The sequence below is a fragment of the Thermodesulfobium sp. 4217-1 genome (genome assembly GCF_039822205.1).
Taxonomy (GTDB): domain Bacteria; phylum Thermodesulfobiota; class Thermodesulfobiia; order Thermodesulfobiales; family Thermodesulfobiaceae; genus Thermodesulfobium.
The window spans coordinates 1-57,671 of record NZ_JBAGBW010000010.1 but is presented as its reverse complement, the minus strand read 5'-3'; the positions used below and the strand labels follow the sequence as shown (position 1 = coordinate 57,671).

Genomic DNA, 57,671 nt, shown 5'->3' with positions numbered 1-57,671 from the left:
CGAAGACAAGTATATCTTGGAACAAACTATTTTAAACCCATATCCAGACGATTTGGGATAAAATTTTTATATTTTATTTAAACATTCCTAAGCATTTTTATTATTATACACATGTTAAAATAAGATATATAAATTGAGAGGAGATAGTTTTAATTGATTTATAAGAGAAAGATATTAACACATCCAAATTCACTATTGAAGATGCGAAGCCTTCCAGTGTTAAAGTTTGATAAAGATCTTGAATTTCTTGTTGAAGAAATGGCACACATAATGATCTCAAACAATGGAGTAGGGCTGGCGGCGCCTCAGGTAGGTGAACTTAGCAGATTTTTTATTTACAAAATTGATGATAATTTGCAGGTAGTTGTTAATCCCGAAATTATTGAAAAGGTTGGTTCAGAAGTTGACACTGAAGGTTGCTTAAGCGTACCTGGAGTTTTCGGGCCCGTAGAAAGGGCTTTTAAAATAATCGTTCAAGCCCAAGATTTATATGGAGAAACAATTCTTCTAAATAAAGAAGGCTATGAAGCAAGAGTCATACAGCACGAATTCGATCATCTAAATGGCAGTCTTTTTATAGATAAAGCTGAATATCTGGAAACGGCTGAGGATAGATCCAAAAAACAAAAAGAAAAACTTGAAAAATAAAATTTTTATATATTAATTTAGGAGGAAATGCTTTTTGAACTTGATTTTTCTTGGAACCCCCGTTTACTCTGTCAATGTGCTAAAAGTATTGACTCAATCAAAGCATAATGTTTTAGGTATAGTGACCAAAAAGCCATCCTGCTATGGAAGGAAAAAGGTTCTTAAACCTTCTCCAGTTGAGATATTTGCCAGAGAGAACAATATACCCTTATATAGTGGAAAAACTAAAGACCCTGACTTTTTAGATTTTTATTCATCCTTGAAACCAGAAATAGGAGTCGTTGCCTTTTTTGGAGAGATCATACCCTTGAGAGTTATTGATCTTTTTAAATATAAGATGATAAACCTTCACCCATCCTTGTTACCCAAATATAGGGGTATCGCTCCTGTGCCCAGAACGATCTTAAATGGAGAAGATCTTTTTGGAGTCACAATTCATGAGGTAGTAAAGGAATTAGACTCAGGAGATATATACGACCAGATTTCTTTTAAAATATCTGAAAAGAAAAACACTGAGGAGATATTAGACTTTCTATCAATTGAGGGCTCGAAACTATTGATTAAAGTTTTAGATTCTATAGAAAACAATTCTTCAAAAAAATATTCTCAAGACAATTTTGAGGCTACTTATGCCCAATTGTTAGAATTTAATGAAGCAAAGTTTTCATTTGAAGATTCTGCAATAAATATAGAAAGAAAAGTTTTGTCGGCCAATCCAGATCCTATTGCTAGGACAACTTCCAGCAAGGGTGAACTTTTAGTTTATAGTGCATATTCATCTCAAGGCAGTGCTAAGCCATTTGAAATCGTGGGTGTGGAGGGAGAAGCTTTAAAGGTCGGAACAAGCGATGGGATAATATCTTTGGTAGATGTTCAATTTCCAGGGAAAAAAAGGATTAAAGGTAAAGACTTATTAAATGGTTTGAGATTGAGAATTGGAGACCTTTTATAACTTTTGGGCATTACTAATTCAAGGCTATATGCTTTTAAAATATTAAAGAGAATAATTTATCAGGGTGCATACCTTCACCTTGTTACCAAAAATATTGATTTGTATGGAAGAGATAGAGCTTTTTTTAAGCTAATTGTAAATTCTGTTTTAAAAAATGGTTATAAATTATTTGAGAAATTGTCAAAGGAAAGATTGTCCAAAAGTGAAGTGATTGCATTGTTGATGGCAATCGTGGAACTAAAACTTCTTAATAAAGAAAGACATATAGTTTTCAGCCAATACGGATCAATAACTGAAAAGGATTTCTATACGAAAAGATTTTACAAAATCTTAACTTCGCTCGAAAATGATGACTGTATAGATAGCGATATAAGTTTGCCAGATTTTTTAAATAATCAAGTTGTTGATGCAAAATTGGATATAAAAAGTTTAAATAACTTTAAACTTATTCCATTGCCAGGTTTTTTTGTTCTCTCCAAGGACATTGAGATTTCTAATATAATAAATTCTCTTTCAGATAAACTTTATCCTGGCAAAATTTTTAAGAATTACTATTACACTGATTCTTTTTCTGAGATATTGGAAAAATTACCTAAAGAAAGCTATCTTGTTATATCCGAGAGCTCTATGTTATCAGTTTTAATCCTTGATCCAAAACCTGGGGAGCATATTATCGAGGTTGGAGCGTCTCCCGGTGGCAAGAGCGTGTTTTTAGAATACATATTGAAAGATTATACTTCTGATTCAAATAAGCCTGAAAAGATAGTCTCTGTCGATATCTCAAATAACAGAATTAGCGCTCTCAAAAAAACTTGCGAAGAATATAATTTAGAACTAATTACCCCAACTCTATATAATTATGATACTGTTTTCGCTATCTCGGATAAAATTCTAATAGATGCCCCTTGCAGCGGACTTGCTACAATAGGAAGCAAACCTGATATTATTTTTCATTTAAAAGAGAATGATATAAAGTTATTGTCTGAAAAACAAGAAACTATTTTAGACTTTTTTAAGAAATTTTTAAAAATTAATGGCAGAGTTGTATATTCTGTTTGTACTTTTACAGCATTTGAAGGAAAGAACCAAATTGATAAATTTTTACAAAAGAACAAAAATTTTAGAACTATAAATGGTGTTATATCTTCTAAATATATACATCAGGATATAATTATAGAGAACTCAATTCCGAAAATAGACTGGGTTGGTCTCAACTTAGAGCCTTTTTTTATTTGCTGTTTAGAGAAATATTGTGAATAAAGAAAAGTTTTTTGATTTTTCTTTAAGTGAGCTTGAAAAATATTTTTTAGATTTAGGTTTGCCAAAATACAGAGCGAAACAAATTTTTTCATGGGTCTATAAGAATAATATTTATGATTTTCAACTTATGTCTAACCTTAGCTTGGATTTAAGAAAATATTTAGAGTCGCACTTTGATATATCTTTTTTATTAGCAGAGAATGTTGTCCAATCGAAAGATATGAGCATGAAATTCTTGTTTGATCTTGGGAATTCAGAATTTATTGAAAGCGTTTATATAAAACATAACAATAGAAATACAATATGTGTTTCTTCTCAGATAGGCTGCCCTGTGGGATGTGCAATGTGTTCGACTGGGAAGATCGGCTTTAAAAGAAATTTGAAAGCATCAGAGATTATTCTTCAAGTTCTTTCTGTTGAAAATGTTATCATGCCTAAATCTGGGAAAATTGATAATATTGTTTTTATGGGAATGGGCGAGCCCATGCTGAACTTTGACAATGTAATTAAGGCTATTAGAATATTAACCGATAAGAGTGGGAGAGCAATGAGCCCAAGGAGAATGGTAATTTCTACTAGCGGATATGTAGATGGCATTAGAAAGCTTAAAGATGAAAATCTTCCAATAAAATTGGCTATTTCTCTTCATGCAACTACTGACGAGGTTAGATCTAAGCTTATTCCTGTAAATAATATTTTTAATATTGAAAGACTTCTTAGGGCAGCAGAAGAATACGCCATAAGTTCGAAAAGGCGAGTAACCTATGAGTATATTTTGATGGACGCCATAAACGACAGCGATCAGGATATTATTAGATTAAAAGATCTTTTAAGAGGACTTCATGCTCACGTTAATCTTGTAAAATATAACCAGTCGAATTCTAATGTTACAATAAAATCTAAAATGCAAAGGATTAAAATCTTTGAGGAGTCGCTTAATAATTTTGGCATAAAAACCACCATAAGGATATCTAAGGGTGAAGATATAAATGGAGCCTGTGGTCAGCTGGCACTCTTGACCGAACAGCTTGCAAAGGAAAATATTGTAGAAGATGAATGAGTTCGAGATAGAGAAAGGGAGTGAGGGATATACTTATGTTAGATACGGATGTTGAAGATGAAATGAACTTACATGAATCTTTTATGAAAAGGGCTTTGGAATTAGCCTTAAATGGGAAATACTTTACTTCTCCAAATCCTATGGTTGGATGTGTGATTGTAAAAGATAAAAAGATTATCTCAGAAGGTTATCATATGGCTTTCGGCGAGCCCCATGCGGAGGCAAATGCATTGAAGTCGAAAGATATAGATTTTAGTGGTGCTGACTTATATGTTACATTGGAACCATGTCTTCATTATGGTAAAACTCCTTCTTGTACTTCAAAAATAGTTTCTTCAGGGATAAAAAGAGTGTTTATTGCCACATTAGATCCAAATCCGAAAATGAGTGGGAAATCAGTCGAGATACTAAGGTATGCAGGAATAAAAGTTGTAAATGGAATTTTAGAGAAAGAAGCCCAATTTATAAATAGACACTTTTTTAAAGCTATGAATAGATCCCTACCATGGGTGATATATAAATGTGCAATGACCTTGGATGGCAAGACAGCGGATCATAATTTCAAGAGTAAATATATTTCCTCTGAAAAGTCTCGAAAATATGTTCATGAACTTAGAGCTGAATGCGATGCTATTATGGTTGGCTATAGGACTGCAATTTTTGATGATCCACTTTTAAATGTGAGACTTAAGGGTGTAGAGAAAAAATTAGCAAGGGTTATAGTAGATCCCAGGGCTGCTCTGCCAAAAGATTTGATGGTTTTTAACACTCCTAACGAGGGCGATACCATACTTGCAATTCAAAAAGGTTCAAGAAACAAAATTTCTGATCAGATTGAAAGTCAGGGCGTACAGATCCTTGAATTAGACGAAAAGAAATTTTATACGAATCTTATGAGAGAGCTTTGTAAGAGAAATATTATAAAAGTTTTGCTTGAAGGCGGCGGATCCCTTGCCTTCCATATTCTAAAAGAAAAATTGATAGATGAGTTAAACTTTTTTATAGCTCCTAAGATATTAGGTGGGAGAAATTCTCCTACACCTTTTTCTGGTCCCGGATATGAAATCGATCAAAACATAGTGATATTGAATCCGCTTAAAACAAAAAAAATAGGCAATGATGTATTGGTTACCTCTCTTGTAGAATATAATTAACATAAATATATAAATACAAAGATTCTAAAACTGGAGGAATATATTGAGGATAGTTGTAGGTCAGGTTAACCCCGTTATTGGAGACTTTGAGCATAATTTTGTGTTAATCGAGAAGACGTATAAAAAGGGCTTAGAAATCAATGCTGATTTAGTGGTCTTGCCTGAAATGGTAATTACAGGTTATCCCCCAAAAGATTTATTGGAAAGGGAAAACTTTTGTGCAAGAGCATTTGAGTACAACGAAATGGTTGTTGAGTTGACTCAAGATATCCCGATTCTTTTTGGTTCTATCCAAAAAAACAAAGAAGTTGGTAGAAAGATTCATAATGTGGGCATCTTAGCAAAAAATAAAAAAATTATCGGTCTTGCAAAGAAAATGCTTTTGCCTTATTACGACGTATTTGATGAGACCAGGTATTTTGAACCAGGCCAGAGTCCATTTTTTATAAATATAGATGGTAAAAATATACTTGTAACTGTGTGTGAGGATCTTTGGGGATTGGGCGATGAATGTAATTTATATGGCGAAAATCCGCTCAAGGATGCAATAACAAAAAATAAAGAAAGTCAGAAAATAGATTTTGTAATAAATATTTCTGCATCTCCTTACCATTCTATAAAATTTAATCAGAGAAAAGATATTTTTTCTAAAATTACTAAAAATTTTGATTTTGATCTGCTATATGTAAATTGTGTTGGAGCAAATGATGAGTTGATATTCGATGGTGCGAGTTTTTATATGTCAAAGTTAGGACAGATAAAATATTTAGCGCCCTTTTTTGAAGAAAATATTTTTTCTATTGATACAGACGAGCTTATTTCAGGTAAAGTCTGTGTAAATGAAGATTACGACTTAACAGAGTTAATGTACAGGGCTTTAGTATTTGGCCTTAAAGAATATGGTCGAAAGACCTGTTTTAGCGGAGCAGTTTTAGGCCTTAGCGGGGGAATAGATTCTTCTATAACTGCTTGTATAGCTGTTGATGCTTTTGGTTGTGAGAACGTAATAGGGCTAATTATGAACTCACCATATAACTCAAATGAAAGTCTTGAGGATGCTATGGAGTTGTCAAAGAATCTTAACATTAAAACAGTAGTAATTCCTATAGAATCTTTAATGAAATCTTTTGACATATCTTTGATGGATGTCTTTAAAGGTTATAATAAAGATGTTACAGAAGAAAATCTGCAAGCAAGAATAAGAGGGAATTTGCTTATGGCAGTTTCGAACAAATTTAACAAGCTTTTGTTAAGCACAGGAAACAAATCTGAAATGGCAGTTGGTTACACTACTTTATATGGTGACCTTACTGGTGGTTTAGCTGTGATTTCAGATATTTATAAGGAAGACGTTTATAATATCTCAAGATGGTTAAACACAAAGAGAAAAGTTATACCAGATAGGGTTCTTACAAAAAAACCATCAGCAGAGCTAAGACCTGGCCAATACGATCAAGAAAAGTTGCCTCCTTATGAAATTTTAGATAAAATTTTAAAATTGTTTATCGAGAATGCACAATCGATAAAAGAAATTGTTTCTTGTGGATTTGATCAAAAAATAGTTTCTGAAGTCGTTTCAATGGTTGTTAGAAATGAATATAAAAGGAGGCAAGCTCCGCCCACCCTGAAGGTCAGCGGAAAAGCCTTTGGTTATGGCAGAAGATATCCAATTGCAATGAAACCAAAGTTGGAGGATCTATAGAAAACAAGGAGGTTTTTCAATGATAAAAATTGCTATTTTAGGTCTTGGGAATGTTGGCAGCAGCGTTCTAAGCATAATAAGAAATAATCAAGATGTAATTTTTCACAAAATTGGAGAAAAATTTGATTTGGTAGGGGCACTTGTCAGAGACAAGGCAAAACATTCAGATAAAAATATATATTTAGCCTCATCGTTTGAAGAGATCTTATCTTTAAAGCCAGATATAATTTTAGAGTTAATTGGATCTGTGCATCCTGCACTCGAATACATTACTAAATCAATTGAAAACGGTATTCCAGTTGTAACAGCAAATAAAGAAGTTTTGGCAAAACATCCAGAAGAAATATTCTCTCTTGCAGATAGAAAGAGAGTCCCAATATACTTTGAAGCTGCTGTTGGAGGCGGTATCCCCATAGTAAGACCCTTAAAGGTTTGTTTATCAGCGAATAGAATTGAAGAAATTGTTGGAATCTTGAACGGTACCACAAATTATATATTGACCAAGCTTGATAACGGAAAAGAATTTGAGGATGCTTTAAAAGAGGCTCAGCAAAAAGGTTATGCTGAAGCAAATCCAGATTCTGATCTGTCTGGAATGGATGCGCTATATAAGATAGCTATTTTGTCTTCGGTATCTTTTGGAAAATTGATCGATCTAAAAGAACTTTCATTTGAGGGAATAAATAATGTTAGCCTTAAAGATGTTCTGTATGCCAAAGACCTTGGATACAAGATCAAGCTAATTGCAAGAGCGTGCGTAAAAGACGACAAATACGATATTAGAGTATATCCAATGTTACTGCCTTATTCTCATCCATTGGCTTCGGTAAATAATAATATGAACTCTATATTAGTTAAGGGAGATTATGTAGGTTCGGTTATGTTTTATGGTCAGGGGGCAGGAGGGAATCCTACAGCATCAGCAGTAGCAAGCGATATAATGGATATAAGCTGGCATATAAGAAATTCTCACACTCATAGACTCTCTGGAAACATTAGATCGAAGGCTGCAATCTTAAAACCAGATGAGTTGTTTTCAAGATTTTATTTAAGGGCTATTGTTAACGACAATCCGGGCGTTCTTGCAAAAATTGCTAAGGTTTTAGCTGATCACAGTGTAAGCATAAAAAGTATGGTTCAAAAAACTAGTGAAGAAGGTTTTGCTGAGTTAGTTTTTATCCTTCACCAGTGCAATGAACAAAATTTTTATACTGCTATTGAAAAGCTAAACTCTATTGAAAGCGTGAAAAAGATAGCTCTTACATTGAGAGTTTATCAAGATTAAAGCGTCTAAAAAGAAATTATTGTTCCCTGTCTGCCGGTAACATTGTCTCTACGGTATGAATAGAACAAATCATCTCTTTCATAAGTACAGAGTTTCAATATACAAATATCAAAAACGTCGTATTTTCTAAATATGTGTTCTATACCGCCTGCAATATCGATATAATATTTATTTTGGCTTTTCTTTATGTGAAAGGATAGATCTTCGTGAGCTTCGAAGGATTCCGCTATATCTTTCTCCACTTCAAGGTGTTGCCATGATATGCCTGGTCCTACAGATACAATAAGATTTTGAGGTTTAACCCTGCCGAATTTTATTATGTCAAAAAATGACTCTATTATACCCTTATACAGTCCCCTCCAGCCAATGTGAAGAACTGCTATGAAGCTCTTTTTCTTTTCTGTTATTAATACAGGATAACAATCTGCAGTTTTTATAAACAATGGCAAATTATTTTTTGAAGTTATGAGACCATCAGTTTTTCTCACAATACCAGGAGCAAGAGTTTGTTTTGTATAAAATGAATGAATTTGTTCTGCTTCGCACCATTCTGGACCAACTTGCGTTTCTGCACAAAGTATTTTGCGGTTTTCAACAATATTTTCGCGAATGTCATTCGTTTGAAAAGATAGGTTTAGACTGTCATATGGTTTCTCACTTACACCAGAAAGTCTCGTTGAAAAACCATGCTTTATGCCTAGTCGCAATAATCTCTCATCCTGTATTAGTGATTGAGATTTAAAAATAAAGGGATAGGGTAATTGTTCACTCATTTTAAAAGCTCCTTTGCGTGTTTTAGTCCATATTCGCTAATATTACCCGATAACATTCGAGAAAGTTCTTCTAACCTTTCATTTTCATATAGCGCTTTAACCGTCACATGTGTTACATCATCTTTCTGCTCTTTTATGATTTTGTAATGAAGATCTGCACAAGCTGCAAGATTGGCTTGATGAGTAATTATAAAAATTTGGTTGAAATTTGACAGCTCTAACAACTTCTCTCTTAATTTTACTGCTGCGAAACCTCCGATACCAGAATCTATCTCGTCGAATATAAATGTTTTGGAATTTTTATTTTCGTCATTGTTCAATAGTTCTAAGGCCAACATAATTCTTGAAAGCTCTCCTCCTGATGCTACTTTTTCAAGAGTTTCAAGAGGTATTTCAGGATTTGCGCTAAAGTAAAATTCAATTTCTTCGGCACCGTATCTTGAAAATGATTTGCCGTTTATTACAATGTCGCCAGATGGTTCATTGAAGATTACCTTAAACTTTGCATTTGGAATATCAAGCTCTTTAAGTTCGTTTTCTACGCTTTGCGAGAAGATATCAATATTGTCAGATCTTTTCTTGCTGAGCTCATCGGCCAATCTTATAACTTCATTTTTAAAATTTTCTAAATTTAATTCTAATAACTCTTTTTCCTGTTCTAAATCAAAAATTTTGTTTATCTCTGACTCTATATCAACTCTTGCTGTCTCTATTTGTGCAATTTCTTGAAGCTTTAAGATTCTTCTTATTTTCTCAGCGGCTGCCAATCTATCTTGTATATATAAAAACCTTTCAGCAAAATCTGGCATTTTAAGAATCTTGGCCTCTACTTGTTCGCAAAAAGTTTCATAAGAAGATTTTAGATTCATAAAAGAATCAAATAGGTCATTGATTTGTTCATATTTTGATAGATTTTTTATCTCAACAGAAAGAGATGATATATAATCATATAAGCTTGATGGATATGAAATAATGCCAGATATTTTTTGCAATTTTTCGTTGACTAATTCGCTTTGCTTAAGTATATCTCTTTCTTCTAATAGTTTTGCAATCTCGCCTTTATAAAAATTTTCATTGTCTATTATCTTCAAAAGATCTTGTAAAATCTCTTTTCTATTCTTTATGTCTTTTAAATTTGTATTTAACTCAGATAATTTTTGTATACATCCCCTATATCGCTCAAAGGCCTTTTGATATGACTTTTTCAGCTCAGTATTTTCTGAGAAGGAATCGAAAACTTCATTTTGATATGACTTCTTAAGGAGTGACTGATTGGCATGTTGGCCTGTTAGCTCTATAAATTTAAGAATAGATTTTATGGCTTTTTGGTTTGATATCTTGTCGTCAATATAAGTTGAACTTTTGCCACTCTGATTTGTAACCTTTTTTATTTTTATATCTTTTGAGCCTTCTTTGTGAAGTCCATTTATTTCAATAGTTATAATTGAGGGTTTATCTGGATTTTTTGGCACAAAGATAACTTTTTCTCCTAAGAATGATGCGATAGCTCCTGTTATAAGCGATTTGCCTGCGCCAGTCTCTCCAGTTAAAGCATTTATTTTTTTTGTAAATTCGATAGTAATATTATCGATTATTAGAGTATTATCAATTGTGATTTTTTTAATTATTCCTGAATCAAAATATAATTCTGATATGTCATTTGGCATATTACTTATTTCCTTTAAAGCCAGTTTTATATCTATAGCTAAATAAGATTTTCATGTTCCCCACGACATCTTTTCCTTAAGTTTTTTAAAAAAAGAGGTTTTTTTACTGAACAAAAGGGTTATTGACTTTGCAGAAGGTGTAATTATTGATTTTTCAACGCCTTTCAATGGGGTTATGCATTGTCCGTCTACGCTGTAATAAAGCGTTTTGTATTTAAGATCGAATTCTATTTCAATCGCTTTTCTTTTAATGACCATTGGTTTGCAGCGGGGATCTCTGGAAGAAATGGGAGTGACTACCATACAATCAAAAAAATGTTCAACTATTGGACCTCCAGCAGAATATGAATATGCTGTGGAGCCGATAGATGATGAAACTATAATTCCATCAGAAAATACTTTAAATGTTGTACCGTCGATTTTCAATATCCAGGGAACCATCAAAGGGTCTGATCTTGAAAATATTATTTCATTTAGCGCATATTTTATCTTATCCAAAGTCATTATCTCAAGAAGGCTGATTTTTTCTGAATATACATCAGGGAATTTTATTAAAAATTCTTCTAATTCGTCTACAGAACCAGTAGACAAAAACCCAAGCCTTCCAAGATCCAGTACGAATATTGGAATATTTTTATCTAAATTAATTTCATGGATCAACCTTAGCAACGTTCCATCGCCGCCAAAAGTTATTATTGCATCTCCGTCCCCTCTAATTGGAAAATTTGTAATATCATGCGTTTCTTTATCAATAGAAAAAAATGTATACTTTTTACTTAAACGATAAAGAAAATCCAAGTTATATTGCTTTTTTGGGTTTACTTTAATCAAAAAAATATGATCTACCATTTTTTATCACCTTAAAAAAGATTTTTTTGCATAATATAATTTTCAATATTTTAAGTCCGATCGACTAAGAGACGATTAATAGTTTTTAGAATGTCATCATCGCTCATTTTTATTTGTTTCATTATAGAGTTATTATCTCCATGGGGCATAAAGTAATCTGGAAATCCCAAAATATCTGAAAATTTTTCGGCTTGCCCCGATCTTGAGGCCATAAGTAGGCAATACGATCCAAAACCTCCAATAGCTGAATTCTCTTCTACGGTGAATATTTTTGTGTGTGATTTTAATATTTTTTCGAATGTCTCAAATGTTTTTTCAGTCCATGGTTTTATTTTCTTAAAAGCGACTATGCTGACTTCATTTGTCAGATTGTTTTCTTCAATTATTTTGATGCATTTCCATACAATAGGTCCAATTGCTAAAATTGCTATTTTGTTTCCTCTATTTATAAATTCAGGCTCATCGAAATTCGATGGGGCACTTTGCCTCTTGCCTACAATCTCTCCCTTTGGATATCTGATGACTGCAGGTGCATTTAACTTAACCGAATAGTTGAGCATATTTTGTAAATCAATTTCATCAGATGGCACAAGTATGTGTAAGTTTGGTATTGGCAATAAAAACGATAAATCAAATGCTCCATGATGGGTGGGTCCGTCAGGGCCACACAGCCCAGCCCTGTCTAAAACAAATGTTATCGGTAGGTTTTGAAGTGCCACGTCGTGGATTAGCTGATCATAGGCTCTTTGTAGAAAAGTAGAATAAATTGCTACAACTGGTTTCAAACCCTGAGTAGACAAGCCCGCTGCAAAGGTAGCTGCAAATTGCTCTGCAATGCCAACATCGAAAAATCTATCTGGGAATTCATTTGCAAATTTTGTTAAACCAGTGCCATCTGGCATTGCTGCAGTGATAGCAACCACATTTTTATCCTTTTTGGCTATTTCGACTATTGTGTCAGAGAATATTTTTGTAAAAGATATCTTTTTTTCAAATGGTTTTCCAGTAGAAATTTCGAATTTTGGAGCACTGTGAAAAAAGGTTGGATTTTCTTCTGACATTTTGTATCCATAACCCTTTTTAGTGACTACGTGTAATACCTTTGGCCCTGGATGATTCAAAGTCCTCTCAATTGTAAACTCTAAAAGATTTATGTTATGTCCATCAATAGGGCCGTAATAGTTTATGCCGAGCTCTTCGAAAAAGCATTTTCCTATAAGCACTTCTTTAAAAGCATCCCTAAATCTGAGAGCAAAATCTAAAAAGGTTTTTCCGTTTGGCAGTCTATTGCTAAGAGTTTCTATGGTTGACTTGAAATTTTTATATAAGGTGTGGGTTCTAAGCTCTAATAAGGTTTTGGATAGTGCGCCCACATTTGGTGAGATTGACATTTCATTATGATTTAATATTACTGTTAGATCTGATTTTGTGTGTCCAAGATAATTGAATGCCTCAAGCGCCATCCCGCAGGTCATCGCTCCATCGCCAATTACTGCCACTACTTTGCCTTCTTTATTTAATATCTCTTTGCCGATACATGCGCCTAAACCAGCTGATATAGAAGTTCCAGCATGCCCTGTTCCAAAGAAATCATAAGGACTCTCTTCTCTTTTTGGAAAGCCGCTTATTCCATTGTATTGTCTTAGGGTTGAAAATCTTTCGAATCTGTTGGTCATTAATTTATAAGGGTATATTTGGTGTCCAACATCAAAAACAATAAAGTCCTTTGTCAGGTCTAATTTTGAAAGCAGTGCGATAGTCAGCTCCACTACTCCAAGATTTGAAGATAGATGACCGCCATTTTTGCTGACAGTTTTGATAATTGTTTTTCTAATTTCTTTGGCTAATTTTCTCTTTTCATCTATACTTAAGCTTGCAATTTGTTTCGGATTTTCTAATTTATTTAAAATCTCAATATCCAAAGTAAACTCCTTTCGAACCTTGCGTAAAACTTAATCAATATTTCATTAATATCAGACTAACAAGTATTCCCAAGAAACAACCAGCGATAACTTCAACTGGGGTATGACCTATAAGTTCTCTAAGATGTTCTTCTCTAAAATAATATTTATGACTGAGCTCGTTTATTATTTTGTTTAAGACCTTTGCCTGTTTTCCTGCTGCCTGCCTTACTCCTGCAGCATCATACATTACTATGAAAGCAAAAATAATACTTATTGCAAATAATGAGCTATCTAAGCCTTCTTTTATGCCTATAACTGTAGCCAGAGAGCTTACAAGTGCGCTGTGAGAGGATGGCATCCCTCCAGCCTCTGTAAGATGTCTAAGATTTACTTTGTGGTTCTTCTTCCAATAATAGAACATCTTAAGAACTTGAGCTAAAAGGCTAGCTGTAAATGGTATCCATATTAATTTGTTTGATAAAAATTCATCCAAATATATCTCCACTAAAACCTAATTTATTTACAAACAACCATTTGAATCTATCAAAGAACCTATCATCAAAATTTTTATTCATACATAATATTATAGATTCAATAAGCTTTATTTTTAAATTTTCTATATCATTCCTGGTGGCATATTTAAATATGTTTGCGCCCTGATCGCTTTCTAAGTCTTTTTCGTCGTCCAATATCTGGAAAAGCAAGCCTACATCTCTTCCAAAATTTTCTAAACTTTTTATCTGATTATCTGAAAGTTTTCCAATGATGCCTCCCATCATAAGGCTCGCTTCAAATAAGGCTGCTGTTTTAAGGATCATTATATTGTACATTTGTTCAAAATTTTCAATTTTTGATATATCTAAAATTTGTCCGCCAATCATACCTCTGATACCAGATTTCGACGATAATACCTTAACCAACTCTATAGCAATTTCCTTATTTGATATATTAGATAATATATCAAATGACATTATTTGTAACGCATCTCCAGTCAAGATTGCTTCACCCTCGCCATATTTTTTATGTAAAGTTAACTTGCCACGTCTAAAATCATCATTGTCAATGGCAGGCAGATCATCGTGTATCAGAGAGGCGCAGTGCATTAACTCCAATGATAAAACAGCCTCACTAAGACCAGCTATGGTTTCATAATTGTAATTTGACAGAACATTAATTAGAAAAATAGGTCTTATTCTCTTTCCGCCACTTGCAATGCTGTATACTATGAATTCTTTTGCTTGCTCCGATATGTTATCTAAATTGTAAACAAAAGTGTTTAAAATTTTTTCTACATAACTAATTTGTTTTTGATAAATTTTTTCTATCTCTTTGTCGTTATACAGTTTATTTCTCCCTCCTGGTTTTTGGAAATGCCAATCAAATTGTCTGCCGCTTCCATTGTAAGACGCTGATGTGTAACTACGATCAGTTGTTTACTCTTTTTCAAAATATGGAGCAAATTTATAAATCTTACAAGGTTTGCTTCATCTAATGAAGCATCTACTTCATCAAAATAACAAAATGGTGTCTGGTTGTTCTCCATCAGTGCCACATAAAGTAAAATCGATATCATAGCTCGCTCTCCGCCAGAAAGCATGCCTAAGTTTAGAAATCTTCTTCCTGGCAGCTTCACTTCTAAAGTTATTCCATTCGTAATGGGGCTTTTAGTCGGTATTAGTGAAGCGCTCCCATTAAAAATTTCATTGAAATATGTGCCCAACTTTTCGTTTATTTTCTGTACAGAGTTTATAACTTCACAATTTACGTGATAGTCTAACGATTTGAGTGCTAAATTTGATTCCTTTAGGATGTCTTGTATGCTTTTTATCTTTGACTCTTGCTCGATAATTTCATCCTTTAACTGATTATAGCTTTCTTTAGCCTTAAAATTAATCGGTCCCAAGTCGTTTTTTTGTTTCAAAAGATTGTTAAAGTTACTCTGAAGCTCTTGAATTGCATGATTTCTATAAGTCTTGTTTCCTTCTATTTCTAATTTTTTATCAACAAAACTATTTAGAAAATCATTATTGCTTATTAATTCGGATAAATTTCTTTCTAATAAATCCTTTTTATTTTTTATTTCATAAGATAACTTTAAAACTTCCGATTCTTTTTCGGTCGACTTATTTGAGTCCAATAAAATGCTTACTTCTTTGTATCTTTGCAGATTATCTTTTAATTTTTTTATTTCTGTTTCAAGGATGCTTTTTCTATTTAAAGATGATCGTATATTATCCTTTATTACCGTTAGCTCTATTTTGATTTTATCTATTTTATCATTAATTTCTATTACTTCAGATTCCAGGACTTCCAGATCTTTATTTAATTTAAGAATTCTGTTCTGGTAGTTCAAAATGCTCTCATTTATGGTGTTTATTTCAAAAATAAGTTGGACATTTTCTCTTAAATTATCAGAAACTTCCCCAGATTGGTAGAATGCATCATCGGAAAAATTCTTTGTTTTTGATAATTTAGATTTTATAGATACAAGTTCATTTTCAATTCTTTCTCTCTCACGTAAAATAATTTTAATCTGGGCATTAAGTGAATTTTGTTCAAGGATCAGGCTATGGGTAATCTCTTTTTGCTCTTGAATCCTATTATGTAATCCTTCTGTGATAGCCTTTAAATCATTGTATTCGCTTGTGCTAATTGAATTCTTTGCTGTTTTGTCGCCGATTTGTATCTGTCCATTTGATGAGAAGATTTCACCTTCAAGGGTTACCAGTCTGTATTTCCACAATGATTCATTCTCTCTTAACTTAATCGCATCATCAAACGAATTCAACAAAAGGGTATTGCCAAGAAGGTTGTTAAAAAGAATTGATAGTTTTTTGTCGAAAGTAATAAGACTTATCAAGTATTGAGAGCGGTTTTTCTGTAAAATATCTTCTGTAAGAACTTGGTGCTTGAAAGTCGGCAGCAGATCTAATACGAAAACATTAATCATCTTGTTAATCTTTTTTAAGAAGTGCTTTAGGCTACTGAGATCTTTTTTGTTTTGTAAAACTAAGGATCTTTGATAACTTCCGAGCGACACGCTTACCGCTGTCTTATATCTTTCATCGGTATCATATAGATCTTCTATATAACCTAAAATTCCATCTACTTTTGTGGTTAAGTAGCCAAGAAGTTCTTTGTTCTCATTTTTTCTCTTCTCATTTAATATTTGATCTTTTTCAAATGTTTTACTTATATTTTGGATTTTCAAAATATTATTATTGAATTTTTCTTCCATATTTTTAAGCTCTTTTTGACTCTCGTTTAATTTAAATGAAATATCAGCTAAAGAGTTTTTATTTAAATTAAGCTCTGAGTTAAAATAATTTAAAGACTTTTCCTTTGACTCCAGCTCTTTTAATAAAAGATTATTTTTTTCATTTTCAACAATATTTTTTTCATAATAGTTGAGCAAACTTAAAAGCTCTTTTGGATCCCTTTCTATAAGAGAATCTGGTAGTGAACTCTTTAAATTATCTAATTTTTTTATATTATTCTGATTTTCTAAGTTTGTAAGCTCAATCTCATCCTTTTTGGAATTTAATGCACTTTTATTTGTGTTTAATTTTGATTCATAAAGTGTAAATTGGCCTTCTAACCTTTCAAGGGATATTTCATGCTCATGAATCTCACTGTTTACTTTTTCTAAAATAATATTTTTTGTAGTTAGCTCTCCTTCAAGAGCATTAATCTTATCTTTAATTTCAATATATTTACTTTCACGAGCTTTTTTGTGCTCCGCGATCTGTTTTAGCTCTTTTTCAATATCGAATTGCTCTTTTTCTATAATTAATCTTTCCTTAGTTAAATTATTAAACTGTCTTATTACTATCTCTTTAGAAATGATATCGATCTTATTAGAAATTTCGGAGTATATGTCATATATTTTTAAATCGTTGTATAGGACTTCCAATCTGGATCTATTTTTTCTTAATTCTGTTTGAAATCTTTCTATTTGTTCTTCTTTTTCTAAAATCTTTGATTCAAGATCGACTTTTTCTGCTTTATAGTTACCATAGCCTAAAGACTCTAAGAATATTTGACAAAGCTGGTTTGGATCTAAATCCAAAATTTTATCTACTGTTCCTTGATCTATAATTAGAAACAAAGTTGCACCTAGTCCAAATGGTCTTAGGGCGTTTATCATGTTCTTTCTTTGGACTTCTTTTCCATTTATGAAGTATGTATTATTTCCTCCCCTGGACATAGACCTTTTAACGATAGTTTCAGAATTTGTCGTTTCGAACTCATTAATGAAGCCAATCTCAACTTCACAATAGTTTACTGGTTTAATATTTTTGAATCCAGAAAACAACAATTCTAAAGAAGAATCCGCTCTGATAGAAGAAATCTTTCCACCAAGAGCCCATTTTATGCTCTCACCTATATTGCTTTTTCCAGAACCATTTGGTCCAACTATAATATTTAGGTTTTTGTCAAATTCAAATATAAACTCTCTGTAAAAGCTTTTGAAACCAAATATTTTTAAATTCTGAAGATAAATCTTTTTCCTCCGAAAATTATATGTTTTGATATAATGAAATATAATGATAACATATAAATGAGGTATATATTTGAGTATTAAGTTTGATTTTAAAGCATATATTTGTGTTGGTTGTGAAGCCTGTGTTTTGTTGTGCCCTGTTAATGCTATTAAATTATTAAATTTTAAGGTTTTTTTTGATCACGATAAATGTGTCAAATGCAAAGTTTGTGAGTTGATCTGTCCAATGGGTGCCATAGAATTTAAGGATTAAAGCTAAAGGAGGAAAATTTGGCTAAAGGGATAGCTGTAGTTTTTGCAATAGATCCAGAGTTATGTGAGGCATGTGGTGCATGTGTTCTTATCTGCCCAACAGGCGCTATTTTTATAAGCGAAAAGGATGTAGAATTTTCGGTTATAGATCCAGATAAATGTCAAGGTTGTGGAGTTTGTGCAATTGTGTGCCCCAATGGAGCAGTCAAAGAAAAGATAAACGAATCTTAGTTTCTGTTTTAGAGAGAAATTTGTTATGAGAAGTTTTGTAATTTGTATTTTTTATTACTTGCCTATAGTTATTGGTTAAAAAATGGTTTAGAGAAAATAAAGACACTTGAACAATTCGTTCATATTTTCTATTATTAATATAGTTAAATCATGATTAAATATTTTAAAATAAATTTCAAACAAAATACTAATTTTTATGTTAAAATTAGCCACTATGAGTCAAAAATTTCTTAATCTTTTTTATTCAAAAGGAGGAAAGTTAATAGTTGTTCCTATTTGACAAGGTTAAAGAAGCACTTACTAGAACAAGAAGGGTTTTTAGCTCTGTTGTTGGCATGGAAAACATTGATTGGGATGAAATATTGGAAAAATTCCTACTCGTAGATGTTGGCTCTGATGTGGCAACTGAGATTGTTAAAGATGCTAAGAAAAGATGGCTCAATGCTGCTCCTATTGAGATTGCTTTGAAAGATGCTATAGAAGATTTTCTGCCTGAGGGGAAGCCACAGCTCTTTTTTACAGAAGAGCGTCCATGCGTATGGCTTCTAATAGGTGTAAATGGTAGTGGGAAAACTACTACTTGTGCTAAACTTGCAAAATACTCTATTGAAGAATTTAATGCAAGTCCTATACTTGTGGCTGCCGATACTTTCAGGGCTGCCGCAATTGACCAGTTGAAAATTTGGGGCGAGAGATTGAACTTAGATGTAATTTCCCAAAAAGAAAACTCAGACCCCGCAGCAGTAGTATTTGATGGTCTAAAGGCTAGTAAGGGTAGGAAGAAGAGCCCTATTATTATAGATACTGCTGGCAGACTTCATACTAAAGATAATTTAATGGAAGAGCTTAAAAAGATTGAAAGGGTAATAGGAAAAGAGATTGAAGGTGAGCCCTCCGAAGTTCTTTTGGTTTTGGATGCTTCTACAGGATATAATGCTGTAAAACAGGCTGAGGTATTCGGACAGTCTTTGAAGGTAACTGGTATTATACTTACAAAATTAGATAGTTCTGCAAAAGGTGGTTATGTATTGAATATTTCAAAAAAATTTAATATTCCTGTTAAATTTATAGGCGTAGGAGAGGGCATTGAAGACTTAGTGCCTTTTGATAAGACTCAATATGCTGAAGGGTTGATCCCGTAAAATGCTTTCTGACTTCAGTGAGAAGATTCAAGGGCTTTTTAGAAAATTTAGAGGTTATGGCAAACTAACTGATAAAGAAATTAACGAAATATGCCGTGATATAAGACTTGTATTCCTTGAATCTGACATTGCCTTATCTGCCGCAAAAAAAATTGTTGAAGAGATAAAGACCCGTTTAAACGGTTTAGAATTTACTACTGAAACCTCACCTGGCACATTGGTTTCAAACGTGGTTAGAGAAGAACTGGTCAATTTACTTGGAAAACCTGGCAATATTGACTTTTCTGATAAGCCTTCCGTCATAATGATGGTGGGCATCCAGGGAAGCGGTAAAACTACCACTTCTGCCAAGATTGCGAATTACTTTGCTACAAAAGAGAACAAAAGGCCGATACTTGTAGGGGCTGACGTTAGAAGACCTGCTGCGCAGCTACAATTAGAAAAACTTGCACAGTCTATTAAGGTGCCATTTTTTACTGACAAAGATCCTTTTTTGGCTTTTGAGGGTGCATTGAAACTTGCAAAGACCAACGGAAACGACTTGGTAATAATAGATACCGCTGGTCGTACCCATGTTGATGAGGAGCTTCTCAATGAGCTAAAATTATTAAACGATAGATTTCAGCCAAAGAACAATATCTTAGTAATAGACTCAATGATGGGTCAAGAAGCTACAAAGGTTGCAAAATCTTTTTTTGAGACCATACCTTTGACGGGTGCTATTCTGACAAAGTTTGATGGTGATGCAAGAGGTGGAGCCGCATTTTCTCTAAGAGAAGTTACTGGCGTGCCCTTGGTTTTCTTGGGCATAGGTGAGAAAATCCAGAACTTAGAGAAATTTGATCCTACCAGGGTAGTAAATCGAATTATTGGTATGGGCGACATCGAAGGTCTTATGGAAAAAGTGTCAGACATTAAAATTGATGTAAACAAAAAACCGCCTCAGGAAATCGAAAAGTGGAACTTCGATACATTTTTAGATAGTTTACGTCAAGTTAGAAAAATGGGTCCTTTGGAAGATCTTTTATCAATGATTCCTGGTTTTTCAAATATTAAACAGATGAAAGATATGGTACCAGATGAAAAACAGATGAAAAGGATCGAAGCGGTGATGCTCTCTATGACTGCAAAAGAAAGAAAGAAGCCTGAAATAATAGATGCTAGTAGAAAAAGGAGGATCTCAAAAGGGTCCGGTACGACAATTCAAGAGGTAAATCAGCTTTTGAAACAATATGAAATGTTTAAAAAGATGTTTAAATCAAAGAATTTGAAAAAGGGAATGAAATTACCAAACTTTCCAGTAGGAAGAATTTAAAATATATAATTTTAGGAGGATTATTAGTGGTTAGAATTCGTCTTCAACGTGTAGGTGCAAAGAACCAACCATCATATCGAATAGTGGTTGCTGAGGCAAAGGATCCATTAAATGGTAAGACTCAGGAGGTGTTAGGCTTTTACAATCCATTACCAGAAAAGGCAATAGTAAAAATTGATGTAGAAAAATACAATAGTTATATTGCAAAGGGAGCCAAGCCATCAGAAACAGTAGGAAAACTTTTTTCAAAATATGTAAACTCTGTAGGGTAATTTGACAGACTTTCTCGAAGTCCTTATTAAAAATCTAGTAAGCAATCCTGCTGATGTAGTAATTAATGAATCTGTAGAAGGCAATGACGTTTTTTATGAAGTTTTTGTAAAAACTGAGGATGTAGGAAGAGTAATCGGAAAACATGGACACATAATTAGCTCTATTAGACAGATATTAAAGGCATTGGGAAAGCAAAAGGGTATAAATTATTTCTTAGAGATTAAAGAACAATCAACTCAAACCTGAGAAATATAATTTGAGATCTTTTTATATCTTAACTCTTTTTCCTGAAATATTTAGTAATTATTTTTCAACTAGTCTTGCAGAAAAGGGATTAGATAAGCAGCTTTTCGATGTAAAAATTATAAATATCAGGGATTTTACCAAGAGTAAGTTTAAAAAAGTAGACGATTATCCGTTTGGAGGCTCTTCGGGTTTGGTTTTGCAAGCTCAACCCTTAATTGACGCTATGAATTTCGTTGATAAGCTTTGTCCTGGAGTTGTTTTTTTCTATCCGTCTCCGAGAGGAAGCGTTCTAAAGCAAAAGAAACTTTTTGAAATTTCTGAGAAATTTGATAAAATATGTTTTCTATGTGGACACTATAAAGGTGTCGATGAGAGAATATTTAAAGTAAAAAAGATTGAAGAAATCTCAATTGGCGATTATGTTTTGAATTCTGGTGAAGTTGCGACATTGGTTTTGTTGGACGGTTTATTAAGACTGATTCCTGGTTTTATTGGTAATGAAGAATGTATAATGGAAGATTCAATTTCAAATTGTTTATTGGAATCTCCAAATTATACAAAACCAAGAGAAATATTTGGTGAAGCAGTACCTGATGTTTTATTAAGCGGACATCATGAAAATATTAGATTTTGGCAGTTAAAAGAATCTTTTAAGAAGGCAGTAGAATCAAAACCTTATTTGATTCTGGGTAAGAACTTGGATAAGCATGAAAAGGCTGCTTTTGGCCAAGCAAAGGCAGAAATATTAAAAGAATTGTATTCTGGAGGTTAGAAATGTCACAGGAATTGATTAAAAAAGTTGAAGCGAAATTTCTTAAGGAAACTGTACCTGTTTTCAACGTTGGCGATACGGTCAAGGTGTACGTCAAGGTTATAGAGGGTGAAAAGGAAAGAACTCAGGTTTTCGAGGGAATCGTAATCGCAAAGAAAAATGGTGGCTTACAAGAGACATTTATTGTAAGAAAGATGTCTTATGGTGTAGGTGTCGAGAAAAACTTTATGCTTCACTCATCTAATGTCGAGAAGATTGAAGTAATTAGAAAAGGTAAAGCAAAAAAGGCAAAACTTTATTTTCTTAGAGATAAGATTGGAAAGCTTGCATCTCATGTGAAAGAAAAGTTTTAAGGTAGAAAATTGAAGAAAAAACCTTTTTGGAGAGAAACGCTTGAATCTCTTGTAATTGCTCTTGTTTTGGCTTTTTTTGTTAGAACTTTTCTATTTCAGATATTTTATATTCCAAGCGGTTCTATGGAACCTACCTTGATGCCTGGAGATAGAGTTTTAGTTTCAAAAATTGATTATCACTTTGTTCCAATCCAAAGATTTGATGTGATAGTTTTTAGGTATCCGGTAGACCCTTCTAAAGACTTTATAAAAAGAGTAATTGGATTGCCAGGCGATACAGTTCAAGAAAAAGATGGTGTTATATACGTAAATGGGCAAAAGTTAGTTGAAAATCATCCTATGTATAAGGATAATTTTAGCTATCCAGCTACAAAAGTTCCCGAAAATTATTATTTTGTATTGGGAGATAACAGGGGTAACTCTGATGATTCAAGGTTTTGGGGCTTTGTGCCAAAGCAGAATATTATTGGAAAGGCTTGGTTTATTATTTGGCCACCTGGAAGGATAGGGATAATTCCAAAATAATCGATTTTTTCCCATCATTAGGGATTGATGAGGTGGGGCGGGGTGCTCTAGCTGGCCCATTAGTGGTTGGAGCTGTCTACTTTGACAAAAATTATTGTATTGACGGATTAAAGGATTCGAAGCTTTTAAAGGATGCCCAGAGAAGAAGGCTTTGTGAGATTATAAGAGACAAAGCTGCTTTTTGCTCTATAGGTTGGGCATATCATTGGGAGATAGATAGATTAAATATATATAGCGCTCTTGTACTTGCATGTAAAAGAGCTATATTAAAACTGGACTTTTTTCCTGAAAAGACCTTTTTCGATGGTAGTTTGAAATTAAGAACTTTTCCTCTTAGGCATATTGTATTTCCAAAAGCTGACAATATTGTGCCATCCGTTTCTGCTGCGTCTATCATTGCAAAAGTTGCAAGGGATGATTATATGATTAAGATTTCAAAATTTTACCCTGATTATTTATTTGACAAGCACAAGGGTTATGGTACCAAAGCTCATATTGATATCCTTGAAAAAAATGGTTTGTCAAATATTCACAGAAAAACATTTTGTAAATTTTTAGACAAACAAAGGCTGTGCTTTGAGTAGCCGCGACAAAGGCAATATATTTGAGAGCATTGCTTGCAATTATCTTTTGGGCATCGGCTATGCCATTTGTGATAGAAATCTATCTACGAATGTCGGGGAGATAGACATCTTGGCAAAAAAAGATGAAATATTGGTATTGGTTGAGGTTAAGGGAAAGAGCTCAGATCAATTCGGACATCCATTAGAGTCCATAACCAAGGGTAAGCTATTGAAAATTAAGAGAACTTATAATATATTGCTTTCTCAAGGAGTATTGCCAGAGCATGACGTGGTAAGGGTAGATTTGATTTATTTTAAACCGAACAGTGAGTGTGTACACATTATAGGAGATGACTGGATCTTGTGATAGCTAAAATTAAGAGCGTTACTTTAAATGGTTTGGATGCATACCTTGTAGATATTGAGGTTAGCTTTACTACTGGGTATCCTGGTTTTACTATCGTGGGTCTGCCTGACGCAGTTATTCAGGAATCCAGAGAGAGGATAAAAACTGCACTTAAGCATGTATATAGTGAGATACCCGTAAAGAAGATTACTGTTAACCTCGCTCCTGCAGACCTTAGGAAAGAAGGATCTTATCTGGATTTACCTGTTGCAATGGGTATCCTTGAGGCAGCAGGGATTATTAAAAAGGTTCCAGAAAATATGGCATTCATCGGTGAATTGGGTCTTGATGGTCAGATTCGTGGGGTATCTGGAGCAATTTCTTTGGCTCTTGGGGCTAAAAATCTGGGTATTGAATCGCTTGTTCTATCTGAAGAAAATGCACACGAAGGCGCAATAGTTCCTGAGATAAAGACATATAGTTTTTCAAACCTCAATCAAGTCCTTGAGGTCTTTCGAGGGGATATCCCTATTGAAAGCTTTCTTGCAAAAAATGATGCCGAAGTAGAAGATGAAATTGTTTATGAGGTTGATTACTCTGACGTAAAGGGTCAGGAAAGAGCAAAAAGGGCAATGGTGATATCTGCTGCCGGTGGGCACAACATACTTTTAATGGGTCCTCCTGGTTCAGGGAAATCAATGTTAATGAAGAGATTCCCTACTATTATTTCTGAATTAAGCGATGAAGAAAGTATAATTGTAACTCAGATTTATAGCCTGATAGGCGCGATGAAGAATAGAAAGAACCTTATAAGAAAGAGACCATTTAGAAGTCCTCATCATTCAATTTCACCTGCTGGCCTTGCTGGTGGAGGATCGCCTCCTAGACCTGGAGAGATGAGCCTTTCTCATCGAGGAATATTATTTCTTGATGAAATACTTGAATTTAGGAAAGATTTGATCGAATCTCTAAGGCAGCCCCTGGAAGATGGAGAGATTACGATAAGTAGGGCGTCATCTTCCTTAACATTTCCTGCTCAATTTCTTTTAGCGGCCTGTTCTAACCCGTGTAAGTGCGGATACTTCAAGGACAGGTTCAATCCTTGCACTTGTGCTATCAACGACATCAAGAAATATAGGAGCAAGCTCTCAGGGCCTATTCGCGATAGATTTGACATTATGATGGAGGTCCCTAGACTTTCAAACGAAGAGCTGTTGGGCATGAAGCCTGGTAAGACATCGGAAGAGATGAGAAATGAAGTTGTGAGAGCTAAAGAATTTCAATCAGTTAGAACAAATGGGTTTACAAAAAATAATTCTGAATTAAGTCCGAAAGAAATTAGAAAATATATAGTTTTAGACGATAAAGCAAAAAAGATTTTGGCTGCGGCAATTGATAGTCATCATTTTTCTGCCAGAGCGTATGATAAAATTTTGAAACTTGCTCGAACCATAGCTGATTTAAGCGAAGAAGAAATAGTTTCTTCTCAACATATTGCAGAAGCTATTTCATTAAGGAATATAAAATGGGATCCTTATGACTGATATTGATTTATGGCTAATACTCTCTCTTTGCAAGGTCTCTTTTAAAAAAATTAAAGATAAAATTGATGATAAAAGTTTCCTAAATTTTTTTGCTAATGAACTTCTGAATAAAAATAAAACAAATTTAGATGAAAAAATTAGAAAAACCTTTTCTTTTGCTGAAAAAAATAATATTAAATTAATTACATATAATTCTAAAGATTACCCCGAAAATCTAAGACATTTAAGCGATCCGCCAGTCTTGCTTTATTCTAAAGGAGACACGAGCTTATTAAGGAGTGAAAAGATTATATCCATTGTGGGCTCCAGAAGAGCTACTTCATATGGAAAATCTCAGGCATCAGAGTTTTCCAAGCAGCTTACAAGCTTTGGATTTATAATTCTTTCTGGTTTAGCCAGAGGTATCGATGAGTTTGCGCACAGATCGTGTTTGGAGGTAGGAGGCAAAACTATTGCAGTTCTTGGAAACGGGTTGGATGTTTTTTATCCTCAAGAAAATAGAGAGCTCCAAATAGAGATATCTGAGAATGGTCTGGTGCTCAGTGAATACCCATTCCAAGAGAGCCCTACTGTATATTCTTTTCCACAAAGAAACCGGATAATAGCAGCTCTCTCAAGAGGCACATTGGTAATTGAGGCTGAAAAGAAGAGCGGTGCCCTTCTAACTGCCAATCTTTGTGTAGATCTTGGAAAGGATGTTTTTTCGCTTCCTGGTCCAGTAAGCTCTCCAAAAAGTTTTGGCACAAATACATTAATTAGAAATGGCGCCATTTTAGTGAGAACTTTTGAGGACATATTAGAAGAATTTGGATATAAAATTGAAAAAGAAAAATATATAACTGATCAACTCGATATTCTTACGTCCCAGGAAGAAAGGGTTTTGTCTTTTTTGAGTTCTTCTGAATTTATACCCTTTGAGTTAATTTCAACTAAGATTGAAGACATAGCGGTACAAGATCTACTATTGGTTTTGACAGAGCTTACATTGAAAAATAAAATTGCAGAACGTGGGGGGAGTTACAAGATTTTATGACAAATTTCAAAAACAATTTATTAATATTTTTATCCCTTTGTATTACGATGATTTTAATATTTTCCTTAAACTTTTTCTTGAACAAAAACAATAACGTTGTATACTCTGGTAGTTGGCTGCAATCGGGATATAATCAAGAGGGTACCCGATACTCTAATGTAAGCATTCCTCTTCATCCTAAAATAAAATGGTCATATAACGCTAAAGGCTGGATCATTGGCTGTCCTGCAATAGACAATGGATTTGCTTATGTAAATGTATTGGGCGGTGAACTTCTCAAATTAAATTTAAACGACGGCAACCTGGCATGGTCTATGGGCGAGGGTGGGTTTGGATCGGTAGCTATATATAAAGATAGGGTTTATGCAGGCATGGTTGGCAAATATGGGCTTTCATCAATTGACCCGAAAAATGGATATGTTTATTTTTCCAGTCCTTTGTGGAGAGGGATACGATCTAGCCCTGTTTTAGATGGCGATATGGTTTTCATAACTTCTTTAGATGGGAACATCTATTCATATAATTCAACTACAGGAAAAAAGATCTGGTCAAGATTTTTAGGAGAACACGAGATGGCTTCTCCTGCTGTTTCACAGGGTAGAGTAGTTGTAGGCAGTGAAAATAAAATTCTATACTGTTTATCTGAAAAAAATGGCGAGATTTTATGGAAATTAAAATTATCAAATATTATCAGGGCAGATCCTGCTATTTTTGACAATAAAATTTATATTGGCGATTTTTCGGGCAACTTTTATTGTATAGATCTTCAAAACGGAAAAATTTTGTGGACCTATAAGACTGGCGATGCAATTGCAAATTCTGCCTCTGTTAGTCCCAATGGGGATATTTATCTGCCTTCTTTTGACGGTTTTGTATATGCATTAGATCCATCAGGAAAGTTATTGTGGAAGTTCAAAACAAATAGTTATCCATCCTCGTCTGTCACGGCCGCCAAAGATAGTGTGTTGTTTGGTACTTATGAGGGAGGAATTTATGCTGTAAATGCGACAGATGGTAAATTGATATGGAGAGAGTATGCAGGTGGGCCCATCAGATCAAATGTTGTGCCAATAAATAATATGATTATTGCTGGATCTGATGATGGCAAGGTATATGCTTTTGCTGATGACGGAACGCTGCCTGCTGATAAAAAAATAATATCATATACTCAAGATAAAGTCTCATCTGCGAAATTGGATGGGAACAAAGTCGTCATTCCTTCTGAAAACCTGAAATGTGCTGACAAGGTCGATGTTTTAATTTTCGGAGGCTCTATCAGTGCTCTTACTGTTGCAAAACAGATTAAAGATTCAGGCAAAAGCGTAATGATAATTGATAGCGCTCCATTTCTTGGTGGAAAGTTTACCCAGGGATTTTCACCGCTACCTTTTTCTGAGCTTTCTACCAATTTTGGAAACTTTGTAAGACATGTTCAAGACACATATTATAAAAATATTGCAAACGATAAGTATGTGGATACAGAAATATTGAAATTTGCTCTTGATAAATTCGCAAGAGAAAATAAGATATCTGTCTTATTCCACTCATATCCATTAAACGTATTTAGTAAGGATGGCTATAAATATACTCTATTTATTTCGAAAGGCGGCCATCAGATAGTCCGCTCTAAAATTGTCATTGACGCTTCAAATAATTCTCTTCTGTTAGGTACTGCTAATCCTTCTGCTTTAGATTTTAATAGGGCAGTATTAAATTTTTCAGTAATAAATCCTAATTACAAGAATACTAATACCTCATTCAATAGCCAAAAGGTTTTATCTTTTAGCGTAACAAAGCCAATAGACAATTCTAACGAATACCTTGCTGCTGAAGAATATCTTAGAAATATGTATGCAAACTATATCCTGTCAAATCATTCATTTGTTCCAGGAGTATCGCCGATAAGTCTGGTTTTAAAAAGACCCAATATTAAGTTTAAAGAAATTCAAAATGGCGAGTTTTTATTGCCCGACAATCCTTATACTCCAGAGGATGACATAAAAGATATTCTAACTTCATTACAAAGTTCCGAATCTAATACCCCTGAAGACTCTTTTCATGTGGACGAAGAAGAAATTCCAGTTTTAGGCAGATATGATGTTGTGGTGGTTGGCGGAGGTCCTAGCGGATTTGCTGCATCGGTAATGGCTGCCAGGAGAGGTATGAAGGTAGCTCTCATAGAGCAATATCCATTTTTTGGCGGGATGGGGACTGCAGGGGGAGTTAGCTATTTTGAACCTGGGTCGCTCGGAGTGATATTTAAGCAGTTGAGGACAAGGCTTTACGGATCAGAAAATTTGCCAAATATTGGTAGACTTTTTGATACTGAGGTTGCAAAATCAATATATCAAAATATGGTTCACAGTGAAAAAAATATTACTGTTTATTTTGATTCTTTTGCGCTAATGCCTGTAATGGAGTCAAATAAGGTATTAGGAGTGGTAATTAAAAGGCCATGGGACAGCGCAGCTATTTTGGGAAAAAGGATAATTGATGCTACTGGCGATGGCGATATTGCCGCTAAAGCGGGTGCCAAATATGTATTTGGTAGAACTTGGGACCACAAGATTATGCCCTTAACAACCATGTTTACGATGTATCCAACGGGTCCTAAAAAGGAAAAAGGAATATGGGTGCTTTCAAGTGGTAAGGTTTTGGTAAACGAAACTAGGGTATATGCAAACCCGTTGAATATCGATAATTTTTCTAACGCAGAAATGATTGGCAGAGAGCAGATGTGGGATGATTTTTCAAAAATCCAAAAAAATTATGACTATAGAATTTTATCGTCAGGTCCTCAAATTGGCGTTAGAGAGTCTAGACATTTTCTTGGTGAATATACTTTGCAGGAAAAAGATATACTTGTAGGAAGACATTTTTATGATGGAATTGCACTATGTTTTTATGGGGTAGATATTCATAATCCCTATGGAGGTCCAGGAGGTTTTCAGTTGCCCATTATTCCTTATGAAATACCTCTAAGGACACTGATCCCACAAGGTGTAGATAACATAATTTTAGTTGGTCGAACTATTAGCGCACAGCCCCTTGCAATGGCTTCTTTTAGAGTCCAGTCAACCATGATGAGCGTTGGTGAAGCTGGAGGTCTATTAGCTGCCGAATCAATAAAATCAAACCTGCCTGTAAAAGATGTAAATGGAGCCAAGATTAAGGATATTTTGAAAAGTATGGGAGTCTATCTCCCATAGAATATGTTATATTATCAAGGTATACTTTTTTAAAACCAAATATTGTTTTAAGAATTAAATTTTAACAACGAAATGGAGAAGGTGTATGTATACTCTTACTGTTGAAGACAGTTTTTCATCGGCTCATTTTCTCACCTGTAAAGGGAACGTTGAATACGAGCCTCTTCATGGACATACCTTTAAGGTTAGCGTAGAGATATCGGGAGATGTGCTTGACGATTGCGGTATGTTAATTGACTTTAGGATGATAAAGAAAAAATTAAAAGAAATATTGGATGTTTTTGATCATAAACTTATAAACGAAGTTGTTACTTTTAGTCCAACTTCAGAGAATTTATCGAAATATGTATTTGAAGAAATTGAAAAATTTTTAGAAAATCATAATGGCATAAGAGTAAATTCTGCAACAGTATGGGAATCTCAAAAAGCTTGTGCAAAATATCAAAAAGAGGTGTAAATGATGAATAAGAGATCTTTCTTGGATTTAACAGTTTTTGACAACCATTCCTTAAAAGAAATGGTTAAACTTTCAGATAAGCTTTCTACAAATAGATTTTTGCTTGGTGACGTCTTAAAACAAAAGATTATTGCTTTAATTTTCTTAAAGCACTCCACCAGGACAAGGGTCTCGTTCGAGGTTGCAATTAGAGATCTCGGAGGCAGCGCTATGTTTCTTGGCAAGGACGAATCGCAGATTGGGAGAGGCGAACCTATAAAGGATACTGCCAGAGTGTTGAGCGGATATGTTCATGGTATAGTAGCAAGACTGTATAGTCATGAGTCCTTGATTGAGCTTGCAAAATATTCAACTATACCTATTATAAATGCATTAACTGACTACAATCATCCTGTCCAGATCCTTGCTGACTTGCTTACAGTTTACCAAGAGTTTAAAACTTTAAATGTAAAATGGGCTTATGTGGGAGATGGCAACAACGTTACAAGATCTTTAGTAGAGGCCGCAAGTATAATTGGTTTTCCAATATCAATCGCATCTCCGCAGGGCTATGAGCTTGAGTCAGAGTTCAAAGAAAAGTATAAATATTTTGATTTTATAACCTTTACAAACGATCCAGTTTCCTCTGTAAAGGGAGCATCGGTAGTTTACACGGATACATGGATTAGTATGGGGCAAGAGGCAGAAAAAGAAAAAAGAATATCAGACTTTAAAGATTATATAATAAACAAAGAGCTTTTTTCTTATGCGAGAGAGGATGCTATATTTTTACATTGTTTACCGGCCTACAGAGGTTTGGAGGTTAGCGAAGATATAATTGAAGGCGAAAGATCCAGGGTTTTCAAAGAGGCCCACAATAGACTTCATAGCGAAAAGGCTTTGCTGTGGTCTATATACAGTGGATATCTATCTGATAAAATTTTATTAAAATAGTCCATGATGGAGGTAATTGATTTATGAGATTCTTTATTATTTTGTTTTTAATGATAGGTTTGCTATTTTCAACTAACCTTGTTTATGCAGAAAACAATTCAAAGACTGAAGAAGCTCCAAAAGTAGAACAAAGCGCTCCTGATGTATTTAGCAAGTTAGAAAACGTTCCTGATATGACCTTTAAGATTAACTTTGACTCATTTAAATATAAGAAGGCTACATCGGCAAATATTTATCTTAAATCGGGGAAGATTTTAATCAGCTTTAATGGCCCCCTATTTTTAGGTCAACAGACTCAAATCCTTGCTCTTAGTAAAGACAGATCAGTTTATTTTATGTTACCAGTTCAACAAAGGGCAGTAAGGTTTGAGGCCGATAAATTTCCTAAATATACAAAGGAATTAAATGAATTTTTCATACTGCCAACCTATGGGGAACAGGTCATGAAGGATGGTAATTTCACAAAGATCGGCGAAGAAGATGTAGAAGGTGAAACCTGCTATGAAATGCAAAAGAAGGTTGAAGGCAAAGAATTAACTGTATGGGTTGGTAAGTGGACTCACTACGTAAGAAAGGCAGACCTTACATCTACAAAGGGGACAACTCACATAACTATTACCGATCTTGTCTGGGGTTTCCCAGTTTCTGATGATTATTTTAAAATTCCGTCTAATATGGTGGTCTACGATTGGAAAAAAGAGTAAATAATTGTACTTCCCCTTTTTAGTTAATTTAACTGACAAAGCCCTATTAATCGTCGGCGCAGGCAGAGTTGCTTACAGGAAGGTGCTTCTATTTAAGAAGTTTACTAACAATATAACTATTATGGCACCTGAAATATGTCCTGAGATGGAAGCAGAAATTAAGAAATGCAATCTTAGCTATTTGAATAAATGTTTTGAAAATGGTGATACTCTTAACTTTGATATAGTTATTGCTGCAACTGACAATAGGGATGTGAACAAAATGGTGTCTTTTGAGTCCAAAAAATATAATAAGCTGGTAAACGTGGTTGACGATCCTGAGCTGTGTGGTTTTATAGTACCGTCTGTGATATGTGATGAAAACTTTTTGATTGCCTTTTCTACCTTTGGCAAGGCCCCTTCATTGTCAAGAGTCTTTAGGGAAGAGGCAGAGAAGAATTTTGACTCTGACTTTAATATCATTGTTGAATATCTTCAATCATTGAGAGATAATATGAAAAAGAAAGATTATTCATCGAAGGACAGAGAAAGGATCTTGATAGAATGCTCGCGCAAGGCATTTGAATACTTTAGGGATGGGAAGAGCATAACAGAAATTAAGGCGATGATTGAAAATTGCAATTAAGATTATTAGGTCTTAACTATAAAAGTGCTCCGTTAGATGTTAGAGAGAAAATTTCTTTGCCAAATCATAATGAACTGATTTCAGGGTTAGGGAAGCTCTTTGATATAGTCGAACCAGATGAGGCAATTATAATCTCCACCTGTAATAGAACTGAAGTGGTATGCGTGAATCCAAAGAAAGATATAATTGAATTCTTTTCGCACATTGCAAATATTCCAATAGAGTCTATAAAGGGTTGTACCTACTCGTTTTCAGACATCCAGGTAGCAAGGCACCTGTTTCTTGTCGCTTCCAGCCTTGACTCGCTGGTGGTTGGTGAGAGTCAGATTCTTTCTCAGATTAAAGATGCCTTGCAAGTTTCAAATGAAAATAATTTTTGCGGTTTGGTATTGAATCACTTAATTTCTCAAGCTATCCGAGTTGGAAAGAGAGTGAGAACGGAGACAGAAATAGGCAGAGGGAACCTTAGCGTAGCAACGGTTGCAATAGAGCTGGCAAATTCAATTTTCGGATCTATAGAAAAAAAGAAGATATTAGTGGTGGGTGCAGGCAAGATGTCCACTCTTTTCTTGAAAACTCTGAAAAATCATGGCGTTTCAGATATATTTATCAGCAATCGCAGCAGACAAAAGGGAGAAGAGGTTTCAAATGAATTTGGTGGGAAATTTTTTGAATTTGAAAAAAGATTTGATATCTTAAACGATGTTGATGTCGTGCTCTCATCTACTGGTTCATGTGATTATATTTTTTCTTATGATCAGGTAAGAACAAGCACTAAGAAAAGATCTGATCCTTTGTTTATGATCGATATTGCTATCCCAAGAGATATAGATCCCAAAATCAACAATATTGAAAATATTTTTTTATACAATATTGATGACTTAGCTAAGGTTGTAAAAAAAAATAAGTCAAGAAGACTAAAAGAGGTCCCAAGAATTGAAGAAATAATTGAAGAAGAGCTGAAGATATTTAATCACTGGTGCTATCTTAATAAAATAATTCCTACAATTTCAAAGATAAGAATCGATGCTGAAAAAATTAGAAAGGGTGAATTGGAGAAGACCCTTTCAAAGCTGGAGAACAAGCTTTCAGAGAAAGAGATTGAACAGATAGATGCAATGACCAAAGCTATAGTGAAAAGACTATTGCATAACCCGACCGTTCAACTAAAAAGGCATATTGACGACAAAAATTTAGAAAATATTATAAACATAACCGAGCTTCTCTTTAATTTAAATTCTGACTCATTATTATTAAATTTTGGTAAACATCAGGAGATAAAATGATTTTATTTGCCATTGACACCCTATTTTTGTCTTTCTTTTTCTCTATTTTAAATATTTTTAGGAAAAATAAATTTTATATATATCTTGCAGATATTTTTGCTTTATTATGTTTTTTTGACTTAGCTTATTTTATTACAAAGTCATATTTAATTACCGATAGTTTTTATATTAATATTTTTATCTATGAAAAGTTGATTTGTGCATTTCTGTTAACTATTTTTATCTATTTTAACAACAAAGAACATTGGCGAATTATCGCATTGTTTGTTATAGCATTTGCGGCGTTCTTTCTTGTCCATTCAGCAGTTTTTGACATTTCAACTGCTACTGAAATCAGCAGCATTTATATTAATAGCTTTCCTCAGATTCTTTTGTTTTTTCACTATATATTTGCTTCCATTGCCCAATCTTTATTCTTGTCCTCTTTTATTATTTCCTTCTTCTTCTTTTATGAGAGGTGGAGGGTAAAAAATAAAAGGTTCGGTCCGTTTATAAAGCTGCTCCCTTCATTGCCAGAATTAGACAAGAAGATTTTGCTTTTTATATCTTTGGGATTTGGCTTTCTGACCATATCATTGATACCTGGCTTTCTAATCGCAAAGGAAGTTTTTAAAAATTTCTATATATTTGATCCAAATAATTTATTAAATGTTACTTTGTGGTTAATGTTCCTAATATATATTGTAGTAAGAAAGAGAACAAAGGTTATGACTGAGAGACTTTCTCTGTTAGTATTGATATCAACTATTTTAACCTTTTTCTCTATCTTTCTTAGCTACTTTACCGTAACATTTCATAATTTCAGATGAGGAGTGCACTTTTGACTAAAAAAATTACAATAGGCTCGCGAGGCAGTAAACTTGCAATTACACAAACAAAATATGTAGCAGAACAGATTAGAAAATATGATAATGAAATTGAAATTGAAATAAAAATTATAAAAACTACCGGCGATAAACTTATGGTCGCTCTACATAAGGCGCCAGAAAGAGGTCTATTTGTTAAAGAGATTGAAGAGGCTCTCTTAAACAAGGATATAGATCTGGCCGTACATAGCATGAAGGATATACCCTCTGAGAGTCCAGACGATCTTGCGATATTTGCAGTGCCAGTGAGGGAGGACCCATCGGATGTAATAGTTCCACGAAAAGGCATTAGTATAGATAATATAAAAGACATTTTGCCTAATTCTATATTTGCAACGAGCAGTCTAAGGAGGATATCTCTAATTAGCAAGCTATCCAATGAGTTTAAGGTTGTAGACATTAGGGGTAATATTGATACCCGGTTGAAAAAACTCGACGATGGGCTTTGTGACTATCTTTTAATGGCTAATGCTGCTTTAAGAAGGCTAAAGATTGAGAGACGCACTCTTTCTCTTGATCCGTTTGAATTTGTGCCAGCAGTTGGTCAGGGTGCTCTTGCTATACAGGGAAGGAAGAAAGACCTGGACGATTATGCGGGAATAATAAAATTTTTAGATGATTTTGATACCAAGAGATCTACAGATATTGAGAGAAGAGTATTGGAGTTAATTGGAGGAGGATGTCAGATCCCATTTGGCTGTTATGTACATCCAATTAATAATAAAATTTTTAAGGTTGCAGCATTTATAAATAAATATGATAATATAAAACAAGTTTTATTTGAAGTGGATTCCAATAAAAATAAGAATGAGGTTGCGGATGAAATTTATAAGAAACTTTTTTCGTAATAAATTTTTCATATATTTTATTCAACCTGTTGCATTTGTAATTGTATTAAGCTTGCTTTTCTTTAGCGCTAACGCACAAGCACAGGAGAACACATTGAGCTTGAAGTTGGGAAATGGTATGGTAGTGGTATTAGGCGAGCAGCCATCGCTTAGCAAAATTAAAGAGCTAATTTTAGCCAACCAGAAAAAGTTCCAAACTGTTCAGGACCTTGCAGATTTTATTTCAAGTGAGCATATAGAAGGAATTAAAGAAATTGGACTTTTTGTATCTGACAATCTTCAACCCGATGAAAACGTAAAAAAGGTCTTTGATGGAACTTTGAAAGATGCTATTGACAAAGGTATAATTCCTTACCTGCCAAGCAATATAACTTTCTCTCAAGCAAGAGAATTTCTGGAGAATTTTGGATATAACGTGATATTTGGTCCTGGGGTTTACCCATTTGAAAGCAAACTAAACTGCGAAGTGAGGCTTGTGAGCTATGGTCTCAAAACTGGAAGCTATATTGAGATTAATGAAAAAAAATATTTTCCTAAAAATTTAGGCTATTTTTTAATTGCTATAGATCCGAACGATGGAAAGGTAATTAGCCAGGGCAATTTTGATACCTCTTTTCATCATAGAGAAAATGCTGCTTTAGTGGGCTATCTTCAATCTGTTCCCAAAAACTCGTTTTTATTGGGGGTAATAAATATAGAGGCGACCAGGAAGATGGATAGCGATTCCTATACACTTTTAAACCAGATGGGGTTGCATCTGGTTCCTCTTGGATATTACGGTTGGAGTCATGCCTTCATATTAAATGTAAAAAATAGGCAAGCCCTTGAAGACAGATCGGCAACTGTATCAGAATTGTATTATATTCCTCCCGAAAAACTTGATGAATCTGGTTTTATTAAGCTAATTAACAAGAAACCACTTCCAACAATCTATCTTGATGGTTTGAATTCTGATTCGAAAATTTTAGTTTTCTCATTGCCGCAAAATAGGAGGTTTTGATGTCTGAAAATAAGAAAAAGGTCATGATTGTTGAGTCGCCTTCTAAAACTAAGACTCTTTCTAAAATATTAGGAAAATCACTTAAAATATTGGCCTCTAAGGGTCACGTTCGTGATTTGCCAAAAACGCGTTTGGGTATTGATATTGAAAACAATTTTGATCCCACATTTAGAATTATGAAAGAAAAAAGCAAGCTTATTGAAAGTCTGAAAAAGGAAATAAAGGATGCAAAGGTGGTTTATCTTGCACCAGACCCCGATAGGGAGGGTGAGGCAATAGCCTGGCACTTAAAAGAAGTGCTTAAGCTAAAAGAAGGGCAGTACAAGAGGGTGTATTTCAACGAAATTACTGAAAAAGCAGTAAAAGAAGCAATGAAAAACTCTCGTGATTTAGACATAAAACTTATTGAAGCTCAGAAAACAAGAAGGATATTGGACAGGATCATAGGCTATAAGATATCGCCTTTTCTGTGGAAAACAATACAAAGAGGTCTTTCGGCTGGCAGAGTCCAGTCAGTAGCCTTGAGAATAGTGGTTGAAAGAGAAAGGGAGATTAGAAGCTTTGAGATAAAGAAATATTATACATTTCAAGTTAAATGTTTGGATGACAATAACAAAGAATTTACTCTAAAGCTTTGTGATAAAAAAAATAGTCCAATAAAATTTTTCGATGAAAACGAAGCCAATGAAGTTTTAAAAAAGCTGGAAAATTCAAATCTAAACATAAACAACTTAGATATCAAAGAAAAGAAGAAAAGTCCACCATTTCCTTTTATTACAAGCTCTTTGCAGCAAGAGGCTCAAAGAAAACACGGTTTTAGCGTAAAAAGAACAATGAAATTAGCACAAACATTGTATGAGGGTTTGCAAATTGGCGATGAGGGAAGCGTAGGACTGATTACTTATATGAGAACAGATTCTTTTAATGTCTCTATGGAGGCTCAAGAGAATGCCAAAGAGTTGATTGCAAAGTTGTTTGGAGAAAACTTTCACAAGAAATATTCTCCAAAAAAAATAAAGGGCAGCCAGGAAGCTCACGAGGCGATTAGGCCTGCCTCTATCTTTAGACAGCCTGATGAAATAAGACAATATATTAACAAAGAATACTATCTCTTATACGATCTAATTTGGAAAAGGTTTATGGCCAGTCAAATGGCAAATGCTGTCTATGATGCCCTTGAGATAAAGGGCGAAGTTGATAACTACTACTTTTTTGCGCGATTTATGAACTTGAAATTTCCGGGATATATGGTTTTGTGGGAAGAAGAAAAAGAGTTAGACGAGAACGATGAAATTTTCCCTGTTTTAACCGCTGGTAAGACTTATAAAATATCCTCAGTAGAAAAGATTGAGGGCGCTCTTTCTCCGCCCCCAAGGTATTCAGAGGCAAGTCTTGTAAAGAAGTTGGAAGAGCTCGGAATTGGAAGACCATCCACCTATGCTCCAACAATAATTACTCTCCAAGATAGAAATTATATTGAAAGAGAAGGAAGATTGCTGTTCCCTACAAAAATTGGCGAAGAAGTTACAGATATGTTGATTAAATATTTTCCAAACATCGTCGATTTTGAATTCACAGCCAAAATGGAAGACGACCTTGACAAAGTTTTCAATGAGGGGGATAGAATAAAACTTTTAAAAGACTTTTATCAACCTTTTGAGGAGAGTCTTCACAATTTTGAAGAAAATTCAAACGAAATATTGAACTCTTTAACTTCAGAGAAAAAGTGCCCTATATGTGGGTCTGAAATGAAATTGCGAATTAGTAAATTTGGCAGATTTTATTCTTGTACTAAATATCCAGAATGTAAAGGGAAATTGCCATTTGAAGACACTCCTACCGATTCAGAGGGTAATACAGAGCAACCTGTAAAAAAAGTTAACGCTGCAGTTGAGGAGTCTGATATTGACTGCCCGATATGTGGCAGCAAAATGGTGGTAAAAAAGAGTAGGTTTGGAAAATTTTTAGCTTGTTCAAGATATCCAGAATGCAAGGGAACTTTGCCATATGGTAAAAAGGTTGAGAAAAAGTGTCCAAAATGTGGTGGGCAGTTAATCAGAACTTTCAGCAAAAAAGGCAAGCCATATTTTAAATGTGTAAATAAAGAATGCGATTTTTATAGCTTTAAACTTACAGATATTGATGAGGGTGCAGCCAAAAAAGTTTTGAAAACAAAATCTTAGCTGTATGGTTTTTAATAAAAATTCTACCAGGATAAAAATAATAGGTGCAGGTTTGGCTGGTAGTGAGGCAGCACTTTTTTTATCTAAAAAAGGATATCTGATTGACTTATATGAAATGAGACCAAAGGTTAAGACTCCTATTCACAAGACAGATCTATTTGCTGAACTGGTGTGTAGCAATTCTCTTGGGACGACAAATATTTTTTCTGCATCAGGATTGCTAAAAGAAGAAATGCGAATTTTAGGTTCGAGTTTATTAAAAATTGCTGCTGATTGTTCTGTTGAAGCTGGTCAGGCGCTTGCAGTTGATAGAGAGAAGTTTTCACAATACATTACAGAAAAGATTATTTTTGACCCCAATATAAATGTGATTATAGACGAAGTAGAATCTATCCCAAAGAACAGCTTTGCTATTGTCGCTACAGGACCTCTTACATCAGATAAATTATTTAACAATCTTAGGGAATTTTTGGACGTAATGGAACTATATTTTTATGATGCTACATCTCCTATTATATCTTTTGACTCTATTGATATGGACAAGGCATTTTGTGCCAATAGATACAACAAAGGCGATAGTGCATATATAAATTGTCCTATGAACGAAGAAGACTATAACAATTTTTATGATGAGCTTATAAAAGCAGACAGTATAAAGGGCCACTTTTCAGACGAAGAAAGGTATTTTGAGGGTTGTATGCCAGTGGAAGAACTGGCTAGGAGAGGAAAACAGACTCTTTTGTATGGTCCTATGAAACCGCGAGGATTGATAGATCCAAAGACTCTTAAACAACCATTTTGTGCCGTGCAATTAAGGGCGGAGAATAAAGGCAATACATTATTTAATATGGTCGGATTTCAAACAAGGCTGCCTTTTAAAGAGCAAAATAGAATTTTCAGGCTTATCCCAGCTTTAAAAAATGCTGAGTTTGTAAGATATGGAGTAATGCATAGAAATATATATTTTAAGTCCTCTTCACTGATTAATGAAAATTTGGAATCAAAGAAGGTTGAAAATTTGTTTTTTGCTGGGCAGATTACAGGAACAGAGGGTTATATTGAAGCAGTTGCTACTGGATTGTTGGCGGCTATAAATTTAGATTTAAAAATTAATAATAAAAAGCCTCTTATCTTGCCAAGGACTACCGCATTGGGTTCTTTAATAAATCACATTATCAATGATACGACTGAAAAGCCTGCACCCATGCACGTATCTTTTGGCCTATTGGAGCCTCTAAGTAAGAATATGGGCAAGAAAATGAGATATGCTGAATATGTGAATAGATCGCTATTTGATTTAAATAAATGTCTTTTTGATTTACAATATAGTTATGAAGATAAGTAAATCACAAATCTATGAATTTTTAGACTATCTACGATATAACAAATTGTATTCTCAAAACACTTTAAGAGCTTACACAAATGACCTCTTTGAATGGATTGCCTTTTTGGAAGGTACTCATAAAGATTTTAAAGAATTTGAAATAACAAGTCTAACCTACAATTGGGTAATGAATTCTTCAAGCTCTAAAGTTTTAAAGAAGTCTTCAATTTCTAGGAAGATATCGGCAGTAAAGTCATTTTTAAATTATCTATACAAGTTTAAAATTATCGAGAATAAATTGGCTTTGACCTTGAAACTTCCAAAAAAAGATAGATTATTGCCTAAATATTTGAATTCCTCTGAGGTATCAGATGTAATTAACAAAAATCTTTTATCAGACGATCTTTTTGCAATCAGGAACTCTCTAATTGTTTTGTTGTTTTTCAATACTGGTATGAGAATAAGCGAATTGAAAAGTGTAAAATTGGATGATATAAACTTAGATAGAAATGAAATAAAGATTATTGGCAAGGGAAATAAAGAAAGAATTGTATTTTTTACAGGTTTGACTGGCGATCTCTTGAAGAGCTACCTTATAAAAAGGAGCAAGATAAAAACAGAAAACAGATATCTTTTTATTTCAAGATTGAAAAAGGGAATAAGTGAAAGAATGATAAGATATGTGGTTTCAAATATTTGGAAAGAGCAGACTGGAAAGAAAATTACTCCTCATCAGCTCAGGCATTCTCTGGCAACCTATCTGCTCAATCAAGGGGTAGAATTGAAATACATTCAAGAGATCTTGGGTCACGAGAGCATAAACACTACAAATGTCTATGCTAAGCTATCTGAGACGACTCTTAAAAAAGAGTACTATAGGTCATTGGAAAATTTAGAAAATAATATTTGAGAGAGGTGTTAACAATCAGACTTGATAAATCCAGAAAAAATGATGAATTAAGATCTATTGAAATTACAAAAAATTTTTTACTTTACCCTGAAGGGAGCGCGTTAATTTCTTTTGGTAACACAAAGGTAATATGTAACGCTTCAGTAGAGGACAGGGTACCCCCCTTTTTAAAAGGTTCTGGCAATGGATGGATTACTAGCGAATACAGTATGATACCGCGTGCGACTCAGGATAGGAATGTAAGAGAGAGCACCTCAGGCAGGGTTTCTGGAAGGAATCAAGAAATTCAAAGAATTATAGGAAGGTCATTAAGAAGTGCTGTGGATATGAGCCTTCTTGGCGAAAGAACAATATATATTGATTCAGAAGTAATTCAAGCTGATGCAGGAACAAGATGTGCGAGCATTACTGGTGGATTTGTGGCATTGGTGCTTGCTTTGAGGAAGCTGAAAGAGTACGGATTGATAAAAGTTAGTCCTTTAAAATATTATGTAGCAGCGGTATCGGTTGCAGTTTTGAATGACGAGGTTATATTAGATCCAAACTTTGAAGAAGATGTGGTTGCTGATGTGGATCTTAATATCATTGCAAATGAAAATAATGAGATAATAGAAATACAGGGAACTGCTGAGAAAAAGCCATTTTCTCGGGAAAAATTAAATGAAATACTCTATATTGGCCACAGTGGTATAGAACAGATAATTGCTATTCAGAAAAAGGTCTTAAAACTTACTCGTTAAAATTTTATTTTGAGGTGTTTAATTTGAAGATAAAAACTCTTAGCGTGGGCTATATTGGAGCGAATTGCTATATAGTGGAATTCGATGATAAAAGTGTAGCTTTAGTGGACCCTGGTGATGAAGGGGATAAGATTTTAGGTGAGTTTGATGCAGATAACTTGAAATGGATTCTTTTAACCCATGGGCATGCCGATCATATTATGGCTGTAAAAATGATAAAGGATAAGTGCAATCCTAAAATTATCGCTTCTATAAAAGAAAAAGATATGATTGAAAATCCAGATCTCAATCTCTCTACCCAATTTGGAAAGCCTTATAGCTTTGAGGCAGATCAATATGTGCAAGAGGGTACGATAAAGCTGAACAATCAAGAAGTTAGAGTTTTGGAGACTCCTGGTCACACTCCGGGCTCTGTCATATATATAATTGAAAATTATATGTTTACTGGCGATACACTTTTTAAAGGATCTATTGGCAGAATGGATTTGCCAGGAGGCAGCGAAAAGTTAATGAAAAATACTTTAAAAAAGCTATCGCTTATAGATGAAGATTATATTGTTTTGCCTGGACATGGTCCATCGACTTCTTTAAAGTATGAACAAAAAAACAATTCTTATTTTGTGTCATTTATCTAATATTACTTTGAAATTTACGGGAGAGTTATTTTAAATTATGCCAAAATTTCTAAAACTATCATCTTTTCAGAACGCATTGGATTACTGTGATATCTTTTCACCGATTGAACGCTTTGAGGAAATAAATATTTTTGATATTATCCATAGAGTATTGTTTGAAGACATGCATTCAAGATTTTCACTTCCTATAGCCGATCGCTCAAGCGTAGACGGCTTTGCAGTTTTTTCTGAAGAAACATTTGGCTCAAGTGAGAATACTCCTGTGCTATTAAAATTCTTAGGCGAACAAAGGGTAAGCGATCCTCCGCTAACTATTGAAAATGGAGGCTGTGTAAGGGTTGCGACGGGCAGCCCACTTCCCAATAACTCGAACGGTGTGGTTATGATAGAAAATGCAAAAATTTCGGGTGAATTTGTCGAGATATATAGGCCCATTTCTTATTTTGAAAATGTATTAAGAAAAGGCGAAGATTTTAAAAACGATGCTGTACTTTTAAATAAAGGCAAAAGAATTAATTTTAGAGATTGTGCTCTTTTGGCGTCTGCTGGTTTTAAAGAGGTCAAGGTTTATAAAAAGCCTAATGTGGCTATAATTTCGACGGGCGATGAAATTATATCGTATGATGAAGAGCTGACAATTTCAAAAATATATGATGCAAATGGACCACTGCTCGTGAACGGTCTAAAAGATTATGCAGATACTATTTTTTTAGGCGTTATTAAAGATATGAAAAACGAACTTGAATCAAAGATCAAGTTTGCAGTGGAAAACTATGATTGTGTATTTGTTTCTGGTGGGAGCTCAATTGGGGAGAGAGACTACATAGAAGAAATAATTGGCAATATAGGTGAGATTATCTATCACGGCTTTCTTGTTAAGCCAGGAAAGCCGCTTTTGCTTGGGAAGAGTGGAAAGGTGCCTATCATAGGGTATCCTGGTCATCCATTGCCAGTGATGGTTCATCTAAACCTTATCGGTTTGCCAGTCTTAAAAAAGTTGGGAGGAGATAACGACTTTTATCCTAAATCTGAGAGGGCGATTTTGCGCGATCCTATTTTTTCGGTGCCAGGTAGAGTAGATCTGATAATGGGTTACAAGCAAGACGATCTTGTGGTTCCTCTCTTAAGTAAGTCAGATTATATTTCATCTGCAGTGAAGGCTGAATTTATAATAAAGATTCCAGAAGACAGAGAGATTATATTGGAAGGTGAAGAGGTAGAAATATTTCTTTGGGACTGACCTACATCTATATTGAGTTTAAAGATATAAAATAATTTTGAGGGGTGTGAAAATGGCGAGGAAATTATATAGAAAGCTAATGGAGCCCAATCTCGCTTTGGGGCTTTTGCTTAAAGAAATAGAAAGATTGAATAAAGGCCCAATCGGTTCTGAGCTGGTAACAACTTCTATTTCTGGCGGCAGAATTGCTAGCGAGAATATAGTAGCTAAAATAGCTAGTCCAAACTTTCAATCTTCTGCTATGGATGGCTATGCACTTGTGGCAAAATCTACAAAAGAAGCCAGCGTTCATTCTCCTTTGACAATAAGCAAAGAAATGTTCATTGAAATTGATACGGGTGATTTTATCCCGCATCCTTATGATTGTGTAGTTATGGTAGAAAAAAACAGATTAAACCCAGATGGCTCTATAACTATATTTGAAGCGATGCATCCTGGAGAAAATATTAGATTGATAGGGGAAGACTTTAATCCTGGAGAAATAGTAGTTTTTGGGGGACAAAAAATCTCTTACTTTGAGATAATGGCTCTTCTTGCCACTGGAAATGACTCAGTTAAGGTAAATAAGAAGCCAAAGGCTGTAATAATAGCTACGGGGGATGAAATTACAGATAGCTATGAGAATACCGATAAAAATATGTATTTTAACTTTAACGGCCCAGCTATATCGTATTATCTTGAAATGAATGGAGCTCTGGTAGAAGAGACTCCTATATTGCCAGATAAAATAGAAGTCTTAGAAGAATATTTAAACAAATATAGTGATTTTGACTTAATATTGATGATAGGTGGCTCTTCATTTGGCAGAGATGACTATACAGCAAGTATTTTAGAAAAAAATGGAAACCTTCTTGCGCATGGAGTTTATCTAAGGCCAGGAAAGCCTGTAATACTCGGATCTTTCAATAAAGCAATATTTGTCGGTCTGCCTGGATACTCTGCGGCAGGCGCTGTAGTCCTGGACTATTTTATTAAACCTGCCCTAAATATGATGGTTGGTGCTGTAGAGTTTACCAAGAGCGTTCCTGTAAGCATCTACAAACCTATAACTTCAAGCTCAGGAGAAGAAGAGAGAATTAGGGGACAAGTTGCAACAATTAATGACAAAAGATATTTTTATCCGTTGGATAGGTCTTCGAGTTCAGTATCATCTTTATTATATGCTGACGGCGTGTGTATTATGGAAAAAGGAATTCAGGGAAGCAACAGTCAGGAAAAATTTGAATTTATATTCTGGAAAAAAGACGATCTAAGTGAAAATTCTATTGTGGTTCTTGGCAGTAATGACCCGCTGCTGCCATATATCTCATCTAAGCTATATAAAGATTTTAAGTTAAGGATTGTCTCTTCTCCTTCTGGGAGTTTGGCTGGAATTGCAGCATTGAAAGATGGGCTCTGTCATGTAGCCGCTACCCATTTATTTGATAGCCAAAGCGGAGAATATAATATTCCATATATATTAAAATATTTTGATAAAGGTGATACAATTTTATTAATGCTTGCACATAGACAGCAAGGGATGATGACGAAAAAGGGCAATCCTTTTAATGTATCAACTCTTGCAGACATAGTTACAAATGGACTAAGGATAGTAAACAGACAAAAAGGGGCTGGTACCAGAGTGCTATTAGATTATGAAATGAGCAAAGTTGGAATTAAGCCAAATCAGATTTTGGGTTATGAAAACGAAGTCTTTACTCATTATGCTGCTGCTACCAGCATACTTAGCGGTGTGGCTGACGTGGCCTTTGGCATTCAATATACTGCAGATTATTTAGGCTTAGACTTTATCCCATGGAAAAAAGAAAATTTTGAACTATGCATTCATAGAAATAACATAAATGATATTAAAATTGCACGCTTAATTGACTTAATTAAAAATAAATCTTTTATTAGTGAAGATATGAAGATGACTGGTTATGATTTTTCTGATACAGGAAAGATAAAGGAGGTGTAGGAGTGACAGATTTATATGGAAGAAATATAGATTATGTCAGGATTTCTATTACTGATAGATGCAATTTTAGATGTATTTATTGTATGCCCGAGCAGGGCGTAAACTTCATTCCACATGAAGAGATATTGAGTTTTGAAGAAATAGTCAGAACGATAAAGATTTTAAAAGAATTGGGCATTAAAAAAGTAAGGTTGACTGGCGGTGAGCCATTAGTTAGAAAAAACGTGGTAGGGCTTGTGAAAGAAATATCTAAAATAGGTTTGGATGACGTATCGCTTACCACGAACGGTTCTCTTTTAAATAGATATGCTGAAGATTTATATAAATCAGGCCTAAAAAGATTAAACGTTAGCCTTGACACCTTAAATTGTGAAAGGTTTGCAAGTATTACACGAAAAGGCGATCTTGTAAATGTTTTGGATGGTATTGAAAAGGCTATTGAAGTAGGTTTTAACCCTGTAAAATTAAATGTGGTAGTCATGAGGGGCATAAACGATCAAGACGATTTGATTGCTCTTGCAAACCTTGCAAGGGACAGAGAAATTCATGTAAGATTTATCGAGATAATGCCTATTGGCGATAGCGAACAAAAGGATAAATTTATCAGCTGCGATGAAATAAAAGATAATATTTCAAAGGTAGTTAAGCTCGAAATGGTCACAGGTCCTTTCGGAAACGGGCCTGCGGAATACTATAAATTTGAAAATGCTAAGGGCACACTGGGTTTTATTTCACCTCTTAGCAAGCACTTTTGTGCAAAGTGTAACAGAATAAGAATTACTTCAGATGGCATGATAAGACTGTGCCTATTCTCTGATGTAGAATACAATCTTAAAGAAAAACTTAGATCAGGTTTAGCTGATGATGACATAAAGAAGTTTATTTTAGAAACTTTATCCCTTAAACCAAAAGGTCACCCATATATTCAGGAAGCAAGAGAAATTTATCACAGAAATATGTCAGCCATTGGAGGATGAGATGTTTACACATTTAGATGAAGAGGGAAAGGCCTATATGGTAGACATCGGCGATAAGGTTGAAACAGTTAGGGTTGCGAAAGCACAGGCTTTTATTCGTTTGTCAGATAAAACTCTAAGCTTGATTAACGATCAGAAAGTTCCAAAGGGCGATATATTTTCTACATCCAGAATAGCTGGCATCTTAGCGGCGAAGAAGACCTGGGAGCTAATACCTTTGACTCATCCAATACCAATTAATCAAATAAATCTGGATTTTGAAGTTAAAGATAATGGAATTTTAATATTGTCGCAGGCAAGGACAAGTTTTAAAACTGGAGTGGAGATGGAGGCATTGGTAGCAGCTAACATAGCAGCACTTACAATATACGATATGATAAAGGCTGTAGAAAAGGGAGCTGTTATCGAAGACGTGAAGCTCTTGTATAAATCAGGCGGTAAGTCTGGCACTTATGAATACGTGTGATTTAATTAAAAATTAACCTATTAGAGGTGAGCTGATTTGGATAAAAAGGTTACGTTTGCAGTATTGACCTTGTCTGATTCTGGATACAAAGGAGAAAGAGAAGATCTAAGCGGCAAAAAGATTATAGAAATTTGTCACAATAGAGGATTTTTCTTGTCATCCTACGAGATCTTGCCAGATGAAAAAAATTTACTGATAGAAAAATTAATTGAGCTTTCCAACCAAAAAATAAATTTAATACTAACAACTGGCGGAACTGGGTTTTCTGATAGAGACAATACGCCTGAGGCCACTAAAGAGGTTATAGAAAAAGAAATACCTGGCATCCCTGAGGCTATGAGGAGTCTTAGCCTCCAAAAAACTAATAGGGCAATGCTCACAAGAGGCTTATGTGGAATTAGAAAAAAGTCGATAATATTAAATTTGCCCGGTAGCTTAAAGGCGGTAGATGAATGTCTGAACTTTGTGATCGATCCTCTTGAACATGGAATTGATATATTAATGGGCTGGGACAAAAATTGTGCAAGAACTTGATAGGGCTAAAAGACGCTATTCAGAGATAGTCGAAGAGCTTTTAAAGTATTTGCCATCCGTTAACTCACAAGATATTTTGTCTGCTGATTGTCTTGGAGAGATATTAAGTGAAGATGTAATCTTGAAAGAAAATTATCCAAAATATTTTGTCAGCAGGTTTGACGGCTACTTGTGTAAAGGGGTTGCTCCATTTAAGCTGGTTAAAGAAATATATCCTGGAGACAAGCTAAATTTTTCCATAAATAATAATGCCTGCATATTTTTTGCAACAGGCTCTTCTATAGAAAAAATAGATGACGGCTTAAAATTCTTTAAGATGGAAGACGTAAAGTTCGAAAATAATTTAATATTTCCTGCGTCTGAAGAAACTAAAAATAATTGGCTAAAACCTGGGAGTGAAATCCTTGATGGTGAGAAGCTTTTCTCTAAGGGAAGAAAACTTTCCGTTAAAGACAGATTCGCTTTAGAGCTTTTAGGCATTAGGTCTATCAAAGTATTTAAAAGGCCCAAGCTTAGCATAATCAACACTGGAACAGAGTTAATCAATACTGGTGATTTAGAAAAAGCTTTGCCGCTCTCAAGCTGGATAATCTCGCCTGTTGCACAATTTGATGGTTTTGAAGTCATTCAATCAGGTCCAATAGCAGATGAAGAATCTCTTCTGGAAGAGGTTCTGATTGAAAACAAAAAAAGCGATATCGTCTTGTTTATAGGTGGCACTGGCATGGGCAAAAAGGATCTTATAAGAAGGGTTCTAAATAAAAACTCTAAGCCAATATTTGAAAGGTTTAACACGCCAGTGGGCAAAAATAGCTATGCTTATTTATATGAAGACAAAATTATATTGGGCTTTTCAGGAATCGTTCAGGCAAGCGTAGCTCTTTATCATTTAATTTTGCGAAATTTGATATTTAAGCAGAGAGGATTGCAATTGGAAAATCTTGTTGATTTTTGTGATCTTTCAGAAAAGCCTGGAAGTGGCAGAAACAATTGGTATAAAAATGAGAAGATTGAAAACGGTAAGCTGATTCTAAAACAATGCAACTTCTTAAATTCTGAATTCGTCGGATTTTATTTCGACGAAGAGCTATTTATACAGAAGACATATTTTTTTAACCAAGTTTTTTAATGTTCTAAGCGGTTAAAATGATATAATAGACTAAATCGAGTTTATTTCAAGGGATTTTTATAAGTCCTGTGTAGGAATATGTTCAAATATTTTTTTATTCACGGGGTGAGATTGAGATGAAGTTTTTTTTAGCTTTTATATTTTTGTTTCTTCTAACTACTGTAGGCATTGCCTATGCTGATACACTGCCAAAGGTGCAAAATGTTTCTTACAAGACTACGGAAAATGGAGTAGAGGTTTTCGTCAATGTTCAGGGCAATCCAAATTTCAATTATTTTAGAATGGCAGACGGTAGAATAGTATTGGACATCGATAAATCAATCATTTCTAAGAAAGGTGATATATCAACTATCTCACCAATGGTAACTGGAATACATTTTGCACAAAATACACCTGATAAAGTTAGGGTGGTTATCGAAAGCGATAAAAATTATCCATATATTGTTTCAAGAGTCGCAGGTGGTTTGGAGGTTAATGTAGGGAGTTTCAAAGTTTCAGATTACAGTTCAAATAGGATTCAAAGTAGCTCTCCTATAACAAGGATTCAAAACAACTCTTTAAATACTCAAAACATAAGAACAGGTTTTAACGACACTCAATCAGATATAGTTGGCAATTCAGATGTGAACAATCCAGGCAATCTAAGATCTGTTTACGGGGGATTCAATAGCTATAGAGATATAAATTGCGGTATATATGCTGCATATTACAACATTATTCGAAAACCAGGCTATTACAATGGTGGCAATGAGTCAATTAGAAATATTATTTTTACTTGGGCGCCGCCTCGAGAAAACAATTCTTCTCGATATTTAAATGATGTAATTATGTATTGCAATAGATCTGGCCTAAATATAAACGAAGATACAAATTTTTCAAGTTTATCGTTGGAACAGCAAGAAATAGTATTAAGCGCTATTTTTAATGAAGAAGGAAATAGAGATTGGCTAAACGCAACCAAAACTCTCTCGAGCCAACAAAGGATTGCTTTAATCAACGACTCTATTTTGCAACACTCCACATCAAATTATATTGCTTCTAATTCAACCGAATCGGTACACCCCGTAGTTAACCCCACATCCAATTCTACAAGTGAGACAAGAAAAGCTAAACAGTCTTCCCCTGGAGTAGGTGGTATTTTAGGTAAAGCTATTGGCATACTTGGAAGCATTCTCTAAATACTTAGGTCGATAGCAAGATAAAAATTATTATATTGCTTACTATTGTTTGTTTTGATTTAGATGAGAAAATAATTGGATGGTGATAAATTGGATTCTAATGTAATAGTAGCACTTGACCTGGATGATGTTGATGAAATTAATAAGAAAATTAAAGAGCTTTCTGCTTTTACGAGCTGGTATAAAGTAGGCTATCAGATGTTAACTTCTATTGGCGTGAAGGAATCAGTGAAGATTGTAAAGTCTTATAATTGCAAGGTTTTTTTAGATATGAAATTATATGATATTCCAAATACTGTCGCTAAAGCGGTTAAGAATCTTTCAGCTCTGGATATTGATATGCTGACCATTCATGTTAGCGGCGGATCTAATATGATAAGAGAAGCTCTGAATAGCATCGATCCTAAGAGCAATACAAAGCTTTTGGGCGTCACTCTTTTAACGAGTTTCTCCATAGAAGAGGCCAAAAAAATTTATAATTTATATGATACTATAGATATAGTGAAAAAATTTGTAGAAATTGGTTATAATTCTGGATTGAGAGGATTTGTTTGTAGTCCTCTTGAATTAAAAGTATTGAAAAAAGAATTTCCAGACTGCTTTTTTGTCGTTCCGGGCATAAGGCCAGCCTGGAGCCTTAAGGATGATCAGGAAAGAATCTCTACGCCATACGATGCAAAATTGAATGGTGCGACATATATTGTGGTAGGAAGACCTATATTGAAGCCAAACAATAACTATTCTTCATCAGAAGCGTTAAAATCTATTATTGAGGAGTTTTATAAATGAAAGATAACAATGAAATTTTAGAATTTCTAAAAAAACATAATGCAATTGTATATGGTCATTTTCTATATACATCTGGTAAACATGGTGAAGTGTATATCAATAAAGACGCTCTATATATAAAGCCAAAAGTGATTTCAGAGCTTTGTATGGAGATTTCAAGGATGATTTGCGATGTGGATTTTGAAGTTATTTGCGCTCCGACGATTGGTGGCGTAATACTCTCCCAGTGGATTGCATATCACAGCTCAAATTTGAAAAATTCCGAGATATTTTCTGTCTTTTCTGAAGAAGTAGTTGGGAAAAGAGTTCTAAAGCGAGGCTATGACAGGGTTGTAGAGAACAAAAAGGTAATAGTAGTTGATGACATACTCACTACAGGATCTTCTATAAAAAAGGTTATAGATACCGTTAGAGATTGCAAAGGAATAGTTCAGGGCAGCGCTTGCCTGGTCAATAGAGGCAATGTAAGCTCAGACGCTATTGGTTCTCCGTTTTTGAAAAATCTTCTTAGCATTGATTTTCAGTCTTTTGACCCTGAAGACTGCCCCCTTTGTAAAAGCCAGATTCCTATAAATAGGGAGTTAGGAAAAGGTAAGAAAATTACTAATTTATGATCTCTGGTGAGAAATGGCGATTTAAATTTATATCACATATATTTAACGCCGATGTTTTTTTGGTAAATATTTTAGAAAAAAATAACTTTAGTGTTGAGTCAGTATTATCTAATAAAGAAAAAACAACAATATCAAAAAAATTTTTAGATTTTATAAAAAAAAACCAAAACAAAGACTATAAATTGCCCTTTTTCTACAAAGAGAAAGGGCACGTGTTTTTCGAAGAGTATTATTATTTAGATCATCATACATACATAATGCTTAAGTGCAATGTTAAAAACATACCAAATTTTAAACAATTTAATGACTTTAAAAACACTTTAATTCTTGGCTCCCTAAACGCCAATCCGTGTAAAGATCTTTTTTCAAGCACTATCTCAATTGAAGATGGAATTATTATTTTAGATGAAAATTCAAATGAGCTTTATGCATCCTCTAATGCGAGACTTATTTATACCAAGGCTACAAACACTACTGAATTCTCTAAGGGTGATACATGGAAAGAGTTCTTTTCAAAAAACAAATTTATGCATCCTACTATTTTTTCAAAAACTTTAAAAAATGAAAATTTTATGGCCCAGCTATCTTTCTTCCCACTGTATAAAGAAAATATCTTGAAATATTTCATAGTAATTGTAAGAGACCTTTCGAAAAATTTACAGCTTGAAATAGAAAAAGAAAAACAGATAAATACTATGAAGGAAATTCATCATATGATTAAAAATAATCTTCAAATTATCAAAAGTATTGTCAATATAAAGTCAAGAAGATTGTCTGATAAGGAATTAATAGAAGATATATCTATAAAGCTTGAATGTCTTGCAAGGGTGCACGAACAGCTGATAAATGTATCAGAAGAGCTCTCCCTCAGAGAATTATTAGAAAGTTTATTTAAGATTTTAGTTAGTTCTGGAAAAGAAAGACTATATATCTATGGAGATCTCTTAGGCGAATATCAAAAAATGTTGCTGTTAATACTTGCATTGATAGAATTGCTGCAAAACTCTATAAAACATGCCTTTGTAGCAGACGAAAGATCAAAGATATTTATTTCAATAATAAATAAAACTGACCTTGTTAGAATAACCTACCTTGATTTTGGAGATTTTAAAACTGAAGGATCTTCTAAGGGATATGGCAGCGACCTTGTAAAAAGCCTCCTGGTAGACGGTTTGAATGCCTCTTATAAAAGATTGCCGACTATTAATGGTACACTATTTGAGATTATTTTACAAAAATTTTGATATAATCTTTCTTTAAAATATTCCAGAAGAGGTGAACTGTGGCAAGCGAGATGAGGCAATCTTCCAAAAATAAAAATCCAATAAAAGTTTTTATTGCTGACGACGAGTTTTTGATTAGATTGGACATGAAAGAAGAGTTAGATAAAGAAGGATTTAAGGTCATTGGTGAGGCAAAAGACGGCGCTGAGGCTCTCTCTGAAATAAGAAGATTGAAACCTGATGTTAGCATTATCGATATTATGATGCCTCATTTGGATGGCCTTAGATTAGCTGAGAGGTTAAAAAACGATGACCTTGGAGCCATTGTTTTTTTGACTGCTTATAACAATCAGGATTTTATAGAGAGGGCATCAAAAATTGGTGCTTTTTCGTATTTATTGAAGCCCTATAGAATAGGCGAGCTAAAAAGCGCAATTCTCTTTGCTTATGAAAGATACAATGAGGCAAAAAAATTAAAAGAAATAAACAGCTCCCTTGAGGAATCTTTGAAAGCTAAGAATTCTCTTTATAGGGCTAAGCTATTTATAATGGAACAGACCAAATTAAGTGAGAATGAAGTTCATAAAAGAATGCAAGAATACTCTATGAATAATAGAATATCTATTGGAGAACTATCTGAAATAATTTTGAAATCAAAAAATATCCCCAAGGAAATTAAAAATCCTTAAATAATTTTGGATAGGCTTCGTAACCTATTTCATACAAATCTGAACCAATTTCTTCCTGGTTAGGATAATATCTAAGAATTGAAAATTTATTTATCAGTTTTATTATAATTAAATTTGATACCCATAAATAAGCAGAAGATAAGATAAAAATAAAGAAAATTCCAAAGCCATTTACTATACTAGAAACTATTATCAGAGAAGATAGACTTATTATAACTGGTACTATAAGGAAAAGAGGATCGTCAAATAAAAATTTCACTTCAATTTTATTTTGAATGTATATATTTATAAACGATATTAAGAATGTTAAAGCGAGTACTAAGTAGAATGGCTCTACTAAGCTGCCAGACACGGTAAAAATCATAAATGTAAAAAGTGACGATATTAATATCAAAGGATCTATTTTCTTTGCGATAAAGATAGAGGATAACGAACTAGCTATGATGGATAATGAGAAATTTGAAAAAGCAAACTGTATCCAGTTTGGATTGTTTTCTTGAAAAAAATTTATTGTAGAAAGTATGAAGATCAATGATCCAAAATAAATAAAGATAATATTATTTCCAGGTATCGCCATAGATCTTCCATCTTTTGTAAATCTGCCTATGCGCGGTCCTATAAGCTGGCTTACAGATAGACTCGACATTGACGAGTAGAGAGCTACCAAGAAAGTAAAAAGTAGCTGATCTGATTGATGAATGGTGAAATGCTTTAGAATTAGCGAAAACAAAAAAGAAAAAGCTGGATAGACAAGTAAGATTTGACATATCAAGTATATAAAAATAATCTTTATTGAAGTCTTTTCAATAAATTGGGTTACGATTATTGAAAGTGCGAATAGAGAAAATATAAAATATATAAAGTTAATTTGTATGTTTAAAATATAAAAAACTACCATTGGCAGGAAATTTAATGCGCTCAAAACAAGATAGATAGTAATCAACGTCAATACGTTCTTTGACCTGATAGAACCTACAGCCAAAATTTGAAATCCAATAAAGGCTATTAAAAAGGGTATATAGTTAAAATAATTCATGACAATATTCTATATCAATTTTATTTAAAAATAAAATTTTATTAAATTTAATGTATCTATATTTCGTCATAGAATATCCTGGCCACTTTAAAATTTTGTCCGATTTATTAACGAGAATTACTCTTATTAAACTGTATGGTTAAACATAAGCTTAATTTATTTACATAATATAAATGTTTATGTATAAATAAATATAAATATTCCCTATTTATAAAAAATTATATTTACATCTTAGATAAATACATGCTAATATGGTATACCTTAAATAAAATTTAGTTAAGTAATGATGGAGCAAGTCAGCTTTATATAAGATTTAATGTAAAAATTATTTGATAACAAAACTACACCAGTCAATAATGTTATTTAATTATCCTTTTTATATATTTTGTAATTAAATATAAGGAGGATGCCATGAGGGTTTTGTGGGTAACTTTTTGTTTTGTTTTATTTATTTTTCTATCTGGGTGTGGAGCTGGCGCAAAGACCAATGTTTCAAACAACTTAAGCGAAAACCAAAAAAATATTCAAATTGCACAAAATGAGGGTCAACAACAAAGTAATAACTATGTCAATTGGGTAGTTTTCACAGATCCCGTAGAGCAAGCCTTTAGTCTGGATATTCCGGATGGATGGAATGTAGATGGAGGTGTGAAGAGGATCTCAGAAATAGACATTAGATCGGGCACTACTGTACAGTCACCCGACCAAATGACTACTATCTTTTATGGTGACAGAAACATACCTATTTTTACAGTTCCAAATGCTCTTTTAGCAAGAGGTGGGTATCATGCTGGAATGTGGTATTATGCTGGTCCTGGAGTAAACTTGTTTATTGAGCCATATATGAGCGGTAGAGCATTTGCTGCAAAATGGGGATATTATAGAATATCGCACCTTTGTTCTAACGCTCAGATTACAAGTTCTGATGATTTAAACAACGCTAGTCAGGCAATGAATAATATATACGCACAGTATGGCATATACACGTCTATTGATTCTGGCGAAGCTACTTTCTCATGTTATTTAGATGGTACGCCCGAATATGGTTATGTTTATTCCGCAACAGAGCTTGTCCGAAATCAAACTGGTGAGTTGTGGGATGTAAAAACTTTTATTGGATTTGTAGCTCCTGCACAATTGACCAGAGAAACTTTTGACATCATAGTCCATATGGCACAAAGCTATAGATTGAACCCTCAATGGGTAGCTGCACAAAATAATATGAACGCTCAATATGAAAATATCGTTACACAATCAAACAATCAAATTTCAGACATGATATTTAAAGGTGGGCAGCAAAGACTCCAAGAGTATTATAATATTGGGCAAAAATATGACAGGGTCGTCGTAAAAAACGAATCAAATTATTATGATCCAACGACTAACACTACCTATAAAGGTGATAACAGATACGAATATCACTACATAACCAATGATAACCAGATAATCAATACAAATCATCCATTGCAAACCAACCAAAACTTACATGAATTGCAGCAACAGAATTAATAACTTGAGTTCTATTATATAGTTCTATTATTTTGGATCTCTAATCTTTTTTATTTGATTTGGACTTTTTATAAAATAATTTATCAATATATTTTTTAATCTAATTTCATTTGTTTCAAGATGCCTTATAATAATAGCTAAACTATTTACCAGGAGATTAATTTGAAAAAAAGAATTGAAGTTATTAAAAAATGTGCATTGGAAGCAGGTGAAATATTAAGATATTACTATTCAAATGAAATACACACCAGATTTAAGGGTAAGCTTGATATGGTTACTGATGCTGATATAAATTCTCAAGAAAAAATTGTAAGCATTATAAAATCTGAATTTCCAGATGACGAGATAATCGCAGAAGAAAATATTGAAAACACTTCTAATCTAAAATCTACCTGGATTATCGACCCTTTGGATGGCACAACCAATTTTGTGCATAGGTTGCCGTGGTTTGCTATATCCATTGCATATCTACACCAAGGAGATATAAAACTGGGACTAATTTACATCCCTCTATTAAATGAGCTTTTTTTTGCTGTTAAGGGCGAGGGTGCGTTCCTTAATGAAAAAAGAATTTCAGTCAGCAAGGAGGATAGCTTAGAAAAGTGTTTGGTAGGTACTGGATTTCCATATTCAATTCACGAGAATTATGAAGATATAGTCAGCAGATTTAAAAAGGTTTTAATTAACGTAAGGGGAGTAAGGAGACCTGGGGCTGCTGCACAAGATCTTGCTTATGTTTCTTGCGGCAGACTTGATGCATTCTACGAAGATGGGTTGAAGCCCTGGGATGTGGCGGCTGGGATACTTTTAATCAACGAAGCTGGTGGCAAGGTAACTGGTTACAATGGAGAAGAATATCAAATCGGAAAGTCAAACCAGATACTTGCTTCCAATCTATTTTTGCATGAAAAAATTAAAGAACTTATTTCTTTATAAACTGGAGGGTATAAATGAAATCTAAAGTTGTAGTGGTATTGTGCAGCACAGACGAACAGGTAATTAGAACTGGAATAATGTATGGAACAAACGCCTTGAAGAAGAACTGGTTCGAGGATGTAAAATTCATTATATTTGGCGGTGGGCAGGAGGTTTTATTGAAGAATGCAGATTTATTAAATAGTTTATTGGAGTTTAAACCCTTAGCCTGTAAATTTGTAGCAGATGAGAAGGGTATTGGAGATATATTGTCCAATAAAGGATTGGAAGTTATATATGTAGGTGAAACTTTATCAAATCTAATTAACGAAGGCTGGACTCCTTTAGTTTTTTAAATGTTTAACTTTAATCTTCAAACAATAATTATTGAAACATTAATCTATATTGTGGTGAATTTCTGTATAAAATTTATTTTGAACGATGACGAGTTTACAAATTTTAGAAAAGCCATAATGTTTGGCTACCTTATTTTTGCAAGCTTTTTTATGTCTATAGGAATTTTTCTGACTGTAAGCATACTTGTGATAATTTTAACCTTTGGGGTCAGAAAGTTTTTCGACTATTAGAATGAGAGTTATAACTTAGAAATCTAAAATATGATATAATTTTTTACATTAACAATTTGGAGGCTTGTACTTCTTATTAATTATCATGTAAAGGGATGGTGAACTTGGACCTTTATATAAATAGAAAAATTTTTAGTGTTCTTTTTCTCTTTCTTTTTCTCTTTCTTGGTTTAATTGTTACTTCATCTCTTTCTTATGCAGGTAGCGAAAATTTTGGTATGTGGCAGAATATTAAGGTACAAACCTATAACTACAACTTTGTCCCCGCTAAGGTTCTTTACAATTACTTATTGAAGAACAACGTTCCTTCTGATAAAGCTATTGAAATGGTTGGTATAGCTGGCGCGGAGAGCAATTATAATCCAAATATTATTGTAGACAATCCAAAGGGCGGAATTCTGCTCAGTTCAGGAGAACTATCATTGCCAGAGTATTCAGTTGGTCTATTTCAGATCAATTTGCTCGCTCATCATAATACTTTATGCAATGTATATAGCGTGTGTAACTGGCATGACCAGGTAAATTGGTTGATGAATCCTTATAATAATGCTAAATTTGCAATTTATCTCTCTGGAAACGGGCAAAATTTTGCGCCTTGGAGCACTTATAGGAATGGCAGCTACATTGCTTATGCTGAACAATTTTATAGTAGTTATAGTTCCTCACGTTAGATTTATTCTTATATATAATTTTTAAATATCTTTATTAAATTTAATAGCTTTTTGCATCAAATAAAAGCGCCAATTCTTTCTTAT

At 33.9% G+C, this 57,671-nt stretch carries 59 protein-coding genes (1 of these 59 running past the window's edge); 51 read left to right on the top strand and 8 right to left on the bottom strand.

Annotated elements, in window-relative coordinates:
• The 8 genes from V4762_RS05325 to V4762_RS05290 all read left to right on the top strand — a co-directional run.
• Nucleotides 1-61 carry the 3' portion of a YbgA family protein gene (locus V4762_RS05325; RefSeq protein ID WP_347314743.1) on the top strand. The gene continues 878 nt to the left of window position 1, outside the view, so the window shows 61 of its 939 coding nt (coding positions 879-939); its start codon lies off the left edge, out of view; the stop codon is at nucleotides 59-61.
• Nucleotides 62-153: 92 nt separating this feature from the next.
• The gene (gene def / locus V4762_RS05320; protein ID WP_347314742.1) at nucleotides 154-648 is read left to right on the top strand and encodes a peptide deformylase; all 495 of its coding nucleotides are present in this window, start codon (nucleotides 154-156) and stop codon (nucleotides 646-648) included.
• A 34-nt stretch (nucleotides 649-682) separates the two neighbouring features.
• Entirely contained in the window at nucleotides 683-1,600 is a 918-nt protein-coding gene (gene fmt, locus V4762_RS05315; RefSeq protein ID WP_347314741.1) for a methionyl-tRNA formyltransferase, read from the top strand.
• Between the two features lie 3 nt (nucleotides 1,601-1,603).
• On the top strand, nucleotides 1,604-2,860 hold the full coding sequence (locus V4762_RS05310; protein WP_347314740.1) for a transcription antitermination factor NusB: 1,257 nt from the start codon (nucleotides 1,604-1,606) through the stop codon (nucleotides 2,858-2,860).
• Entirely contained in the window at nucleotides 2,853-3,920 is a 1,068-nt protein-coding gene (gene rlmN, locus V4762_RS05305; RefSeq protein ID WP_347314739.1) for a 23S rRNA (adenine(2503)-C(2))-methyltransferase RlmN, read from the top strand. Before V4762_RS05310 ends, rlmN begins: the two co-directional genes overlap by 8 nt.
• A 35-nt stretch (nucleotides 3,921-3,955) precedes the next feature.
• Nucleotides 3,956-5,074 (top strand): bifunctional diaminohydroxyphosphoribosylaminopyrimidine deaminase/5-amino-6-(5-phosphoribosylamino)uracil reductase RibD, encoded by a 1,119-nt coding sequence (gene ribD / locus V4762_RS05300; RefSeq protein ID WP_347314738.1) that lies wholly within the window; start codon nucleotides 3,956-3,958, stop codon nucleotides 5,072-5,074.
• Nucleotides 5,075-5,117: 43 nt separating this feature from the next.
• On the top strand, nucleotides 5,118-6,776 hold the full coding sequence (locus tag V4762_RS05295; protein WP_347314737.1) for an NAD+ synthase: 1,659 nt from the start codon (nucleotides 5,118-5,120) through the stop codon (nucleotides 6,774-6,776).
• A 19-nt stretch (nucleotides 6,777-6,795) separates the two neighbouring features.
• Entirely contained in the window at nucleotides 6,796-8,061 is a 1,266-nt protein-coding gene (locus tag V4762_RS05290; RefSeq protein WP_347314736.1) for a homoserine dehydrogenase, read from the top strand.
• Nucleotides 8,062-8,066: 5 nt separating this feature from the next.
• Here the strand turns inward: V4762_RS05290 and pgeF are convergent, their stop codons facing one another.
• From pgeF to V4762_RS05255, 7 genes are all read right to left on the bottom strand, one after another.
• Entirely contained in the window at nucleotides 8,067-8,834 is a 768-nt protein-coding gene (pgeF, locus tag V4762_RS05285) for a peptidoglycan editing factor PgeF (protein ID WP_347314735.1), read from the bottom strand.
• Complete coding sequence (locus V4762_RS05280; protein WP_347314734.1) at nucleotides 8,831-10,501, bottom strand: AAA family ATPase; 1,671 nt, start codon at nucleotides 10,499-10,501, stop codon at nucleotides 8,831-8,833. The genes pgeF and V4762_RS05280 overlap by 4 nt, the downstream gene beginning before the upstream one ends.
• A gap of 51 nt (nucleotides 10,502-10,552) precedes the next feature.
• Complete coding sequence (locus V4762_RS05275) at nucleotides 10,553-11,350, bottom strand: NAD(+)/NADH kinase (RefSeq protein ID WP_347314733.1); 798 nt, start codon at nucleotides 11,348-11,350, stop codon at nucleotides 10,553-10,555.
• A 50-nt stretch (nucleotides 11,351-11,400) separates the two neighbouring features.
• A complete protein-coding gene (gene dxs / locus V4762_RS05270; protein WP_347314732.1) occupies nucleotides 11,401-13,272 on the bottom strand; it encodes a 1-deoxy-D-xylulose-5-phosphate synthase in 1,872 nt (623 codons plus the stop codon).
• Between the two features lie 34 nt (nucleotides 13,273-13,306).
• A complete protein-coding gene (locus V4762_RS05265) occupies nucleotides 13,307-13,747 on the bottom strand; it encodes a divergent PAP2 family protein (RefSeq protein WP_347314731.1) in 441 nt (146 codons plus the stop codon).
• Nucleotides 13,740-14,480, bottom strand: a complete 741-nt coding sequence (locus V4762_RS05260) for a polyprenyl synthetase family protein (RefSeq protein ID WP_347314759.1) — start codon at nucleotides 14,478-14,480, stop codon at nucleotides 13,740-13,742. The genes V4762_RS05265 and V4762_RS05260 overlap by 8 nt, the downstream gene beginning before the upstream one ends.
• A gap of 95 nt (nucleotides 14,481-14,575) precedes the next feature.
• Nucleotides 14,576-17,704, bottom strand: a complete 3,129-nt coding sequence (locus V4762_RS05255) for a chromosome segregation SMC family protein (protein ID WP_347314758.1) — start codon at nucleotides 17,702-17,704, stop codon at nucleotides 14,576-14,578.
• A 124-nt stretch (nucleotides 17,705-17,828) separates the two neighbouring features.
• Here V4762_RS05255 and V4762_RS05250 point away from each other — a divergent pair, with 124 nt between their 5' ends.
• From V4762_RS05250 to V4762_RS05065, 38 genes are all read left to right on the top strand, one after another.
• The gene (locus tag V4762_RS05250; protein WP_347314730.1) at nucleotides 17,829-18,011 is read left to right on the top strand and encodes a DUF362 domain-containing protein; all 183 of its coding nucleotides are present in this window, start codon (nucleotides 17,829-17,831) and stop codon (nucleotides 18,009-18,011) included.
• A 17-nt stretch (nucleotides 18,012-18,028) separates the two neighbouring features.
• Entirely contained in the window at nucleotides 18,029-18,241 is a 213-nt protein-coding gene (locus tag V4762_RS05245) for a 4Fe-4S binding protein (RefSeq protein WP_347314729.1), read from the top strand.
• 266 nt (nucleotides 18,242-18,507) lie between these two features.
• Complete coding sequence (gene ftsY, locus V4762_RS05240) at nucleotides 18,508-19,383, top strand: signal recognition particle-docking protein FtsY (protein ID WP_347314728.1); 876 nt, start codon at nucleotides 18,508-18,510, stop codon at nucleotides 19,381-19,383.
• A 1-nt stretch (nucleotide 19,384) separates the two neighbouring features.
• Nucleotides 19,385-20,698, top strand: coding sequence for a signal recognition particle protein (locus V4762_RS05235; RefSeq protein WP_347314727.1), 1,314 nt, complete (start codon nucleotides 19,385-19,387; stop codon nucleotides 20,696-20,698).
• A gap of 26 nt (nucleotides 20,699-20,724) precedes the next feature.
• The gene (rpsP, locus tag V4762_RS05230) at nucleotides 20,725-20,970 is read left to right on the top strand and encodes a 30S ribosomal protein S16 (protein ID WP_458646941.1); all 246 of its coding nucleotides are present in this window, start codon (nucleotides 20,725-20,727) and stop codon (nucleotides 20,968-20,970) included.
• 1 nt (nucleotide 20,971) lies between these two features.
• A complete protein-coding gene (locus tag V4762_RS05225) occupies nucleotides 20,972-21,217 on the top strand; it encodes a KH domain-containing protein (RefSeq protein ID WP_347314726.1) in 246 nt (81 codons plus the stop codon).
• 10 nt (nucleotides 21,218-21,227) lie between these two features.
• Complete coding sequence (gene trmD, locus V4762_RS05220; RefSeq protein ID WP_347314725.1) at nucleotides 21,228-21,989, top strand: tRNA (guanosine(37)-N1)-methyltransferase TrmD; 762 nt, start codon at nucleotides 21,228-21,230, stop codon at nucleotides 21,987-21,989.
• 2 nt (nucleotides 21,990-21,991) lie between these two features.
• The gene (gene rplS, locus V4762_RS05215) at nucleotides 21,992-22,342 is read left to right on the top strand and encodes a 50S ribosomal protein L19 (protein WP_347314724.1); all 351 of its coding nucleotides are present in this window, start codon (nucleotides 21,992-21,994) and stop codon (nucleotides 22,340-22,342) included.
• Between the two features lie 9 nt (nucleotides 22,343-22,351).
• Complete coding sequence (gene lepB / locus V4762_RS05210; protein ID WP_347314723.1) at nucleotides 22,352-22,867, top strand: signal peptidase I; 516 nt, start codon at nucleotides 22,352-22,354, stop codon at nucleotides 22,865-22,867.
• Nucleotides 22,831-23,451 carry a ribonuclease HII gene (locus V4762_RS05205; RefSeq protein ID WP_347314722.1) on the top strand — a complete coding sequence of 207 codons (621 nt, stop codon included), beginning with the start codon at nucleotides 22,831-22,833 and terminating at the stop codon, nucleotides 23,449-23,451. The genes lepB and V4762_RS05205 overlap by 37 nt, the downstream gene beginning before the upstream one ends.
• Nucleotides 23,444-23,797: a YraN family protein gene (locus V4762_RS05200; protein WP_347314721.1), complete on the top strand. Its 354-nt coding sequence runs from the start codon at nucleotides 23,444-23,446 to the stop codon at nucleotides 23,795-23,797. Before V4762_RS05205 ends, V4762_RS05200 begins: the two co-directional genes overlap by 8 nt.
• Nucleotides 23,794-25,320, top strand: a complete 1,527-nt coding sequence (locus tag V4762_RS05195; protein ID WP_347314720.1) for a YifB family Mg chelatase-like AAA ATPase — start codon at nucleotides 23,794-23,796, stop codon at nucleotides 25,318-25,320. Before V4762_RS05200 ends, V4762_RS05195 begins: the two co-directional genes overlap by 4 nt.
• The gene (gene dprA, locus V4762_RS05190; protein WP_347314719.1) at nucleotides 25,313-26,353 is read left to right on the top strand and encodes a DNA-processing protein DprA; all 1,041 of its coding nucleotides are present in this window, start codon (nucleotides 25,313-25,315) and stop codon (nucleotides 26,351-26,353) included. Before V4762_RS05195 ends, dprA begins: the two co-directional genes overlap by 8 nt.
• Nucleotides 26,350-29,562, top strand: coding sequence for an FAD-dependent oxidoreductase (locus V4762_RS05185; protein ID WP_347314718.1), 3,213 nt, complete (start codon nucleotides 26,350-26,352; stop codon nucleotides 29,560-29,562). The genes dprA and V4762_RS05185 overlap by 4 nt, the downstream gene beginning before the upstream one ends.
• A gap of 85 nt (nucleotides 29,563-29,647) precedes the next feature.
• Nucleotides 29,648-30,019 (top strand): 6-carboxytetrahydropterin synthase QueD, encoded by a 372-nt coding sequence (gene queD, locus V4762_RS05180; protein ID WP_347314717.1) that lies wholly within the window; start codon nucleotides 29,648-29,650, stop codon nucleotides 30,017-30,019.
• Nucleotides 30,020-30,022: 3 nt separating this feature from the next.
• A complete protein-coding gene (gene argF / locus V4762_RS05175; RefSeq protein ID WP_458646943.1) occupies nucleotides 30,023-30,952 on the top strand; it encodes an ornithine carbamoyltransferase in 930 nt (309 codons plus the stop codon).
• Between the two features lie 23 nt (nucleotides 30,953-30,975).
• Nucleotides 30,976-31,656, top strand: coding sequence for a hypothetical protein (locus tag V4762_RS05170; protein WP_347314715.1), 681 nt, complete (start codon nucleotides 30,976-30,978; stop codon nucleotides 31,654-31,656).
• 4 nt (nucleotides 31,657-31,660) lie between these two features.
• Nucleotides 31,661-32,281, top strand: a complete 621-nt coding sequence (locus tag V4762_RS05165; RefSeq protein ID WP_347314714.1) for a precorrin-2 dehydrogenase/sirohydrochlorin ferrochelatase family protein — start codon at nucleotides 31,661-31,663, stop codon at nucleotides 32,279-32,281.
• Nucleotides 32,272-33,567, top strand: coding sequence for a glutamyl-tRNA reductase (gene hemA / locus V4762_RS05160; protein WP_347314713.1), 1,296 nt, complete (start codon nucleotides 32,272-32,274; stop codon nucleotides 33,565-33,567). The genes V4762_RS05165 and hemA overlap by 10 nt, the downstream gene beginning before the upstream one ends.
• A complete protein-coding gene (gene ccsA / locus V4762_RS05155) occupies nucleotides 33,564-34,376 on the top strand; it encodes a cytochrome c biogenesis protein CcsA (RefSeq protein WP_347314712.1) in 813 nt (270 codons plus the stop codon). Before hemA ends, ccsA begins: the two co-directional genes overlap by 4 nt.
• 11 nt (nucleotides 34,377-34,387) lie before the next feature.
• Nucleotides 34,388-35,281 (top strand): hydroxymethylbilane synthase, encoded by an 894-nt coding sequence (hemC, locus tag V4762_RS05150; RefSeq protein ID WP_347314711.1) that lies wholly within the window; start codon nucleotides 34,388-34,390, stop codon nucleotides 35,279-35,281.
• The gene (locus V4762_RS05145) at nucleotides 35,253-36,281 is read left to right on the top strand and encodes an interleukin-like EMT inducer domain-containing protein (protein WP_347314710.1); all 1,029 of its coding nucleotides are present in this window, start codon (nucleotides 35,253-35,255) and stop codon (nucleotides 36,279-36,281) included. The genes hemC and V4762_RS05145 overlap by 29 nt, the downstream gene beginning before the upstream one ends.
• On the top strand, nucleotides 36,281-38,464 hold the full coding sequence (gene topA / locus V4762_RS05140; protein WP_347314709.1) for a type I DNA topoisomerase: 2,184 nt from the start codon (nucleotides 36,281-36,283) through the stop codon (nucleotides 38,462-38,464). Before V4762_RS05145 ends, topA begins: the two co-directional genes overlap by 1 nt.
• A 4-nt stretch (nucleotides 38,465-38,468) precedes the next feature.
• Nucleotides 38,469-39,809: a methylenetetrahydrofolate--tRNA-(uracil(54)-C(5))-methyltransferase (FADH(2)-oxidizing) TrmFO gene (trmFO, locus tag V4762_RS05135; protein WP_347314708.1), complete on the top strand. Its 1,341-nt coding sequence runs from the start codon at nucleotides 38,469-38,471 to the stop codon at nucleotides 39,807-39,809.
• Nucleotides 39,796-40,698: a tyrosine-type recombinase/integrase gene (locus V4762_RS05130; RefSeq protein WP_347314707.1), complete on the top strand. Its 903-nt coding sequence runs from the start codon at nucleotides 39,796-39,798 to the stop codon at nucleotides 40,696-40,698. Before trmFO ends, V4762_RS05130 begins: the two co-directional genes overlap by 14 nt.
• A 14-nt stretch (nucleotides 40,699-40,712) precedes the next feature.
• Nucleotides 40,713-41,438, top strand: coding sequence for a ribonuclease PH (gene rph / locus V4762_RS05125; protein WP_347314756.1), 726 nt, complete (start codon nucleotides 40,713-40,715; stop codon nucleotides 41,436-41,438).
• Nucleotides 41,439-41,461: 23 nt separating this feature from the next.
• Nucleotides 41,462-42,073: an MBL fold metallo-hydrolase gene (locus V4762_RS05120; RefSeq protein ID WP_347314706.1), complete on the top strand. Its 612-nt coding sequence runs from the start codon at nucleotides 41,462-41,464 to the stop codon at nucleotides 42,071-42,073.
• Between the two features lie 37 nt (nucleotides 42,074-42,110).
• The gene (locus V4762_RS05115; RefSeq protein WP_347314705.1) at nucleotides 42,111-43,313 is read left to right on the top strand and encodes a molybdopterin molybdotransferase MoeA; all 1,203 of its coding nucleotides are present in this window, start codon (nucleotides 42,111-42,113) and stop codon (nucleotides 43,311-43,313) included.
• A gap of 52 nt (nucleotides 43,314-43,365) precedes the next feature.
• The gene (locus V4762_RS05110) at nucleotides 43,366-45,270 is read left to right on the top strand and encodes a molybdopterin biosynthesis protein (RefSeq protein WP_347314704.1); all 1,905 of its coding nucleotides are present in this window, start codon (nucleotides 43,366-43,368) and stop codon (nucleotides 45,268-45,270) included.
• Between the two features lie 2 nt (nucleotides 45,271-45,272).
• Nucleotides 45,273-46,247 (top strand): GTP 3',8-cyclase MoaA, encoded by a 975-nt coding sequence (gene moaA, locus V4762_RS05105; RefSeq protein WP_347314703.1) that lies wholly within the window; start codon nucleotides 45,273-45,275, stop codon nucleotides 46,245-46,247.
• A 1-nt stretch (nucleotide 46,248) separates the two neighbouring features.
• Nucleotides 46,249-46,713, top strand: a complete 465-nt coding sequence (moaC, locus tag V4762_RS05100; protein ID WP_347314702.1) for a cyclic pyranopterin monophosphate synthase MoaC — start codon at nucleotides 46,249-46,251, stop codon at nucleotides 46,711-46,713.
• 36 nt (nucleotides 46,714-46,749) lie between these two features.
• Nucleotides 46,750-47,247, top strand: coding sequence for a MogA/MoaB family molybdenum cofactor biosynthesis protein (locus tag V4762_RS05095; protein ID WP_347314701.1), 498 nt, complete (start codon nucleotides 46,750-46,752; stop codon nucleotides 47,245-47,247).
• Nucleotides 47,234-48,376: a molybdopterin-binding protein gene (locus V4762_RS05090; RefSeq protein ID WP_347314700.1), complete on the top strand. Its 1,143-nt coding sequence runs from the start codon at nucleotides 47,234-47,236 to the stop codon at nucleotides 48,374-48,376. Before V4762_RS05095 ends, V4762_RS05090 begins: the two co-directional genes overlap by 14 nt.
• A 116-nt stretch (nucleotides 48,377-48,492) precedes the next feature.
• Complete coding sequence (locus tag V4762_RS05085; protein ID WP_347314699.1) at nucleotides 48,493-49,554, top strand: AMIN domain-containing protein; 1,062 nt, start codon at nucleotides 48,493-48,495, stop codon at nucleotides 49,552-49,554.
• Between the two features lie 90 nt (nucleotides 49,555-49,644).
• The gene (gene pyrF, locus V4762_RS05080; RefSeq protein WP_347314698.1) at nucleotides 49,645-50,343 is read left to right on the top strand and encodes an orotidine-5'-phosphate decarboxylase; all 699 of its coding nucleotides are present in this window, start codon (nucleotides 49,645-49,647) and stop codon (nucleotides 50,341-50,343) included.
• On the top strand, nucleotides 50,340-50,957 hold the full coding sequence (locus V4762_RS05075; protein WP_347314697.1) for a phosphoribosyltransferase family protein: 618 nt from the start codon (nucleotides 50,340-50,342) through the stop codon (nucleotides 50,955-50,957). Before pyrF ends, V4762_RS05075 begins: the two co-directional genes overlap by 4 nt.
• Nucleotides 50,954-52,201, top strand: coding sequence for a histidine kinase dimerization/phosphoacceptor domain -containing protein (locus V4762_RS05070; protein WP_347314696.1), 1,248 nt, complete (start codon nucleotides 50,954-50,956; stop codon nucleotides 52,199-52,201). The genes V4762_RS05075 and V4762_RS05070 overlap by 4 nt, the downstream gene beginning before the upstream one ends.
• A gap of 38 nt (nucleotides 52,202-52,239) precedes the next feature.
• On the top strand, nucleotides 52,240-52,869 hold the full coding sequence (locus tag V4762_RS05065) for an ANTAR domain-containing response regulator (RefSeq protein WP_347314695.1): 630 nt from the start codon (nucleotides 52,240-52,242) through the stop codon (nucleotides 52,867-52,869).
• Here the strand turns inward: V4762_RS05065 and V4762_RS05060 are convergent.
• Nucleotides 52,856-53,905 carry a hypothetical protein gene (locus tag V4762_RS05060; protein WP_347314694.1) on the bottom strand — a complete coding sequence of 350 codons (1,050 nt, stop codon included), beginning with the start codon at nucleotides 53,903-53,905 and terminating at the stop codon, nucleotides 52,856-52,858. The genes V4762_RS05065 and V4762_RS05060 overlap by 14 nt on opposite strands.
• 411 nt (nucleotides 53,906-54,316) lie before the next feature.
• Between V4762_RS05060 and V4762_RS05055 the strand changes: the two genes are divergently transcribed.
• From V4762_RS05055 to V4762_RS05035, 5 genes are all read left to right on the top strand, one after another.
• Nucleotides 54,317-55,414 (top strand): hypothetical protein, encoded by a 1,098-nt coding sequence (locus tag V4762_RS05055; RefSeq protein WP_347314693.1) that lies wholly within the window; start codon nucleotides 54,317-54,319, stop codon nucleotides 55,412-55,414.
• 162 nt (nucleotides 55,415-55,576) lie between these two features.
• Complete coding sequence (locus V4762_RS05050; RefSeq protein WP_347314692.1) at nucleotides 55,577-56,350, top strand: inositol monophosphatase family protein; 774 nt, start codon at nucleotides 55,577-55,579, stop codon at nucleotides 56,348-56,350.
• Nucleotides 56,351-56,364: 14 nt separating this feature from the next.
• Nucleotides 56,365-56,685: a hypothetical protein gene (locus tag V4762_RS05045; protein ID WP_347314691.1), complete on the top strand. Its 321-nt coding sequence runs from the start codon at nucleotides 56,365-56,367 to the stop codon at nucleotides 56,683-56,685.
• Nucleotides 56,686-56,916 carry a hypothetical protein gene (locus V4762_RS05040; RefSeq protein WP_347314690.1) on the top strand — a complete coding sequence of 77 codons (231 nt, stop codon included), beginning with the start codon at nucleotides 56,686-56,688 and terminating at the stop codon, nucleotides 56,914-56,916.
• A 104-nt stretch (nucleotides 56,917-57,020) separates the two neighbouring features.
• Nucleotides 57,021-57,587: a hypothetical protein gene (locus V4762_RS05035; protein ID WP_347314689.1), complete on the top strand. Its 567-nt coding sequence runs from the start codon at nucleotides 57,021-57,023 to the stop codon at nucleotides 57,585-57,587.
• Nucleotides 57,588-57,671: the final 84 nt, after the last annotated feature.

What these genes read in the sequence shown, in the direction of transcription:
- ribD (WP_347314738.1), top strand. Translation starts at nt 3,956, where the DNA reads ATGTTAGATACGGATGTTGAAGATGAAATGAACTTACATGAATCTTTT.
- V4762_RS05290 (WP_347314736.1), top strand. Translation starts at nt 6,796, where the DNA reads ATGATAAAAATTGCTATTTTAGGTCTTGGGAATGTTGGCAGCAGCGTT.
- pgeF (WP_347314735.1), bottom strand. Translation starts at nt 8,834, where the DNA reads ATGAGTGAACAATTACCCTATCCCTTTATTTTTAAATCTCAATCACTA.
- V4762_RS05280 (WP_347314734.1), bottom strand. Translation starts at nt 10,501, where the DNA reads ATGCCAAATGACATATCAGAATTATATTTTGATTCAGGAATAATTAAA.
- V4762_RS05275 (WP_347314733.1), bottom strand. Translation starts at nt 11,350, where the DNA reads ATGGTAGATCATATTTTTTTGATTAAAGTAAACCCAAAAAAGCAATAT.
- V4762_RS05235 (WP_347314727.1), top strand. Translation starts at nt 19,385, where the DNA reads ATGCTTTCTGACTTCAGTGAGAAGATTCAAGGGCTTTTTAGAAAATTT.
- rplS (WP_347314724.1), top strand. Translation starts at nt 21,992, where the DNA reads ATGTCACAGGAATTGATTAAAAAAGTTGAAGCGAAATTTCTTAAGGAA.
- dprA (WP_347314719.1), top strand. Translation starts at nt 25,313, where the DNA reads ATGACTGATATTGATTTATGGCTAATACTCTCTCTTTGCAAGGTCTCT.
- V4762_RS05185 (WP_347314718.1), top strand. Translation starts at nt 26,350, where the DNA reads ATGACAAATTTCAAAAACAATTTATTAATATTTTTATCCCTTTGTATT.
- queD (WP_347314717.1), top strand. Translation starts at nt 29,648, where the DNA reads ATGTATACTCTTACTGTTGAAGACAGTTTTTCATCGGCTCATTTTCTC.
- argF (WP_458646943.1), top strand. Translation starts at nt 30,023, where the DNA reads ATGAATAAGAGATCTTTCTTGGATTTAACAGTTTTTGACAACCATTCC.
- V4762_RS05170 (WP_347314715.1), top strand. Translation starts at nt 30,976, where the DNA reads ATGAGATTCTTTATTATTTTGTTTTTAATGATAGGTTTGCTATTTTCA.
- ccsA (WP_347314712.1), top strand. Translation starts at nt 33,564, where the DNA reads ATGATTTTATTTGCCATTGACACCCTATTTTTGTCTTTCTTTTTCTCT.
- V4762_RS05145 (WP_347314710.1), top strand. Translation starts at nt 35,253, where the DNA reads ATGAAATTTATAAGAAACTTTTTTCGTAATAAATTTTTCATATATTTT.
- topA (WP_347314709.1), top strand. Translation starts at nt 36,281, where the DNA reads ATGTCTGAAAATAAGAAAAAGGTCATGATTGTTGAGTCGCCTTCTAAA.
- trmFO (WP_347314708.1), top strand. Translation starts at nt 38,469, where the DNA reads ATGGTTTTTAATAAAAATTCTACCAGGATAAAAATAATAGGTGCAGGT.
- V4762_RS05130 (WP_347314707.1), top strand. Translation starts at nt 39,796, where the DNA reads ATGAAGATAAGTAAATCACAAATCTATGAATTTTTAGACTATCTACGA.
- V4762_RS05115 (WP_347314705.1), top strand. Translation starts at nt 42,111, where the DNA reads ATGCCAAAATTTCTAAAACTATCATCTTTTCAGAACGCATTGGATTAC.
- V4762_RS05110 (WP_347314704.1), top strand. Translation starts at nt 43,366, where the DNA reads ATGGCGAGGAAATTATATAGAAAGCTAATGGAGCCCAATCTCGCTTTG.
- moaC (WP_347314702.1), top strand. Translation starts at nt 46,249, where the DNA reads ATGTTTACACATTTAGATGAAGAGGGAAAGGCCTATATGGTAGACATC.
- V4762_RS05085 (WP_347314699.1), top strand. Translation starts at nt 48,493, where the DNA reads ATGAAGTTTTTTTTAGCTTTTATATTTTTGTTTCTTCTAACTACTGTA.
- V4762_RS05075 (WP_347314697.1), top strand. Translation starts at nt 50,340, where the DNA reads ATGAAAGATAACAATGAAATTTTAGAATTTCTAAAAAAACATAATGCA.
- V4762_RS05070 (WP_347314696.1), top strand. Translation starts at nt 50,954, where the DNA reads ATGATCTCTGGTGAGAAATGGCGATTTAAATTTATATCACATATATTT.
- V4762_RS05060 (WP_347314694.1), bottom strand. Translation starts at nt 53,905, where the DNA reads ATGAATTATTTTAACTATATACCCTTTTTAATAGCCTTTATTGGATTT.
- V4762_RS05055 (WP_347314693.1), top strand. Translation starts at nt 54,317, where the DNA reads ATGAGGGTTTTGTGGGTAACTTTTTGTTTTGTTTTATTTATTTTTCTA.
- V4762_RS05045 (WP_347314691.1), top strand. Translation starts at nt 56,365, where the DNA reads ATGAAATCTAAAGTTGTAGTGGTATTGTGCAGCACAGACGAACAGGTA.
- V4762_RS05040 (WP_347314690.1), top strand. Translation starts at nt 56,686, where the DNA reads ATGTTTAACTTTAATCTTCAAACAATAATTATTGAAACATTAATCTAT.